Raw genomic sequence first — 55,425 nt, 5'->3', positions numbered from 1 at the left:
GACGCCCGGCGAAACAAGACAGTTTGCCTTGGAGAATCTGATGTCTGAAGAGTATGAAGTGCACGGTCCGCACGACCATGCGGTGCATCACGCCGGTCACCACGACGCGGACTCTTTCGGGAGCCGCATGGCCGTCATCACGGCGGTGCTCGCGACAATCGGCGCGCTATGCGCGTACCAAAGCGGCAATAGCGAAAACCTCGCGCTGTACTACAAGAACGAAGCCGCCATCAAGAAGACGGAAGCCTCGAACCAATGGAACTACTACCAGGCGAAGGGCGAGAAGCAGAACCTGGCCGAGCTGGGCGCCGCGCTGTCGGGCGAAAACTCCGAGGCGCACGCAAAATTTGTCGCGGACGTCGACAAATACAAGCAGCAAAAAGAGCCGATTCGCGCGAAAGCCGAAGCAATTGAAAAAGAAGTGCTCGATAACGACGCGAAAAGCGAAGCGCTGCTGCATGGCCACCATCGCTGGGCACAGGCCACGACGCTCATTCAGGTCGCCATTGCGTTGTGCGCGATCACGTTGCTCACGCGCAAGAAGTGGCTGCGCAACCTTTCTTTTGTGGTCGCGCTGGCGGGCGTTGCAACCGGCGCGCTGGCATTTTTCGCGTCCTGAAGGGAGATCGGCGTGGTCGATAGCGCAGCTGTTCTCGGCGTGTTGTCCGTCTATGTGGCCGGCGTGGTAATTCCCGGCCCGAACTTCGTTGCCGTCGCCCATAAGGCCGCGTCGGCTACGCGCGTTGAAGCGCTCGCGGTAGTGGCGGGCATTGTGCTCGTCAACCTCTTTTAGGCGAGTTGCGCGATCCTGGGCGTCGGGATGGTGTTTGCGGCGTTTCCGTGGCTTGCGTTCGCCGTGAAGTTGGCGGGCGCCGCCTATCTGCTGTGGTTCGGCGGACGACTCATCTTCAAGGCTTCGCGAGGCAAGCACGAGCAGGCGGTGCAAGCAGCGAACGGCAGCATCCGGCTAGCGTTCGTGCAAGGATTCGCGACGAATATCGCGAACCCCAAATCGGTCGCGTTCTTCGCTGCGGTGTTTTCGTCGGCGGCACCGCCGAACGAGACCATTGGCACCTTTCTGGCGATGCTTGGCATGGTGTTCGTCGTGGCAAGCAGCTGGTATGGCTTTGTCGCGTTGACTCTGTCGCAGGCGCACATCGCGTCGGCATATCGGCGTAGCAAGGCGTGGGTCGACCGCGTGTGCGGCGGCGTGATTATCGCGCTGGGTGTGCGTCAGCTGCTTCGGTGACGGCTTGCGCGGCACCTGCCGTCATCGAGGCGGGTTGCTGCGTGCCACGGCGGATGCGCGGCTGGGCAGACCGCCAGACCGCCAGACCGCCAGACCGCCAGACCGCCAGACCGCCAGACCGCCAGCGAGTTTATGCGCACAAACTCGCCGCAGCCTACTGCATGCTAGAACGCGCCCGTTCGAGCAGCAGCTCGCGTTCGCGTGCATTGCCCGTCATGGCGGCAGCGCGCTGGAACTCCGCGCGCGCTTCATCCATGCGGCCTAGTTTGGCAAGCAGATCGCCGCGCACACTCGGCAGCCAGTGGTAGTTCGCAAGCCTTGCATCGGCGGCGAGCGCATCCACGATCTCAAGCCCCGCAGCCGGACCGAATGCCATGCCCACCGCCACCGCGCGGTTCAACTCGACAACCGGCGAAGGCGCCACCTGCGCCAGTGCGTCGTACAAAGCGACGATCTGCGCCCAATCCGTGTCTTCCGCCCTATGCGCGCGCGCATGACATGCGGCCAGCGCCGCCTGCAACGCATATGGCCCGCTCGCGCCGCCCAGCGCGTGTGCCGTGCTGAGCGCAGCCAGTCCGCGGCGAATCAGCAGCGGGTCCCAACGGCTGCGATCCTGATCGAGCAACAGCACCGGGCGGCCTTGCGCGTCGGTGCGCGCATGCATGCGCGAAGCCTGAATCTCCATCAACGCGACAAGGCCGTGCACCTCGCTTTCGTCGGGCACGAGGCCGCTGAGCACGCGCCCAAGCCGCAGCGCTTCCTCGCAGAGTGCCGGGCGCATCCAGTCGTCGCCGGCGGTGGCGGAATAGCCTTCGTTGAAAATCAGATAGATCACTTGCAGCACCGACGCGAGCCTCGGCGCGCGTGCTTCGGCCTGCGGCACCTCGAACGGCACTTTGGCCGCCGAAAGGGTGCGCTTCGCCCGCACGATTCGTTGCGCGATGGTCGGCTCCGGCACAAGAAACGCGCGCGCTATTTCGTCGGTCGTCAGCCCGCCGAGCAGGCGCAGCGTGAGCGCGACGCGGGCGTCCGTCGACAACACCGGATGACACGCGGTGAATACGAGCCGCAGCAGGTCGTCGCCGATGTCGTCGGCACGCGCGGCGTCCAGTGCATCGACGAAATCGGGCACAAGATGCGCCTCGAGCGCGTCCATGTCGTGGCCCAGCTCCTGGCGCTTGCGGGCGTGCAGTGCTTCCTGCCGCAAGCGGTCGAGCGCGCGATTTTTTGCCGTTGCCATCAGCCACGCCCCAGGATTGTCGGGAACGCCAGCGTCGGGCCAATGCTCGAGCGCGGACACCAGCGCGTCTTGCGCCAGTTCTTCGGCGAGCCCGACGTCGCGCACCATCCGCGCGACGTGGGCGATAACCTTGGCGGACTCGATCCGCCAGACGGCCTCGATGGCACGATGAGTGGCCAGTTTCGTCACAGAGTCAGCCCGCCGCTCTGGCGTTCGGGTCCATGTAGATCAGTTCCCAGATATGGCCGTCTATGTCTTCGAAACCGTGGCCATACATGAAGCCGTAGTCCTGCGGCGCGCGCGGCACGCTGCCACCCGCGGCCACTGCTTTGGCGACCAGCGCGTCCACTTCGCCACGGCTTTCGCATGACAAACCAACGAGTGCTTCCGTACTTTCCTTCGGATCACAAAGCGATTTGCGCGTGAACGATTTGAACAGCTCTTTCACCAGCAGCATTGCGTAAAGATTCTCACCGAGGACCAGACACGCCGCCTGTTCGTTGGTGAATTGCGGGTCAAAGCTGAAACCGAGCGCGCTGAAAAACGCCTTCGACCGTTCGAGATTGTCGACGGCGAGATTCACAAAGATTTGTTTGTGCATGATGAGATCCAATAATCGGTTGACGGCAAATCAGCGACGGCCCGCCTCAAGCTCGCGGAAACGCTCGAGTTCCGGACTCGGCTCAAAGTCCTCCAGTTCGTAGAGCTGCCTCACTTCGATTTCGCCGTCGACGTGTTCGCCGGACGGCGCCGGAAAACGCCGCGCCCATTCCATTGCTTCTTCGCGCGAACGCACCTGGATAAGCGTGTAACCGGCAATCAGTTCTTTGGTTTCGGCAAACGGGCCGTCAATCACCGTGCGCTGGCCGCCGCTGTAGCGAATGCGCCAGCCTTTCGAGGTTGGCTGCAAACCGGTGGCGTCGAGCAGCACACCGGCCTTGGCAAGTTCTTCGTGGTAGGCGCCCATTGCCGCCATTAGGGACGCTTCGGGCATTTCGCCGGCTTCGCTTGCGGCAGTCGCTTTGACCAGGATCATGAATCGCATCGCCGTTACTCCGTTTGTCGTGAGAAGTGAGGTTGAGCGCGGCAGGTTGGCCGCTCTTACTCACACGACGGGCAATGCAGCAGCGATTCGACAAATACGTCGCACCGCCTGGGGAAAACCCCGAGCAAAAAGATTCGCTCGCCTACATGAAGCACGGGCCGAGCTTGCGTACCTCGACTGTGCACCATGTCGCCGCCGGACAGGCTTGTGCTATCGCCACGGCCTCTTCGCGTGACTCGGTGTTCAGCAGGTAGAAGCCGCCGATCATTTCCTTTGCTTCTGCGAAGGGTCCGTCGAGCAGCTTTGGCTGGCCGCCGCGGACCTGGACGCGCACGGCGTCGCTCGAGGAAGTGAGTGCTTCGGCCGCGAGCAGTTTGCCGCGCTCCTTGAGGTCGGCGGCGAAGCGAAGCATCTGGTCGTACACTTCGCGGCCCTTGGCCTCGCCGCGTTCGGCGCGTTGTTCCGGGGGCTCGACGATCAGCAGCATATAAGACATGGTGTCTCCAGTTATTACGCTGCGGACCGGCAGCCCGGCAGTCGTGCAACAAGATTAATGGCGCCCAGCATGAACGCGAGAAGCCAGTCTAACAAGCGCGGATCGTTCCGGTAAACCTGCGTCGGCGATTACTGCGCGCCTCGCCGCGCGGTCTTACGAAGACTCGTAAGCGCTTCGCAGCGCGCGAATTTGCACCTGACGCGCGGCACGATGGCGCAGATTGAAGTATTCTCCCCACGCGCTGACAGCCGCGATAATGCCGGCCATTAATCTGCGAGAAAAGAGACCAGCGTTTTACGATTTAACGCGACGGCGGCGAATCGAAAACTGATGCCGACATAAGCAGCCGGTTTCAAAGCAAAACAAATCACACCATCGGGGAAATACATGCATCGACTGTCAGCACGCAACGCCATTGCGGCCGCCGTGACTATTGCTTTGCTCCAATTGGGCGGTTGCGGCGGCGGCGGCTCAGGCTCGGGGTCCGGCTCGTCCAGCACGCAGACCGCGACGCCAGGCTCCGTGACCGGCACGGTGGCGAGCGGCAGCCCGTGGATCGGCGCGAGCGTCACCTTGATGGACGCCACCGGCGCGCAGGCCACCGCAACCACCGACGCCCAGGGCGCCTACACGCTCGCCATCAAAGGCATGACCGCGCCGTTCCTGCTCACCGCAACGGACGCGAGCGGCCTCTCCCGCCCGCTCGTGTCCGTGCTCGCGAAGTTGCCCAGCGGAACGGCGCCCGCCGTCGCCAACATCACCACGCTGACCACCGCAATTGCCGCCATGTTGACGGCCTCGGGTAATCCATCCGATCTCGCGTCGAGCATGGCGCTCGCAAAAGTCACGCTGTCGTCGGTTCAGATTGCGATCATCACGCTCGACGCAATACTCGCCGACGTGCTCACGCAAAACGGCCTTCAGGCGGCCGGTTTCAATCCTGTCGGCACGGCGTTCGCACCGAATCACACAGGAGCGGATGCGGTCATCGACACGCTGTTGCTGGTTCCTGGCGCGAACGGTGGCCTGTTGCTCGCGTCGAATGCCGCGCCCGGCGCCACAATCGCGTTGAACAGGCAGACGGGACAGTCGACGAAACTCGCCGCGCCCTCCGTCGCGGCAAATTATCTCGAGCCGCTCGCGTCGCTGCTAACCGCGTGCGCCGCGACGGGCGCGCTGAATACGTCGTGCTCGCCGGCCATCGACGCGACTTATCTGGACAACGGTTCAAGCGACTTCGCAGTCGGCCACGGCTTGTCCGACGCATTGCTGACCGGCGCGCGCTTTGCCTCGCCGAAAACCCTTGCCTTCTTCACGCGCAACGGCAAGCAACAGGCGCTCGTGCAGATTCCCCTTACGCTCGCCGACGGCACCGCAACCGCTGTGTACAGCATCGCGCAACAAATGACAGCGCCGGTGACGCTCGCCAACGGCACGCAGCTTGGCTGGAACCTGATCGGCAATCAGTCGCAATTTGCGGTGTCGATCAATTCGCGAATGCAGCGCACGACGTTTCTCGATACGCGGCTTAACGACGTGAACCGCTACGAGTCCGGGCTCGACATCACGATTCCCACTTCGACGAACCCGGGTGTTTACTCCGCGTCCGTCAGCGGTCCGGGCCTCGCCGCGCCAGTCTGGCTGCTGCCGCGTGCCGCCGCGGGCAATAGCACGCTGGCTCTTGCCGATGCCGCATTGAGCGCCGCCCCGGTCGCGCCCGCAATGAGCGCAAGCGACACATCCATGTATCGCTGGTCGTGGCAATCGTTGTCTTCGACGGCGAGCTTCGCGCCGCCCGCTTCGAGCGGCGTGTACGCCGCGCAGGCTGTCGATGTCAGCAAGGTTCCGCTCTTTGCAACCTACACGGTCACGTTGTACGACAGCAACGGCGCGAAGCTCGGCCAGTCGCAGGTGATCAATCCGGGCAGCCCGCTCGGCGCGGCGGCGGGCGCAACCGTAGCATGGCCGACCTTGCTGCCGGACTTCGCGACGCAATTTCTCACGCCTCGCGGATCGCTCGCCGGCATTCAGTACGCGATGAGCGTGAGCTGGTCGAGCCTCGTCAATGGACAGGACGTGGCTTATCCGGTGAACTCGGTGCGAATTCAGGCGTCGGGGCTGACGCTGGCGGGTGTGAATGGGGAGATAGACGGCTTTGCAGTCGGCAAACCGAACAACACGACGCTTGGTCAATATCAGACAACGGTGAGCGCGGGCATTGATTCATTCGGTGCGCAGACATGCACCAATTGCCCGTTCCCCGCGTTGACCTCAGGTGCGTCGCGCGTGGTGGAACTCGGCAGCAGTCAACAGGGCATCGGATACTACGCCGTCACGCAGTACAACGATTAACCGCCGCGTTAAACACGCCCCATGCGGGGCGTGTGATCATCTCAAGCCGATGCGGGCGTCACAGCACCGCGTCGGCCAGCGCGTTGGTGCGCGCAGAGCGCATCAAGCCTTCGATCATGCGCGCCTGCGCGCTTGCAATCTCGCTCAACGACGCAACCGCGAATTGTCCGTCGAGAATCGCCACAGCCGTGCATAGGCTGGCGTATTCGTCGTCGCTCAGCGTCCACGCGCCGGTCCGCTGCTCGCGTTGATCCAGATGAACCATCGCAGCATGCCCGCGCTGAATATCGTCGAGTGCGTCTTCGCCCAGGCCCAGACGCGCGAGTTCCTGCGACACCAGCAAATGTCTGCTCAGCGTCATGTGCAGATCCCGTGAGCCGTGGCCGCGCCGGAATGCGTCGAGCGCCGCATAGCACTGCAGGATCAACGTGGCGGTGACCGGCTCGTGTGCGGTACGGCTATGGGTCAGCGCACGCAGCAGCGGCGACATGGCCGGCCGATTGTGTTTGCGGACTCGCGATTTACTGGACATACGTTCAACCTCCTTCGCTAACTCTCGGCTTCATCGCCAGATCGGTACGATTTTCCGGCGACGAATGCCGCCGATGCGCCGGCGGCTCGACAGCCTCTAATGTGAGTCTGTGTAAGCATGATGGCAAGCCTTTATTAAGACCGGCTTAAACGCGGAAATTCCCGGGCGTCCACGACATAGACGAAAAAAAAGCCCTGTTCCCGCGAGAGAACAGGGCCGGACAGGATGGAAGAGTCGTGCTCGCGCGTGGATGCTCGCCGACCTGTGACCATCGAAACTGTTAGAGCTGTTGCTGCTTCTGGTATTGCTGCTGCTGCGAAAAAAGTGTGTTGCAAGCTTTACTGCCACTGCGAAGACTTTGGTTGCGATGTCAACTGATACTGCGATTGCGGTTACTACTGCCATGACTGCTGGTACTGGTACTGCGATTACAACTACAACCACCACTACTGCTACTGCTACTGCTACTGCCACTGCTACCGCCACCGCTACTACCTCTACCGCAAACACCCATTCTGCTGGGTTCAACCACTACTAGTACGGCAAAACTGCGAAAAACGATTTGCTGCCTGACTTGCTACTGCGCCAATTGCGTTGCTTCTACTTCGTATTGCTCACTGCACTGCCGCGTTGACCACCGCGGCGAACTGCCATCAACGGTACGGTTCAAAACGACGCGGGGGGAAGACCGCATCGATGGGCTCGGTGTTTTGTCGCTCCATGGAAAACAGTTTATGCGAGCGACCGCTCAGGCAATTGGGCAAAAGGAAGGGATTTGCGACGCCTGTTTGACGAATGGGCGTAACAATCGGGGACGCATGTGGGAGAGCACTGCAGGTGAGGAACCGCGAGAGGAATAATGCTAACGCGACTTCGTGTAGGCGCGACGACTACCGCAACGGCGCGCCGCTGCGCGAACTCAACGCAACCGGAGACGACACAACGAAAACGCACGCAACGTCATGCCGACGGTGCGTGCGCGTGCAGTGACGAACATTAGCGCGCCGCAAAGTCGCTGATGGTCAGCAGGACTTTTTCGCCCGGCCGGGCGAGCATCTTTCTTTCGGCCACGGCGGTAATGCGTTTGCGGCCATCGGCGAATGTCTTCAGCATGCGGTCTTCCGCTGCGCCGCGTTGCAGCCAGAAGTGCTGCTCCAGCGCTTCACGCGTGACGGCGCATTCGAGGTCCCGTCCTCGCGCCGAAAGCTGGAAAATCACCGCGCGCCCGTCTGCCGAGACGCTGGGTTCAAGCTCGATAATCTCCATGGCCCACCTCGCAAAGTTGGTTATGCCGTCCGCCCTCATCAACGAACGACACCGAACAAAACTGAATAGACAAACAAGCCAGCATGGCGCTTTCCGCTGATGAATCGGCTACTGCGCGGCCATTACATCCATCGTAAGCGAACGTGGGAACGCGTGCATGTCTGCGTGACTGGATGAACCCGTCGACGAATTCATCGGCGGCGACGCCGGCGAATTCACGACGCCCACCGGCGACGAAAACGCACGCGCGTGCGCGAGCGTCGGCACGCGCGGCGCGTCACTAGACGCGCGCGAACGTTTCACACAGAAGTCATGCAACAGCGTACTCAAGCTAGCGGACATTGCGTGTGTCCCGCCGCGCACTCCGCGCGACGCGGACGCAATTGCAAACCAGGAATGCGGCGGTCGCAATTCGTGGCTGACCACACCGCGCGAATCGGTGAAACGCAGACAGCCTGTGTCGGGATAGAACACAAGCGTTGTCACGTCGCCGTCTATTGCGCGCGTCAGAATGTGTGGTTTCGTATTCAGCATTGTTCGTCGTGGGCCAGTTGGCGCCGTTGGTATCGTTCTGTAGCACTGGCTACCGTTCGGCGGCGTTTCGGCGTGTCGCGCTGCGAGGTCTTGGACCTGCGCGCGTATCGATTCGCGGGTACGACAAAAGCAAGGCACATGCCAATAGACCCAAAATGCACTGCGCTCGGCCTCGGCCGCGCGCAATAAAAGGCACTGGCAATGCCGTACGCATGCGGCAAGCACCGGCGGCGCCTGATGCACCGCGGAAAAACCGCGGCCGACGGCGCGACCTCGGGCAGCGATATGAGCCACGAGGCGGGTCCAGTCACTGTGCAGGCCCAACCGCTCAAATGCCGATGCATGGTAAAAAAGCGCTGCCGGCGTGACAATTCACGCCCATTCTTACTAACGGGCCGCGCGCCCGAGAGCGCCTGGACATGTCCGATGCCGACCCTGCTATAACGTTGCGCCCCGCCACCGCCGAAGACGAAGCGTTCCTCTTCGAACTGCGCAAGGCGACGATGACCGAGCACCTCGCGCGCGTCGGCGAACCCACGGACGACGCCGCGCATCGCGCACGCGTGCTGCACCGTTACGACGCGGCGCGCGTGATATGTGTCGACGGAACGCGTGCCGGTTTGCTCAAAGCGCATCGCACTGATACTGAATGGCTGGTCGTTCAATTGCAGATCGCGCCCGCACTGCAAGGGCACGGCATCGGCGAGCACGCGCTGCGCACGGTGCTGCACGCGGCCGACGCTGCTGGATTGCCTGTCACGCTCAAGGTGCTCAAAGGCAATCCGGCGCGGCGCCTTTATGAGCGACTCGGCTTCGCAATGACGCGCGAAGATGAAAGAGAGTTTCACATGACGCGCGCGCCGCGGCGCGTGTCGGCGGAAACCGGAGCAGAATAATTGGCGGATTACGACTGACTCATCACGAACCCAGCATGACTCCTCGTCACACTTCAGCCATTCACAGCTGGCACGCGCATGTCTATTTCGATGCGACGACGCGCGAGCCCGCGTGGGCTTTGCGCGAACAAATAGAAGCCCACTGGCAAGGCAAGCTGCAAATGGGTCGCTTCCACGAGCGTCCGGTGGGGCCGCATCCTATGTGGTCGTATCAGTTAGCGTTCGCGCATGAGCAGTTCGGCGATCTGCTTGCATGGCTCACGCTCAACCACGGTGCGCTCGACATCTTCGTGCATCCCAACACCGGCGACGCGTTGCGCGATCATCGCGACGCCGCGATATGGATTGGCCGCTCGCACGAGCTTGTGCTCGACGCGTTGATCTGACCAATGCGCGGCCGCGCCGCTCACATGTTCGTGTACGAACTGCACCATCCGCGCGCCGCAACCTGTTTGTCGCCAAACAGCGTGCAGCCGCCGTACGCATCGGTCGCGCTACCCTGGAACAGCGAACAGGTACTGCACTTCTGGTCCGCCTTGTACTGCGGATATTTGGCCTTGTCGACCTTCGCCGCGTCTTCCGTATAGCCGAGCGCCCGAGCTTGCGGATCCGTTTCGCTGAGCTTGTTCGCGCCGGCGGCGAATGCCGTGCGTGAAAGCACGAGCGACGAGCCGGCGCTCACGCTCATCAATAGAAAATGGCGGCGCGACGTTTTCATTGTTTTTCTCCGATGCAAATTGGGGGACATGCGCTCCACCACGAGCGCCGACTGGCGACCGCTCAATCGAGAAATCGCGTGAATCGTTCAACCGGCTCGCGCTCGGTGCGAAGCGCGTTGACCGGCGCGCTTTCGTCCGCGAAACCGAGCGACATGCCGCACACCAGTTGCTCTTCGGGCGGCAGCCCGAGCTGCGCCGCGATCATCTGATGAAACGGCGTGAACGCGGCCTGCGGACAGGTATCGAGGCCGCGCCCGCGCGCCGCGGTCATGATGGCTTGCAAAAACATGCCGTAGTCAAGCCAGCTGCCGCGTTCCATCACCCGGTCGATGGTGAAGAGCAGACCCACCGGCGCGCCGAAGAAGCGATAGTTCTGCGCGTGCTGCTCATGCATGCGCGCCTTGTCGCCTTTGCCGATACCCAGCAGGCCATACAGGTCCCAGCCAATCTTGCGTCGACGGTCGATATACGGCGACACCCAGTCGCGTGGATAGTACGCATACTCCTCGCGATAAAGCTCGTCGCGCTGCGGATCGTCATACGCCGCGAGCAACGCTTCGGACAAACGCGCGAGTGCCCTGCCTGTCAGCACATACACCTTCCACGGCTGTGTGTTGGTGCCCGACGGCGCGCGGCTTGCCACTTCGAGAATCGCCTCGATGTCGGCGCGCGGCACCGGCGTGCGTAGAAACGCGCGCACCGAGCGGCGCGTGAGCAGTGCGGCGTCGACCGGATTGGCCGCGTGAGGTGGGGCTTCGTGCATCGGCTCTGTCATCGTGGGAATTGCGCATGAGCGGCAGACGAATGGACTGCAACGATTCTAGCGCGAGCGGCGCTGTGCACGCGCGCAAGCATGCAGCTTACGATTTGAATGCGCATTGCCCCGCCCGCGAACGCGACTCCCGTTTTGCGTTTATCCTCTTTGCACGCTTTTCGCACGGCGTTCCATTGCAATCGTTTTGTCCAATTCCGGAGTTGAGCATGCAATACCGCAAATTCGGCCGCACGGGCCTGACCGTTTCGCGCTTGTGTCTTGGCACCATGACCTTTGGTCTGCAAACCGAAGAAGACGCTTCGCGCCGCATTCTCGACACCGCCGCAGATGCCGGCGTGAATTTCATTGATACGGCTAACGTCTATCCGCTCGGCGGCGGCGAAGAAAACGCGGGACGCACCGAGGAAATCGTCGGGCGCTGGCTGAAGGGCAAGCGCGACCGCTTCATTCTGGCGACCAAGGCAGTGGGCAAAATGGGCCCGAACGCATGGGACCAGGGCGCGTCGCGCAAGCATCTGCTGGATGCGATCGACGCCTCGCTGCAGCGTCTTGGCACCGACTACGTGGACCTCTATCAACTTCACTCCGACGATGCGAACACCCCGCTCGACGAAATGCTCGAAGCGCTGGACGTGATCGTGCGCTCGGGCAAGGCGCGCTATATCGGCGTGTCGAATTTTCTGGCATATCGGCTCGCGCGTGCGCTTGGCCGCGCGGACGTGTTGCGCGTGGCGCGCTTCGTGTCGGTGCAGCCGCGCTATAACCTGCTGTTCCGCCAGATCGAACGCGAACTGCTGCCTCTCGCCGCCGAAGAGCAACTCGCCGTGATGCCGTATAACCCGTTGGCCGGCGGCCTGCTGACCGGCAAGCACAAGCTCGATGCAACGCCCACGTCGGGCCGCTTCACTGAGAGCGTCGGCACGGCGGGCTCGATGTACCAGGAGCGTTACTGGCATCAACGCGAGTTCGAGACCATCGAGCGTCTGAAAGCGGTTGTCGCGCCGACCGGCGAGTCGCTCACGCGAGTGTCGCTCGCGTGGGTGCTCGCCAATCCGGTTGTCACGTCGGCGATTATTGGCGCGAGCCGCGCCGAGCAATTGAGCGACACGCTCGCGGCATGCGAACTCGAACTGGACGCCGACCTGAAAAAGCAGCTCGACGAAGCCAGTGTCGAATACCGCTGGGGCGACGCGGCGCGCTGATCGCGGCGCCGCCGTGCGAGGCGAGCGGGCGCGACGCAACCTGCCGCGCTCATCGCCCGTATCTGAGCACCGTGCTGGCGGCCGCAACCACATGGTCCTTCATGGCGGCAAGCAACGCGTCCCGGGTGAGGCCGGCCGGTAAGGCGTTCGGCGCGAGATCGAGCGCATACACCTGCGCGAGGTAGTGATGCGGCACGTCGCCGACCGGCGGACACGGACCGTAATAGCCGGGGCCGCCCGTCCGGTTGGTCCCTGCGACACTGCCGGCAGGCGGCGCAGCACCCGCCTCCATTGCGGTAACCGAAGGGCCAATGCCATACAGCACCCAATGCACGATGCCCAGCCCTTTGGCGCCGTCGGGATCGAACATCGTCACGGCGAAGCTCCTCGTACCCGCGGGCACGTTGCGCCATTGCAGCGCGGGCGACACGTTGCCGCCGCCGCAGTTGTTGGCACTGGCCGCGTGCGTCGATTCAAGCGTGCCGCCGTCGGACAGACCAGGCGAAGTCAGGGCAAATGCCTCAGCAGCATGCGCCTGCGCCACGCCGAGCGCGAGCAACGCCGCCACACAGGCAACGCGCCGTGCAGCTCCAAGGTAAGCCGTTCCACTCATGTAATTTGCTCCAGCTATCGCTGCCACGCGAGGTCTACCTGAACTTGCCCGTGCGTGCATTGGCTTCGGGCAACTGCCGCGTTTCGCGCACCGACCGCGGATGCCACAGCCGCGCCCCGCCTTGAATGCCCGCGTCGTTCGAAACGGTTGTCACGTTCGCGGGCAACTCGAATTTGAGGCGCGCCGCGTTGCCGCCGCCAATCCACAGCCGGTCGTAATTCACGAGCGATTCGAGAATGCCGATTACCTTGTGAACACGCCGGTTCCAGCGCTTATTCCCGGCTTTCTCGCGCGCCGCTTCGCCGATGTACTCGTCGTAAGCCACGCCTTTCTTGCTGACCGGATGATGCGCGAGTTCAAGGTGAGGCATCAGCTCGCCGTCGCGAAAGAGCGCCGTTCCCGCGCCCGTGCCGAGCGTGAGCACAAATTCAATGCCCTTGCCTTCTATCGCGGCGAAGCCCTGCATTTCCGCGTCGTTGATCATGCGTACCGGCACGCCGCCGAGTTTTTGCGCGAGCAGGTCGGCAAGCGCAAAGTTGCGCCAGCCTTCCACGCCGAAGTGCGGCGCCGTCAGAATGCGGTTGTCGCGCACCACGCCGGGAAAGCCGATCGACATCAACTGCGCGGGCGCCTTCGCTATGAGCGGCTCGACCAGCGTGGCCAACGCGTCGACCAGTTGCTCCGGCGTGCAAGGGTGCGGCGTGGCCACCCGCACGCGCTCGGTTTGCATCTCGCCGTTTGCATTGATGATGGCGGCCTTCAGGCCAGTGCCGCCCACGTCGATTGCAAGAATCCTTTCGTTGCTGGTTGCTGCCTTATCTTTGGATGTCGCCACGGTTACCCCCGTTGGTGTGGTTATGCTCAGGGCTGTCACTTGTTCTCGACTGCGGCTGTGGTCAGCGGCCGCCATGCGCGCCCGTCGCGTGCGAGCAGCGCATCTGCTTCGGCGGGCCCTGCGCTGCCCGCTGCATAGCCGTGCACCGCAAGCGCGCCGCCGGTTTTGGGGTGCAGCACTCCGTCAACCGCGCACCAGCCCGCTTCTATGCTGTCGGCGCGCTGGAACAGTGTCTCGTCCCCGAGCATGCAGTCGTACAGCAGCGTTTCATAGCCGACGTTCGCCCGCTCGGCGAAGAAATCGCCATAGTCGAATGAAGACTGCACCGGGCCGACCTGCATCACCGGGCCCGGCGTTTTGACGTTGAAATCGAAGCTCGTGCCATGCGCGGGATCGATGCGCAAAGTCAGCACATTGGGCGTGAGTGCGCCGACCGGCGTATCGCGAAACAGCCGGAACGGCACAGGCTTGAGCTGCACCGAAATTTCCGTGCGCCGCGCGGCGAGCCGCTTGCCCGTGCGCAAGTAGAAAGGCACCCCCGCCCAGCGCCAGTTTTCGATGAATACGCGTGCAGCGGCATACGTTTCCGTGCTGCTGTCGGGCGCGACATCGGGCTCATCGCGATAAGCCACGCCTGCAGGGCCCTGTTCGTATTGGCCGAATACGACGTCATCAGCTGTAAGCGGCAAGATGGCGTCGAAAATCTCCGCTTTCTTATCGCGCACGGCCTCCGCGTCGAACGAGTTGGGCGGCTCCATCGCGACCATGCCGAGCAACTGGAACAGGTGGTTCGGCACCATGTCGCGGAACGCGCCGGTCTGCTCGTAGAACTTGCCGCGCCCTTCAACGCCAATGGTTTCGGCCGCCGTGATCTGCACGCTGTCGATATATTCGCGCCGCCACACAGGCTCGAATAGTGCGTTTGCGAAGCGCACGGCGAGAATGCTCTGCACCGTGTCCTTGCCGAGAAAATGATCGATGCGATAGACCTGCGATTCCTGCGCGTACGAAAGAATGTGCGCGTTCAGATCGCGCGCCGATGCGAGGTCGTTGCCGAACGGCTTTTCGATCACGATGCGGCGAAAGCCACCGCCCTCCTTCAGCAAGCCCGACTCGCCGAGATGCCCGACGATCGGTTTGAAGAAGCGTGAGCCGACCGCCAGATAGAAAATCACGTTGCCGCCGGGCGCCTGAGCGAGCTTGTCCGTAAGACGCGCAAACGTGTCCGGCGTCTCAAAGTCGCCGGCCATGTACTCGAGACGTTGCGCGACCCACTCCCACGCGTTGTCGTCGAGCTTACCGGCGTGGAAGGTGCTGGCTTTGTCGGCAGCGAATTTTTGCAGCGACTGGTGCAGGTCTTCGACCCACGCGTTGGTTTCGCGCTCGCCGTGATTCACGCCGACAATCTGCATGCCGTCGTCCAGCAGGCCGTCCACCGCGAGGTTGTAGAGCGCGGGCATGAGAAGGCGTTTTGTCAGGTCGCCGCCCGCGCCGAAAATAACCAGCGTACATGGCGGCGCAGGCCGTTTGCCCGCGGGCGACGCCGGCGCGCCGTGAGCACTCGCGCTCACTTTGCAACTGCGCGCTGCGTCAAGATTGCTGTTAGCGTCTGTGTTCGAAGCATGAGCGGCTTGAGAGTTCGGTGTAGTCGACATGGGATTCACTTGGAAGCGCCAATGAAACGGACGTGGCAATACTGGAAAGACCACGCCCGCACCCACACAGTTCAACCACCACACAGCGCTATTTCACCGGACTACTTGCCAACGCCGAGGCCGCTTCGTGCTCAGCCGCTGGCTCGGGGGTGGCCTCGGGGGTGGCCTCGGGCGCGGCCTCAGTGCGCGGCGCCGGACTGGACGGGGCCATTGGGATCGGCGCGCGCCCCGGCTCGCCCGCAAGCGGCACGCTGCCTGACGCGGCCATCTCGCGTGGTTGCAGCAGTAATGCGACAAGCCCCGTCCAGCCCGTTTGATGCGAGGCGCCCACGCCGCGTCCGTTGTCGCCGTGAAAGTATTCGTGGAACAGGATCAGATCGCTTGAACGCGGGTCGGCTTGCAGCAAGGGATAGGCGCCCATTACAGGGCGCTCGCCATTCTTGTCCTTCAGAAACAGCGTCGTGGCGCGGCGCGCGAGTTCATCGGCAATTTCGCACAGCGAGAATTTCTGTCCCGAGCCTGTCGGATATTCGACGCGGAATGCGTCGCCGTAATAGCGGTGGAATTCATACAGCGACTCGATCAACAGATAGTTGACGGGCATCCACACCGGGCCGCGCCAGTTCGAATTGCCGCCGAACACGCGGGTGTCCGACTCCGCCGGCAGATAGGCGACGGTGAAGCTGTTGCCGTTGTGATTGAACACAAACGGATGATCGCGGTGACTGCGCGACAGGGCGCGCACGCCGTGGTCGGAGAGAAACTCGCTTTCGTCGAGCGCACGCCGCAACAGCGCCTTCATCCGATGTCCGCGCAACACGGACAGCAGCAGTGCGTTGCCCTTGCCGGGTTCGTTCCAGCGCGAGACCAGCTTCGCAAGGTCTGGCCGATGCTTGAGGAACCACATGAGCCGATCGCGCAATCCGGGCAATTCGCCATGCAGGCGCTCTTCCAGCACATGCACGGCGAACAGCGGAATGAGCCCGACAATCGAGCGCACGCGCATGGGCACACTGGTGCCGTCGGGCAGGCGCAGCTTGTCGTAGAAGAATTCGTCTTCGCTGTCCCATAGTCCGGTGTCGCAGCCGTCGTCGCAACTCACAGCTTGCGCGATATACAGGAAGTGCTCGAAAAACTTCACGCCGATATCGACGAACACGTGGTTCGCATACGCCAGTTCAAGCGCGATACGCATGAGGTCGAGCGCGTAGGCGGCCATCCAAGCTGTACCGTCCGCCTGATCGATATGCCCGCCGGTAGGCAGCGGCGACGAACGATCGAAAATGCCTACGTTGTCGAGGCCGAGAAAGCCGCCCTGAAAAATATTGCGGCCGTCCGCGTCCTTGCGGTTCACCCACCAGGAGAAGTTGAGCAGCAGCTTGTGAAAAATAAGCTCGAGAAAGTCGCGATCAGGCTTGCCGGTGAGTGCGCGGTCGATCTCGTACACGCGCCACGCGGCCCAGGCGTGCACCGGCGGGTTGGCGTCGCCGAGCGCCCATTCGTACGCCGGCAACTGCCCATTCGGATGCTGATAGCGGTCCTTCACCAGCAGCAGCAATTGACGTTTCGCAAACGCAGGGTCGATCAATGCGAACGCCGCCGCATGAAACGCGAGATCCCACGACGCGTACCACGGGTATTCCCACTTGTCCGGCATCGACACGATGTCCGCGTTGCACAGGTGCATCCAGTCCGCGTTGCGGCCACGTTTGCGCGCGGCGGGCGGCTCGGGCTGCAACGGGTCGCCTTCTATCCAGCGGTGCACGTCGTACCGGTAGTACTGCTTGGACCACAGCATGCCCGCGAGCGCCTGGCGCTGCACGAGGCGCGCGTCCGGGTCGTCCATGTCGCGTTGCAGCGCGCCGTAGAATTCGTCGGCTTCAGCGATTCGCTTGGCAAAGAGCGCGTCGGCGCCGAGCGGTACTTCGTCGGGACTCGCCTCGGGACGCCAGCGCATGTACACCACCGCGCGTCCATGCGGGCCAAGTTCAATCGCCGCATGCGCGCCCGCCTTCGTGCCGCGGTCGCGACGCACCGCTTGTTCATCGCCATGCACGAGGTAATCGTTAAAGCCGTCCTTGAAGGGCCCTTGCGCTTCCATGCCGTACAGGCGCTTTACGTTCGTGTCGTTCTCGCAGAAAAGCCACGCAACCTGCGGCGCGTCGTTCGACCAGGCCGTCACGACAATCGGCGCATGTCCATGCTGATGTCCGGTCAATTGCGCGTTGCCGTCATGGTCGGTACTCGCGACCAGCGACGGCTTGTCGAGGTTCTCTTTCCACGACCACGAATTGCGCGCCCAGATTTGCGGCAGCACATCGAGCGACGCGGACTCGTCCGCGCGATTCTCGATTGTCACGCGCATCACGATGTCGTCGGGCGCGTGCTTCGCATATTCGACCTGTACGTCGAAGTAGCGCAGATCGTCGAACACGCCGGTATCGAGAATTTCGTACTCCGGCATGTCGCCGCCGCGCCGCGCGTTTTCCTCGATCAGGTCCTGATACGGATAAGCGGCCTGCGGATACTTGTAGAGCATGCGCATGTACGAATGCGTGGGCGTGCCGTCGAGATAGAAGTACAACTCCTTCACGTCCTCGCCGTGATTGCCCTGCGCATTCGTGAGACCAAAGAGCCGCTCTTTGAGGATGGGGTCCTTGCGGTTCCATAGCGCAAGCGACACGCACCAGCTCAGCGTGTCGTCGCCGAAACCGGCAATGCCGTCTTCGCCCCAGCGGTATGCGCGGCTGCGCGCGTGGTCGTGCGGAAAGTACTCCCAGGCGGTACCGTTCGCGCTGTAGTCCTCGCGCACCGTGCCCCACTGACGTTCGCTGAGGTACGGTCCCCAGCGCTGCCAGTGAGCACAATCCGCCGAATGCAGACGTGAACCCTCAGTGGTGGCGAACAGATTCGCAGCGCGCAGCGGTGGCATGACAGCTTCCTTGCGTCGGGCTTGGCGGTGGGACACACATCGTAGCGCGGTTTACGCGATGTTGCGATCCAACCGTGCAAGCAATTGCTCGACGCGCAGCAGTTCGCCTAGCGACCACGCCTGGAACGGCGTGCCGGCGGGCGCGTGCGGTGCGTCGCCGTCCGCGATTTCGGAAATGTGGTCGAGCCCGGCGTGATCGAGATGCGTGTAAAGCGGATCTAGAAAACGGATTCTGGCTTGCTGGCGGGCCTCTTCTGCATTGCCGCGCACCCGCAGCCAGGCTTCGACAAACGGGCCGAGCAGCCACGGCCACACCGTTCCCTGATGATAGGCGCCGTCGCGTTCGTAGGGCGCGCCGCTATAGCGGCCGCGATAAGCGGGGTCCGTGGGCGCGAGGGTGCGCAAACCGAGCGGCGTCAGCAAATGCGTTTCGACCTGGTCCACCACTGCGCGCGCCGCCGCGCCTTCGAGCAAGGAGAACGGCAGGCCGCCGATCGCGAATATCTGGTTCGGACGAATCGAGCGGTCCACCGCGCCGCTCACGTGATCCACGTCGATGTTGTCGAAAAGCGCTTGCGTCGAAGGATCGACGAAACGCGCCTGAAACGCCTGCAACGCGCGCTCGGCCGGTTGCTGCCATTGGGCGTTCCACGTTGCTGCAATGCGCAATGCGTTGATCCACAATGCCTGCACTTCCACCGGCTTGCCGATGCGCGGCGTCACGACCCACTCGCCGACCTTTGCGTCCATCCACGTGAGCTGCATGCCGGGGACGCCCGCGCAAAGCAAGCCGTCGTCCGCGGATGCCTTGATGTTATAGCGCGTGCCTTGCGTGTAGCCTGCGAGAATGGCGTAGCCGGCTGCCTGAAGGCGCGCCTTCGTTGCAGCGCCCGCATGGCCCGTTGCGAGGTAGTCGTGCACGGCAACGATGAACCACAGCGCTGCATCCACGGAGTTGTATTCGGGCGTGTCGCCGTAATCGGGAAAACGGTTCGGCAGCATGCCCTCGGACAAGGTGCCGGACCATTCGAGCAAGATCGCTTCGGCGGCGTCCAGCCGGCCAGTGGCGATCAGCAAGCCGCGCATTGCAATGAACGTGTCGCGGCCCCAATCCGTGAACCATGGAAAACCCGCGAGTATCGTGCGGCCCTCGTTGCGCTGCACGACATAGGCATCGGCGGAACGTTGCAGGCGCGAGCCGAATGCAGTTCTGCGCTGCTGTTCGGTTTGCGCGAGCGTTGCAGCGCGGCTTGCGGCAGCAGTGTTGGCGGACGTGGTATCGGATGCGCTCAGAATCATCACGGCTTCGGCTCCCGCATTTGCCAGATCGAAGCTGAACACGCCGGGCGTCGCGAGGTCCTCGCTGAAGTCAAGGCCGCGTTCACGCTCCCGAACGTAGCTGAAGTTGCGATACCAGTCGGGCGCGTGCATATAGCTGCCGTTGGTCGCGGCATAAATGCGCGGCACGTTGCCGTACGGTTGCCAACTCGCGCAACAGGCGTCGCTGCTGATCTGCGCGGTGAAGTTGAATGTGGCGTTCTCGTGATGCAGCGCGTGATAGTCGCGGCCTGACAGCAAGGGCCTGACTTTCAACGTAAGCGCGCCAGATGGCGATGAACCTGGCGACACCTCGGGCACAGGTTCCCGCCGCCAGCGCAATACCGTTTCGCATGTCGCCTTGCTCACGAATACTTCCGCCGTGACGAGCGTTTGCGCATTGAACTGAAAGCGCCACGTGGGCCACGGCTCGGTGGTGAACTCGAGCAGGTTCGCCGTGACATCCGGGTACGGCACGTCGGGCTCATAGCGTTGCATGCTCAGTCGATAACGCTCGCTATCCGCTTCGAGCCACGCCTCCACACCATTGACAAGCACCATGCGGCCCGCCGGCGGACGCGTGGCCGCGAGCAGCAGGGCGTGATAGCGGCGCGTGCGCAACGTGCCCACGGTGCCCGACGCAAAGCCACCCAGGCCGTCTGCTTCCAGCCATTCGTCTTCGAGGCGCGTCATGTCGAAAGGTCGTTCGATATGTGTCATGGCGTGAGCAATGGTGCGAAAGAAGGCGCTGTTGTGTCCATTCTCCTACTTATCACTTTCCAGATCCTTTCGAACAACTCACAAACGCAAGTCGTTTTTTCCACTCGCAAACGTTTCACAATTATTTCTTGAAAGGGTTGGAGACTGCATCCGCTTTCACGAAACAGGATGCAGACATGAGCAGAGAAAAACGTCTCCTCGTCGTCATGTTCGTTGCGCTCGCAACCTTCACGCTAGGCGGCTGCGGTGCGGACGACTCTACGTCCTCCACTGCGTCTTCGTCCGCAGCGTCGGCCTCTTCGAATGACGGCGAAAGTCGCACAGCCTTCGACACGGCACGCTCACCCGCTTTGTCTGCCGCCGCGATGCCCGACTCAAGCGCGGCGCTCGCCGCCAACCCCGCTCTCGCCTCTGACGCTATCGCGCAAAACATGCAAGCCAGCCTGGCTGCGGACAGCCAGCAAGTGGCGCCCGTCATGCGTTACGCACCCGGCGACAGCGCGAGCAGCAACTGACCGATTCCACCGGCGCGCGAGGCGCGCTATTCTTCCCCCCGCAGAAGGTGATATTCCATGACATCAAATAGCCGTCGCCGTTTCCTGCAGACCGTGGCTTCATCCGCGGGTGCTGCCGCCGCGCTTACCGCGCTGCCCGAGTCCATTCGCAATGCGTTGGCCGTTCCCGCATTCTCGCGCACCGGTACCATTCGCGACGTCGAGCACATTGTCGTGTTCATGCAGGAAAACCGCTCGTTCGATCACTACTTCGGCCATATGCGCGGCGTGCGCGGCTACAACGACCGCTTCCCGATTCCGCTGCCTGGCGGCAAGCCGGTGTGGTATCAGCCGTCGAAGGCGGACCCGACCAAGCCGGTGCTGCCGTTTCACCTGGATACCTCGACCACCAGCGCGCAATGCGTGGGCGACCTCGATCACAGCTGGTACAAGACGCACGCCGCGATAGACGGCGGTCGCTACGACCAGTGGCCGGCCAACAAGACCGACATGACGATGGGCTATCACCTGCGCAGCGACATTCCGTTCCACTATGCGCTCGCCGACGCATTCACCGTTTGCGACGCGTATTTCTGCTCGCTGCCGGGCCCGACGCACCCGAACCGCTCGTACCTCATGACCGGCACCGTGGACCCGACCGGCAAGTTCGGCGGCCCGCTGCTCGACAACAACGATTGGGTGGACGGCGACGGCCCGCCGAACTACCAGTTGCTTTCGTGGACGACGTATCCCGAGCGCCTGCAAGCAGCCGGCATTTCATGGCAGATCTACCAGCAAGGGCTGACGGGCGCCGATCCGCTGAACGGCAACTACGGCACTAACATCCTGCAGAACTTCACGAACTTCATCAACGCGCAGCCGGGCTCGCCGTTGTATGAACGCGCGCAAACGGTGCGCACTATCGACGACCTCAAGGCCGACGTACTCGCGAACCGCTTGCCGCAAGTGTCGTGGCTGTGCCCGCCCGCCGCATACTCGGAGCATCCGCAATACACGCCCGCTTACGGTGCCGAATACACGTCGCAGATTCTCGACGCGTTGACCTCCAACCCGGAGGTGTGGAGCAAGACCGTGCTCTTCATCATGTACGACGAGAACGACGGCTTCTTCGACCACATCGTGCCGCCGCAGCCCGCCACCACGGCCGCGCAAGGCAAGTCCACGGTCAGCACGGAAGGCGAAATACACAACGTGGTGAACCCGGGGCGCGGCGGCAAATATACGGCCGACGGTCTGCCATACGGCCTCGGCCCACGCGTGCCGATGACCATCGTCTCGCCGTGGAGCAAGGGCGGCTTCGTATGCTCGCAGGTGTTCGATCATACGTCGGTGATCCGCTTCATCGAAGCGCGCTTTGGCGTGGTGGAGCCGAACATCACCGCATGGCGCCGCGCCGTGTGCGGCGATCTGACCACGGCGTTCGACTTCCGCACGCCCGATTCGCGAATCCCGCCCCTGCCGGACACGAGCAACTACAAGAGCATTGCCGACAACCAGTGCGCCACGCAGCCCAAGCCCACCGTTCCCGCGACGCCGGGCACGATCGATCCGCAGGAAAGCGGTATCCGTTTCGCACGCGCCTTGCCGTACGAACTGCATGTGAACGGCCACGCAAACCCGAAGCAGAACACCTTCGAGATCTCGTTCGGCAATACCGGCACACAGGGCGCGCACTTCTATGTGTACTCGGCAAACCGCACGGATGGCCCGTGGCGTTACACCGTGGAAGCCGGCAAGTCGCTTGAAGAGTCATTCGATCTGACGCTGACCAACGGTGTCTACGCATTCGAAGTATTCGGCCCGAATGGCTTCGTGCGCAAATTCGCGGGTAACACGCAAGCCGCGGCGCAAGCTGCAACGCAGCTCGCGCAAACCGTGGGCGGGCACCGCCAGGATAAGCCAGCGCAGCCTGAAGTGAAGGTCCAATACGACGTCGCCAATGGCAACGTGTTCCTCAAGTTCAGCAACAAGGGCGGAAGTCTCGCGCGCCTGACGGTGACCGACAACGCGTATGGTGCCCGCGCGCGTCCGGTGATCGTGCCGGCCGGCGCGCATATCGAGGAAGCATGGGTGCTCGCGTCGAGCCACCACTGGTACGACTTGACCGTGACGAGCAACGACGACGACAGCTTCTCGCGCCGCATGGCGGGCCATGTGGAGAATGGCAGACCGAGCATCAGCGATCCGGCTGCTATTGCGCCGGTGCTGGTGGCGAACTGAGGCAGGAAATGTGAGGCTTCGGTCAGACGCGCGGTATCGGCGCGTCTGGCTGGAACTTCGGTCGTGCGCAACATTTTCATGCTGTGCGACTTGATGAGCGCGACGTTACGCGCCCAGCAACACTCCTGTCCTGAAAGGCCGTGCGCCAGTCACACGGCCGAGCGGCGCACCTGCCGTGACGAAGCGGATAGCGCGGCGCATGTAGAACACGCCTTCTGTGTTGCTGGTCAGCGTGGTGGTTTCGTCCGTCAACGGATCGACGATATCGAACAGCGGCTGCCCGACGCTGATCTTGTCGCCAATCGTCGCGCGATGCACGAGAATGCCGCTCACGGGCGCGTAAAACTGTTCGCTGCCGGCAAGCGGCGTGGCGGCCGTCGGTAACGGCGGCAACGGCTTCGCTTCCAGTGCCACGGCCTTGCGCCACGCAAGGTAATCGAGGATCGCGTCGGCGTCCTGCTGCGCTGCTTCGTATGAAACGTCGCGCTGGCCGCGGCATTCCACCGTCACCGCAATGGCGCCGTTCGGCACCGGCTTGTCGGCCGGTATATCCTGCTGCAACCGCCACCAGAGCAGGCTGTGTGTTTCGTCGAACGCCTCGCCGCCGGAATTCGTTGCGAGCAGCGACGCCTGTGCGCCGAGATAACGCGCCAACGGTTCGAACTGCGGCCACGCCGCCTCGCTCGTATAGAGATGCATCGCGGCTTCGAGCGAACAATGCAGGTCGATCACCACGTCGGCGTCGAACGAAAGCTTGAGCAGCGACAACTGCAACGACTCGAATTCGCTCAACGGCTTGTGCGCGGCAAGTTCCTCCGCAATCAGCCGGCGAATGATCCGCACGTTTTCCGCCGGGTTCGGACCTAACGCTTCGCGAGCCTGCGCGACCAGTTTCGGAAACTGGAAGAAATGGCGGTTGAAGTTCTTGCCGCTTGCCAGATCGAAGCGCCCGACAAACTGTCCGAGCACGTATTGCGCGAGTCCGACAGGGTTGGCGACGGGAACGAGCACCACCTCTGCATTCAGCGCGCCTTGCCTTTCGAGTTCGAGCAAACGGCGCTTGAGCAGGAGCGTGGTCAGCATGGCAGGCGTTTCGTCGGCGTGCAGCGAGGCCTGGATATAGATCTTTTCTCTGCTGCGGGCCGGGCCGAAGTGAAATGACACGAGTTCGCGATGTGTGCCGATAGCCGGCGAAAGAAGCGGATGCGATTGCCTGTTCATGACAGAAGAGCGTGTGGTTGGTGAGCCCCAAGCGCGGGCATCAATTGCCGTATGGGTCGAAGTCGAAGTACTTCTTTGCGATCTGCGCGTATGTGCCGTCTTTCAGCATCGCGGCAATCGCGGCGTTCATCGACGCCTGCACCGCCGTCTCGTCCTTGCGCAAGCCTATGCCCGTGCCGCGGTCGCCCATCGAAAGCGGCTCGCCGACAAACGCAAAACCCTTACCGGCCGGCGTGCGCAGAAAGCCGAAATCCGCTTCCACGGAGCCGAGCAGCGCGCCGTCAAGGCGTCCATTCTGCAAGTCGGCGAACACCTCATCCTGGCTCTTGTACGCGACGACGTGCGCGCCGAGCGGCGCCCAGTTCTTCAGCGCATAGCCTTCGAACTGGGTGCCCGATTGCACGCCGATCTGTTTGCCCGACAGCGCCTGGAGCCCTGCAGCGAGCGGCGAGCCTTGTCGCGCGATCAGCCGCGATTTGAACTGGAAGAGTTTCGACGTGAAAAGAATCTGCTGCTCGCGCTTTTGCGTAATTGCCATCGAGGAAAGAATCGCGTCGATCTTGCGTGCCTGAAGCGCGGGGATCATCCCCGAAAATTCGAGCTCGACCCATTGGCAACGCGCGCGAATGCGGCGGCAGATTTCATTGCCGAGGTCGACGTCGAAGCCTTTAAGGCTGCCGTCGGGCGCCTTCGAGTCCATGGGCGGATAGCTCGGGTCGATGCCGAGGCGCAACGTGTCGGACTCAGCGGCAAACGCGCCGCTGCTGAATGTCAGCGCAGCGCTCAGGATCATCAGCGGGAGTTTCATGAGAGCGGAATCTTTTCGATGTGGACGGAATGCAGCGAGCCCATCGTATGCTCGCGGCGTGCTCCGCAATAGTCATGTTCGGACTATCATGATCGCTTTTGCCGATCGCCGGCCCTGACGCGGCAGCCAAGCCCCATTCCGCCGACCACGACACGGACGCTCCCATGGCGTTGACAATCTCCCAACTGCGAGCCTTCAAGGCGGTGGCCGAACATGGCAGTCTGCGCGCCGCGTCACGCGCTCTCGGCATCGCGCAAAGCGGCATCACGCAGCAGTTGCAGAACCTCGAGTCAATGTTGGGGGCGACATTGTTCATTCGCACCAATCGCGGCATTGCGCTGACCGCGCTGGGCCAGCGGCTGTTGCAGCGGGCCGGCGCGATTATTGGCGAATGCGAACGCGCCGAGCAGGAGGTGCAGCAATTGCGCGGCGAATATGCAGGCGAGGTCACGTTCGGCATGACCACCGAGCCGCTAGTCAATGCGCTCGCACCCGTGCTGATGGAGTTTCGCGCGCGCTTCGAGCGAGTCGCGCTGCATCTGCGCGCCGGCACATCGCGCATGATGATTTCGTGGATTCGTGAAGGCACGCTGGACTTTGCCATTGCGCTCGTTGCGAAGCACACGGACACCGCCGATCTTTCCGTCGTGCCGCTTTATCCGTCGGACCCGGTAATTGTCTGCCGCAAGGGTCATCCGAAAGCGCGAGCGCGCTCGCTCGCCGAGCTTGCCGATTGCACCTGGATCGCAACGCGCTCGCCGAACGTCACTGGCGATCCGCCTGCGCATCGGCTGATTCATCTGTTCGCAAGCCACGGCCTGCCGCCGCCGAGGATTGTCGCGACGGTGGAAGGTCTGTACGAAACACTGCACCTGGTGGGCGCGACGGATTGCCTGTCGCTGGAATCGTCGGTTGTCGCGAAGCAGGGGCCGTTTGCCGACGCGCTCGCCACCATCGAAGTTCGCGAACGCGCGATCGAGCAGACCGTCTGCCTGCTGCAACGTGCAGCCATTCCACTCACACCCGCCGCGCAGGAACTTGCAACGATGCTCGCGTCGTACACGCGTACGGTGCAAGGGCGGTAAGACGACTGACGCGCTGGCACCGTCGCCGTTGCGCGTGCGCACGATGCAGCGGGACCCTCGGCTTGGCATCGCCTGGCTCGCGCGTTCGTCGAGGCGCTGCAAGCGAGGCCGCTGCACTGCGACTACAATTGGAGCCCCCTGCCTGGCGCACACAACATTCAATGCGTTAATCAAAACGAAAGCACGAGGCAATGTCGCAGACCATCAACAGGAGCTATCCCACATGATGAATCGAGACAATCCCGTCTGGCTGATTACCGGCTGTTCAACCGGCTTTGGCCGCGAACTCGCAAAACTGGTGCTCGAGCGCGGCTGGCGCGCTGTAGTCACCGCGCGTGACGTATCCAAAGTGAAAGACATTGCCGAGCCGCATGGCGAACGCGCGCTCGTTTTGCCACTCGACGTGACGAATCGCGCGCAGACCGCCAACGTCGTCGCAGAGGCGAAGCAGCGCTTTGGGCGCATCGACGCGCTCGTCAATAACGCCGGCTACGGTTATCTCGCCGCAATTGAAGAAGGCGAAGATCGCGAAGTGCGAGCCATGTTCGAGACCAACGTGTTCGGTCTGGTCGACATCACGAAGGCCGTATTACCGATCATGCGCGAGCAACGTAGCGGCCTCATCGTGAATGTGTCGTCTATCGGCGGGCTCACTAGCTTTGCGGCAACCGGTTATTACCACGCGACGAAATACGCGGTGGAAGGCTTGTCCGAATCGCTTGCCACCGAAGTCGCGCCGCTCGGCATCGGCGTGCTCATCGTGGAGCCCGGCCCGTTCCGCACCAACTGGGCCGGCCCGTCGATCAAGCAATCTGCCACCGTCATCGACGACTATGCGGCCACGGCCGGCGAGCGGCGCAAGCAGACGGAGGCGCGCAGCGGCAAGCAGGCGGGTGATCCGGTACGCGCGGCGCAGGCGATCGTCGACGCCGCGCTCTCGGACAAGCCGCCTCTGCGCTTGCTGCTCGGCAAGACAGCACTGGAACTCGCGCGCAAGAAGCTGGACTTCATGCGCGGCGACTTCGATGCGTGGGAAGCCACTACCGTAGGCGCCGATTACCCGGACGCCTAGAACTCCACCAGCGCGAAGTCTTCCTTGCCCACGTCGCACAGCGGGCAACGCCAGTCGGCGGGAACGTCGGCCCAGCGCGTGCCCGGCGCGATGCCCTCCTCCGGCAAGCCGGCGGCCTCGTCGTAGATCCAGCCGCAGATCACGCACACCCACTGCTTCAGGTCGTCGGCGGCTGATGCATTGGCGGCATTGGCGGCATTGGCGGCATTGGCGGCATCGGCGACATTCACATTCGCGGCCGGGGGGTTCGGCGTGCCGCGCGGTTGCGAGTCCGCCGTCTCGTCAAGGCTAACGACGAGCGGCGCGTCAGTGCTCGCGCCGTGGCCGGCGAGGCGCGCTTGCAACCGTTCCAGCAGGCGTTGTGCTTCGTCTTGCGTCAGGTCGATCCAGTATGGGTCGCCCGCGCCGTCGTTGAGTCGTTCCGGGGAAAACTGCAGTTCCAGTGCTACGCCCTTTTTATACATGACGGCGTTAGATGAACAGGTTCAGCACGATGTCGGCGATCAGGCCGGCGGCGGCGACCACACCCAGAAGTTGCAGCAGAGTCAGGGATTTGCGAGCGGAGGCGGGGAGTTGTTGCGTTGTCACGAGGCAGTCTTCAGAGATCGGGAAAAGCGAAATGGTACACGGGTCGCGCCGCGGCCCATGCCGATTGGCGCAAACCCGCTCGCATCAGTTGGCAACGCGTTGCCGACTGAGCGCTATTATCGCCGCCTGCCCGTGCAGGATTATGCACAACGCGGAGATGCATTCATTCGCGGCAAGCCGCAAAGCGGCCCGCCGCTCAGGGCTCAGGTTTTCGCCACCGGATTGCCCTGACGCGAGTCCCAGAAACGGATCACTTCTGTGTGCGCGGAGCCCGCGCCAACCACCTGGTCCGGCGCCCCGCTTTCGCGCAGCAGCGCGCGCAATTCGTTGATAACCGGAAACACCTCGTGATTCCAGTCTGCGCCCTGTGAATCGTGCGCGCGTTGCTCAGCCTCGACGATCTCGCGGTCTTCCTTGAAGATGCGCTCCGTGAACCACACCAGCAGCGGCCAGGCCAGGTTCAGTGCACCCGGAATGCCCGGCTTGCGAATCGACAACAGCCCGAACGTGCGGTTGGTGCGCTGCTCGCGGTCGAGCGGCACATAGACAATCCACAAATCCATTACCAGTGTCTTTTCCGACGTGCGAATCTGCAGCGTCTGATACGGATACTCGGTGCGGATCGTCATCACGTCCTTGTCGTTATCACCGCCTGCCTTGCGGCTCTGGCCGAACACGATCGCCTCGCCAATCGGCTGCTGGCCGGCCATGCGCGCAAACGTGTAGTCGACTTCGACCCAGCCTTCGCCGCGCCGCCGCCCGAGCGAGCGCGCGCGCATCTGCCCCATCTGCCGGCGATGCAGGAACTGATGGTTCATGTCCATCAGATTTTCGTGCATGAACGAGTAGTGGCAATTCACCGGACGGCCGAAGCGCCGCGTCTTGTACTTCTTGTCGGCCACTGAGCCTAGCTTCGGCAGCGGCCGCACCTCCGCCATGGCCGGATCGCCGGGAAACACGAAGATCAGACCTTCCACTTCCCGGCACGGATAGGAACGCACGCCATTCGGCAGACGCTCGCGCCCGAGGTACGGCACGTCGATGCATTTGCCCGAGCAGTCGTAAGTCCAGCCGTGGTAGCCGCAACGAATCGATTCGCCGTCGACCACGCCCTGATGCAACGGCACCTGCCGATGCGCGCAGCGGTCCTCGAGCGCGAATACCTTGCCGGACTCCGTGCGCGCGAGCACGATCGGATCGCCCGCGAACGTCACCCCATGCGTCTTGCCGCGCTTGACCTCATGCGACCACGCGAGCGGATACCAGTAATCCGGATGGATGCCGACGCGGCGCAAGTCGCGCACTGGCGCGTCGTTGGCAGCCGGCCCCTGCGCGGGAGCGGCTTTCGGCGATGCCGCATGCGTTGGCGACGCCTCGACGGTGTTTTGTTCGAGCGGGGGAACAGCATGCATAGTGTGGAGCCTCCGTGCACGTGCGGATAGAGTAGGCGGCCGCCTGTCGCGGCCGTTATCGTCGTCAGTCTACTCGAAGCGGGCACGGCATGGGTCCGGCGGGGTCATAACGCCGCGCAGCGGGACCTGAAAAGCGAGCCTTGCTGCGGTCGCCTTTACGCGTCCTCGCGCGACACCAGGCCTGTGCGGCGCTGCACGCCCCACGCGCGGCCGCCGCGCAGAAAGTGCAGCCAGCCTAGCGCTGCGCCCGTATGCCGTAGCAACTGGAACGTGAACGGCTCAGCCACCGCCGCGAGCATTGCCATCCCTATGCCGGCGCCGCTGCGCGCGCCGGTCCAGCGTCGGTAGAGATGAATGCTCCAAAGATAGAAGGCCAAATCGATCGCCGTTTTGACGCCGATCACACTAAAGATGGAAATCACAAGCGCGCCGTGGCCGCCGAACAGGAATGCGAGCAGCAAGGCGAACGCGGTCAGGCCGTAGATCGGCTGCATCGTGTCGAGCGCCTTTACCGGCAGCATCAGCATGCCGAGCGTGCCGTAACGCGGGTTGCCGGTCATGTCGCGATTCCAGTACTGCGTCTGCAGGAAGCCTGCGAACCAGCGGCGGCGCTGGCGCAGAAAACCCGCGAGGCTGTCGGGCGCGTCGGTCTGCGCATGCGCGTCGCCGATCACGCGCACGTCCCAGCCCAGGCCGTGGTCGACCGAATAGCGGCGCAGCCGGTGAATCAGTTCATAGTCTTCAACCAGGCACTGCGGATCGAAACCGCCGACGTCGACGAGCGCGTCGCGCCTGAACGACGCGAAGGCGCCTGACACGAGTAGCAGACTGTCGGCGCGCATCCACGCGAAACGCGCGATGAAATTGCGCATGTACTCGTATGTCTGAAACCATTGCAGCACGCGGCCCGACGCCGACTTGCCGCACACCGGAACCAGAATGCCGGCGGCCGCGACGAGCTTCGGATCGCTCGCGAAAGCGGCGCGCATGGCGTAGGTGGCGTCGTCGTCGAGAAGCGTGTCCGCGTCGACCGTCATCACAGTTTCCGTGGTCATGAGCGTGATGGCCGCGTTCAGCGCGCGCGCCTTGCCCCCGTGCGGCATGCGCAGCCAGAACAGATTCGGGTAAAGCGCACTCGGCGCGCTGAGCTTGCCTTCGGCGGGCGCAACAAGGCCGAAGCGTTCGGTGAGCAGCGTGTGAGTCTGGTCCGTGGAGCCGTCGTCGGCAATCACGATTTGCGCGGGGCCGCGCACCTGCCGAAGCAACGCCGCGATGGTGACAGGCAGCACGGCCGCTTCGTTGTGCGAGGCCACGATCACACCCATGTCAGGCAAACTGCGCCGATCGTAGTCAGGCTCGAGCGGCGGCGCACGGCGCATCAAGGGCAAGGTTTTCCACGTGACGAACGCAAGCAGCAACGTGTCGTAAAGCACGTAGACGATGCCGGTGGACCACGCGACCACGCCGTGCAGAAAGAACGCACGGGCAAACAGCAATATCCACGCGGCGACCACGGCGGCATGAATCAGCGTGCTCGAAAACGTGGTGCCGCGCGGCACGAGACGAGGCGATGCAAGCGCGAACGCCTGTTCCAGGGTCTTTTTCAAGGTCGGGGAAGGATGGTGGTTGTTGCGGTTTCAGAACATGAGCAAGGCAGCGCTCAGGGCAGCATGCGTTTCAGCACAGATTTGCGGTCGATCCACTCGTGCTTCAGCGCACCGCCGATATGCATGGCAAGCAACGCGTACAGTGCATAGCCAAGCCACGTATGCAATGCGCCGAAGCGGTCATGCAGCGTTTCCTTCAATGCCGGCGCAGTGTTCATGATGTAGCCGATGCGCGGCCACTCGAACAGGTTGAACAGACGCATGGGATGTGTGGCCGCGTCTTTCCATGCGGAATCGTGCAGCCAACCGGAAAGCGGTAGGGCGATCATCAGCAGATAGAGCAGAAAATGCGCGGCATGGGCGGCAATTTTTTCCCACGACGGAAACTCGCGCGGTAGCGGCGGCGGCTTATGCGATACGCGCCACAAGATGCGCGTTACCGCGAGGCCGAGCACCGTGATGCCGATGGACTTGTGTGTATCGACCGCTAGCCGCACCCAGTCGTCGGGCAGCGACTCCGCGCAGAGGCCCAGCGCGACGTTGCCCACAATGAGCAGCGCAATGATCCAATGCAGCGTAATCGCCGTGCGCGTGTAGCGCGATGGCGCGGTTGCTTCGGTTTCTCCGGTCAGGCGTTGGGCGTGCGTGTTCATAGGTCGTTGCGATCGTGCGCCAGATCGTCAGCAAATTTTCAGTTAAACGTCGGGGAAATGTCGGTCAAACCGCGGCGACAGGTTCGAGCGGCGGCTTGCAGTGGCGCGCCGTTCATTGACAGAACTGCGCAGGGTGCCGTTTTATTCCATCTCGGGCCGAATGATCTGTTTCGGTTCGTTTCAGGTGTCGGCCTGCGACATCGCGGAAGGCCCGCGCGCGTTTCGCGACGCAAGAAAAAAATCTCTGTGGCGTGCAACGCGCGATAGACCGATTCAATTGGCATCGCAGCCTACTGCATCCTCTAATAAAAAGCCTTGTGTTTGTCCGCACTCGCCTGGCCCATGCCGCTTAACTGGAGAGATCCAATGTCGCAACCCGAGCCAAATATTGACGAAGTCGTGAGAAGCATTGCAGAGGAAACCGATACGCCGGCGGAAACCGTCTCGAAGATGTATGCGGACACGTTGGCCGATTATCGCCACCAGGCACGCGTGATGGACTATGTGCCGCTGTTCGCGGCCAAGAAGGTGCGCAACAGGCTTCGCGATGGGTCGCATCGCAAGCATTGATTCGGGCGCTGCCCGGGCGCAACGGCCGTTGCAGTGCGCAGAGCTATTGCTTTGGCGTATTGGCTTGGCGTATGGGTTTGGCAACCCGTCATTCGTCGGCTGAATGAACGAACACACGCGCGATTGCACGGCACGCACCGCTTATTTTTTCCCGCTGCTAGACTGAACCCCGTTCAACCGACCGGGAGATTGGCATGCGTGTGGCAATCGTTGGCGCGGGAATCGACGGGCTGAGCACGGCGTGGTCGCTCACCAAGCTGGGGCACGACGTTACGCTGATTGAGCAGGGGCCCATTCCGCACGCGCTCACCGCGTCGGCGGACCGGCATCGGATGATTCATCGCGCGTACGGCGATGCAGACGGTTACGCGCAAGCCATTGACGAAGCCTTCGATAGTTGGGACATGCTGTGGGATGACCTCGGGGTGTCGCACTATGCGAATTGCGGTGTACTCGGTATCTCACAGTTTGCCGGCGACGGCGCTGAGCAGTTCCGCATGGGCCTCGATCGCCTTGGCATCGACTACGAACGGCTCGATTCGCGAGAAGCAGCAAGGCGCTATCCGTTTCTCGATGCCTCCACGTTTCGTTATGCGTACCTCGATCACGAAGGGGGCGCGCTTTTTAGCCAGCGCATCGCGCACGATCTGAAAGCGTGGCTGCGCATGCGCGGCGTCGACATTCGCATGCACACAAAAGCCGTTGCAATCGATCCGCATGCGGCAAGCGTGCACATTGCAGATGGCAGCATGGTCCGCGCGGACAGGTTCGTCGTGACAGCCGGCGCGGGGACACCGCAGCTCTTTCCCGAGCTCGCTGGCAATTTCGCGATCTATCGCAACGCCGTCGCTTACCTCGCGCCGCCTGAGGACCTGGAAAGCGCGTGGTCGAAGGCGCCGGCGATCGTGGATATCGGCGGCTCGAGTAACGGTTATGTGCTGCCGCCCATCGACGGTATCGGCCTGAAGTTCGGTGCGGGCACGCTCAAGCGAGCAGTGCCGGATGCGCAAACCGATCGGCACGTGATGCCCGGCGAAGGCGAGCGTTTGCGTCAGCTCTTTGCGCCGCCGCTTAGCCGCATCGACGAATACATCGTGAGCGAAGTGACAACCTGCGTGTCCACCTTCACGGCCGATCAGCGGATTTTTTCAAAACGCATTGGCAAGACGCTGGTCGTGTCGGCGTGTTCGGGGCACGGCTACAAATTCGGCGCCGCGGTCGGCCAGCGGGTTGCGCACGCGCTCGAAAGCGGGGACGACACCGCGCTCAAGCTATGGCTGCGCGCGGAAACAGTGTAAGCCTGCGTTGCGCGACGGGAACGACGGGCAACACGAGCAGCTTGCGTGCAGTTAGCAGCAAGGTGCCCGTGTTGGCGCGTCACTGCTGCGCATGCTTCGCAGCGTCTTCGATTACAGCGGCGACTTCCTTCGGACGCGATTCGTATACCGCGTGGCTTGCCCCCGCCAATACCGTGGTGTGGCTGTGCGCGCGCTGATAATAGAAACGTTCGAGGTCCGGGTTGATGATCTTGTCGCTAGCGGCCACGATGCCCCAGCTCGGTTTGCTAGTCCACGCGGCAACTTTGATCGGCGTGGAAAAGACCTTGGCCGCCGTGAGAACCTGCGAATGCGATTCGAATTGCGCCTGTTTCAAGGGCAGATCCGCAGCGAAGTCCTTCGGGAAGTCTGCCGGATTGAGATACGTGTAGCCGTCATCCAACTTCTTGATGGCGCCCGTCTGCTTCGACGTATAGCTCGGCATCTGCTTGCCAAGATCGCTTTCATCTTCACCGACGGCAGGTGCATGTGCCGCGACATACACGAGGCCCGCTACCTTAGGATCCGCGCCGGCCTCGGTAATCACCGAGCCGCCGTAACTATGCGCGACCAGAATGGTGGGGCCGTCCTGCATGTCGATCACACGCTTCGTGGCGGCCACGTCTTCCTCCAGTGAGGTGAGCGGCTCCTGCACGATCGACACGTGGTAGCCGTCCTTCCTGAGGATGTCATAGACCGGCCGCCAACCCGAGCCGTCCACCCACGCGCCGTGGACTAGAACAATATTCCTGACCGGTGCTTTGGATGGCTGCGCATCCTGCGCCAGCGCATTGACGGAAGCAAACATGCCTGCGGACAGCGAAAGCGCCGCCGCGGCGAGCGAAGGGATTCTCATGACGTACTCCGTTGATGATGATTGAGTAGCGAGGTCGGACAGTGCGGGCAAGGCCACGGCAACTGTCCGGCCTGCGTCGCTTAACTACCGGCGTAAGGGTTGCAGAAGCTGACGGGGCCGACACAGGCCGGCTGCATGGCGGTGCGAGATGCAGCACCGGATGCGGAGCTGCCGCCCTGCGCGACGCCGCCCATTGCCTGCGCGGCGAGCGACCCATTGGCCTCGGCAGCGATTTTTGCTTCGGCAGCCTGAATGTCTGCGGGATAGTTCACATCGTCACCGCTGGTGGGCCGATAGCCTGCGCGCTCGACGCGCACGAGGTCGGCGCGGACTTCGGCGCGCGTCAGGGGCGCGTTCGCTTGGGAGTTCGACTGAGCGTTCGACTGAGCGAAGCTGAGAGCCGGTGCGCCAAGGGCGCAAGCGACGAGGGTGACGCGCATCAGGATCTTTGACATGGTGCATACTCCTTCAATAAGTGTGTTGGCTGTTGTGTTGGATGTGCGGCACGTGCCGCGAATCTCGTTGCAAAAAGACGACCGCCTGATCGATGTTCGATGCCTGTCGATTCAGTTGGATTCCTAACTATTTATCGATTCATTACGGTGAGTCAGTGCGGCTTCCTCTGGAGCTTTGTTCCTTGAGCAGTCGCAGATCAACGCTTTTGAATCAGGCTACGTAGGGGCGAACACGAGGCTTCGGCGTTTATTCCAGTTTTTTTTTGCTGTCGGCAGAATGCGGTGTTTTTTCCTTTCGTCGCATACTGCCTTGGCCCTTAACAGAGGTGGCCCGATTGCGTGTTCGTCAACTGACTCCGTCCGATGCGTCGTCCTTTCAGGCATTGCGCCTCGCAGGGCTGAAGGAGACCCCTACATCGTTTGCATCCAGCTATGAGGAAGAAGTGCAGCGCTCGCCTGAGGACATAGCGAACCGCTTGACCGCAAAGGACGATCGCGGCGTTTTTGGTGCGTTCGAAGGCGCGCGGCTGGTCGGTATGGTGGGAGTTGGCCGCGAAAGCCTGGCAAAGCTGCGCCATAAGGCGTTTCTATGGGGCGTGTACGTCGCGGCAGAGAAAAGAAACGCTGGCGTAGGCAGAGTTCTGCTTGGCGAGGCGATCGGCTTTGCCCGGTCAGTGCCGGGCATTACGCAGGTGAATCTGAGCGTCAACGCATGCAATCATGCGGCCATCCGGCTCTACGCGTCGTTCGGCTTTCAACAGTTCGCGCTGGAGCCCGCCTCGATGATCGTCGACGGAAAGCCATACGATGAAGTGCATATGTCGCTGCGCTTCGTGCTGCGCTGAAAGCGCCAGGAGCGCGGGGGCACGCCGCAGCATCGCCTGACGACTCGGCGCCACGCGGGCCGGTCATGCGCCCCGGCAACTGGCAGCGCTGACGTTGCGGTAGGTCGTCAAAAGCAAACCGCGAGGGCGTGCATCAAAACATGCAAGCCCTCTCGGACGCGCGTGACCGGTTGTGTGGTCCCGCGCCATTTCTTCGCGCGCTTAGCGGTCCAGTTGCTGGATGCCGGCGAGTCGCCAAGTATTGCCGCTGTGCGCGCTGCGGACGATATTCCAGACCTCCTGGAACGGCTGGGCGGTCGGCGCATCGTCTTCGCGCATCTGACCGTAGAAGCGCACGCTGACAAACGTTTCGTCCGCTGTGCTTTCCACGCCGAGGACTTCCGCGTCGAGTTGCGGCACTTCCGTACGGTTCGGCTGGTTACCGCGGCCTTCCAGATCGCGCTTGAGCTGCGCGAACATCTCCGGCGTGGTCAGCTCGAACAGGTCGCCTTGCTCATTGCGATCCCACGCGCCTTGAAGACGCATGAACATGCTTTTTGCCGAAGCCACCAGTTCAGCTTGATCCAGCCCGAGCGGCTGCACCGGCGCGTTGAACACACCCGCTGCTGCGGCCTGATTCGCCGCCGAGCGCTGGCTGCCGAAGAAGCTCGAGTCGGGCCGGGCCTGACCGTTCTGATTCGCGAACGGCATGCCATTGCTCTGCGACCGGCTCGCGGCACCATGCCCATACGCCAGGTCCGGACGACGCCGATTGGCGATGAAGCGGAACAGCATCACGCCGGCGACCACCACGAGGCCGATGAGCAGCATGTTTGACAGCATTTGCGCAAGTCCCGCGCCGAGGCCGAGCGACGACAGCAGCGCGGCGATACCCAGCCCGGCGGCGAGACCGGCTAGCGGGCCCAGCCAACGGTTGCGCGCGGGCGTTGCCGCCGGCGCCTGAGCGGCCTGCTGGGCGGGTTGTGCCTGCTGGCTGCGTTGCGCGGGCGCGGACGGCGACGCCATTTGCGACTGTCGCCCGATACTTTGACTGCCGCCCACGCGCTTGGCTTCTGCGTCATTGGCCGCGAGCGCGCCGAGCGCGAGTACAGCCGCGAGACCGAGCGCCGCGGTGCCGCGCGTCACCTTGCTGGCGACACGCCGGAACTGATTGATGACTTGCGTATGCATATAAACCTCTCGTGATAAATCGGGGCGCCCGCATCGCACGCCATATTTCGCACGCGACGACCTTACGGACGGTAATTTTCTTCGGTCATCTGTCTTGCCGCTGGTCTCGCGGCAATCTGCGATACGTGACCTGTGAAGCCTCAATCTAGCGGAAGGCAAGCCGAAGGAAAATTCGTATTTTTGTTGCCCATCATTCGAATAAATCGTAACGTTGCCTGATTGACGGAGGACGAGTGAACTTCAAGCATCTCTATTACTTCTGGGTGGCGGCGCACGCGGGCGGAATCGTGCGGGCCGGCGAGCAATTGCACGTCACCCCGCAAACGCTGAGCGGTCAGATCAAACTGCTCGAGGAAGCGCTGGACAAGAAGCTGTTCAAGAAAAGCGGCCGCACGCTCGAACTCACCGATGCAGGCCGGCTCGCGCTCGACTATGCGGACGAAATCTTTTCCTTGGGCTCCGAGCTGGAAAGCGCGGTGCGCCGGGAGAAAGAGGTGGGCACGCAATCGCGGTTTCGCGTCGGCATTGCCGACTCGGTGCCGAAGGCAATTGCCTACCGGCTGCTCGAACCGGCGCTGAGCGCACCCGCGTCGCTTCGAGTGATCTGTCACGAGGGCAAGCTGCACGCACTGCTCGCACAACTTGCCGTGCACCGCCTCGATCTGATCATCGCGGACGCGCCCATCCCGGCGGACGTCAACATCAAGGCGTTCAACCACCGGCTCGGCCGTTCAACGCTGAGCTGCTTCGGCGCGCAGTCGCTGCTGCAGGGCGTTCAGAAACGCTTTCCCATGTCGCTGGGCCAATTGCCGCTGCTGCTGCCGGGCACCGAGTCGGCGGTGCGGCGCAAATTGGATCACTGGCTAGCATCCCGGGCGATTTCGCCGCGTATCGTCGGCGAGTTCGACGACGGGGCCATGGCGCTCGCGTTCGGGCGTGAGGGCCGGGGTCTATTGTTCGCGCCAACGGTGCTCGAGAACCAGCTACAGGCGGAACATAAACTGACGACCGTTGGACAGATCGGCACGATCGTCGAAGAATTCTTCGCGATTTCTATTGAACGCCGCATCAGTCATCCGGCTGTCGCGATGATTATTGATGCCGCGCGCAGTGAGCTGTTCAACGCGTAGGTGGAGGGGCGTGCTTATGATCGTGCGTGGAACTGTGGTTTCGCCAGGGGTTACGTAATCGTCGTGGTGGTGGTGGTTTGGCCGAGCGTGCGCGGCAGCAAGTTGGCAACCGGATAAGGCTGATCGGACGGATTCAGTCGGATTATTGGCTCATTGCCTGCCACCTTGGTGCGGAACTTGGGCCTCGCAGGCAACGTTGGGCTGGCTGGGGTATGCTCCAGTCCGGTCAAGGCAGTGGATATGAGTCGATTGTTTCCCTTTGACGCGGTCACGTAGCGAGCGCGCATGGCCGATGGATGCCGCTGTGCCGCTGCCATTTGTCCACAATGTGCGGATCCTGCTTACGCGTAGGCGGGGCGGCGGTTGCAGGAGGGGCCGAGTAACCGGCGCCGCCTACCCGACAACATCGGGTAGCGCTCGCCACTCGGATTCCTCGATGGGGCAGACGGCAACCTGGCCCTGCTCTCGCGCCGATTTGTAGCACCGGGCGTGCTGCGGTGTTGAAGGACAACCCGCCGCTCGTCGGTGATAACGCGCGACTCACCGCTTAACGGAGGTTAAATCGCATTTCGATCGAAACAGTGGATCGATCCATCGAAGCGGGTCCGCTTCGGGCGTTGCGCCTACCGGCGAACCCGCACTGGACGACCCAGTCTATCTGACGCAACTTCGTCGCGATCTCGTGCGTTTCGCCCGCTTGCAACTGCGCGATGCTGCGGCAGCGGAGGACGCCGTGCAGGAGGCGCTCGCCGCCGCCTGGACACAAGCGGACCGGTTTGCCGGACAGTCCGAGCATAAGACTTGGGTCTTCGGAATTCTTCGGCACAAGCTGGTGGATACGTTGCGTACGCGACAACGGACGGTCAACCTGTCGGCTTTGGAGTCCGAACTCGCAGACGAGGCGTTGCTCGATCGCGAGCTTTTCAAGGACAACGGCCACTGGTCCTCCCAGACTAAACCGCGGCCGTGGCCAACGCCTGAAACGGCGCTGCGTCAGCAGCAATTCTGGGCGCTGTTCGAGATGTGTCTGGAACATCTGCCGGAGCATATCGGCCGCGTTTTCATGATGCGCGAGTTTCTCGATCTCGACACGGACGCGATCTGCTCTGAACTGCAGATGACCGCCAATCATTGCAGCGTGCTGATGTACCGCGCCCGGCTGCGCTTGCGCACGTGTCTGAGCGAGAAGGGATTATCCAGCGAGGATGCCAATGGGGAAGTGTAAGCACATTACCCGGCTGCTTTCCGACGCGCTCGACCGCTCGCTCACGACCGGCGAATGGGTTGCGATCCGGCTGCACCTGCCCACATGCAGCGGCTGTCGCAACTATCGCAAACAGATCCGCCTGCTTCGTGACGCCGCCCATACCATGAGCGGTATTTCGACGCCCGACAAGGCAAGCAGCGACGATTAAACGCTGCGTTGCGGCGGCCTCTGCGGCTGGCCTGTGCGGCTGGCCTGTGCGGCTGGCCTGTGCGGCTGGCCTGTGCGGCTGGCCTCTGCGGCTGGCCTCTGCGGCTGGCCTCTGCGGCTGGCCTCTGCGGCTGGCCTCTGCGGCTGGCCTCTGCGGCTGGCCTCTGCGGCTGGCCGTGCGGCTGGCCGTGGTGCTGGCCGTGTCGCGTTAGCGTTCGGCAGGCGGCGTGTTCCGATAGCGCTCGAAAAAGCTGGCGTGGGAGGCTTCGTCTATTGCGATTGGGTGCCGCTCGCTTTGAGCAGGGTGTTTCACCAATTGCGCGCGAGTGCGTATCGGCCGATGCTGAAAGTTGCCGCCGCAGTTCGGGCAGACGTTGCGCAAAGTCGTCAGTGCGCAGACTTCGCAGAACGTGCACTCGTAGGTACAGATCATTGCGTCAGTCGCGTTTGGCGGCAGAGATTTGCCGCATCCTTCACAGGACGGTCTAAGTTCAAGCATTCACACTCCATGTTTTTTGGCCTGGGCCCCACTCGACAGTTCGCCCCGCGATATCGAGTGTAAGGCGCGTGCAAAGTCGGCAAGCGACACCGGTGTATCAATTACTGCCATTGGCTGTTGCTTGATATTTCGACGTTGCCCCGCCTGCGTCTCACCTTTTCTTCGCGCGCCTCTTACCTGTCCTCGTCTCTCGCGCGGCGTATCAAACGAACAACGTTGCGACGTTTTCCGGCGGGCGACCAATCACGGCGCGGTCGTTTCTAACGACAATCGGCCGCTGCAGGAGGATGGGGTGTGCGGCCAATGCTTCGTATAACTGAGCGTCAGAGAGCGTAGAGTCGGAAAGGCCCAGTTCTTTATAGATCGGCTCGGAATCGCGGATCATTTCGCGGACCGAACAGCCTAATTGCCGGTTCAGCTCCTTCAACTGCGCGGTCGAGAGCGGCTGTTTCAGGTATTCGATGATTTGGGTGGGTTCTTCTTCGCGTTTGTACTGGGAGGCGATTAGTTCGCAAGCCGAGCGCGACTTGGAGCAGCGCGGGTTGTGATAGATCGTGATCATCGTCGGTTTGTGATGAAGGGTTGGGAGCGGTTGATTCGGTTGAGATGACTCAAGACGGTGGATGGTCGGTCGTGGGATTTTAGCCGGTCGGCTGTGGCGCTCGATGTGGTGCCTGGGCGTGTGGTTCGCTGGGGGTTGACGGGGCGGTTGATGGATGCGTGCGTCATCGCTGCACTCACAGCTGTTTTCTCGATGGATGTTTGGCTGGCTTGATTAGAAAACTGGCTGATCGGCCGGGACGTCCTTTCCGTCCGATGCTACAGCCAATGTGTGTGCGCGTGGTGGGCGCATGCGGTCCGAGCGATCTGCTGCGCCGGCGGCAGCACGGTTGTGCAATAGGTTGTGAATCCGCGACGACTGGTAGACCAAGGGCACCAAGTACCGACGGGTGGTTTATGCGCATAAACCACCTTTGCGCGGCGGCGCAGAGCTTCGGGCTCATTCGCAATATCTGAGCGAATGACGTACCTGACCGTTGCGAATCGAATTTACGCTTCGGTGGTTAAGCAGGCAGCAGGGCAGACCTCTCCCCTTCAATTGAGGGCAGCCGAGATTCGAGTTGACGCCGCGAGGCCCCGTACGCGCATGCTCGCCTTGCCGTGGACCGCCTCAAACTTTATGCGCATAAACCGTCCTGGCTCTGGCCAACGATGGTCTCCCGCGGTGACCGCCAAAACTTCCCTCGCGGCCGGCGAGCCACAGACCCTCGGTCTTTCGGTAGCGATCAGAGTCGCCGCGCGCACAAGACGCAGCACATGTTTCGCGCGATCCTCGTAGCACAGCGTTCCGCTCCGCATCTCCCCGTAGTGGCCCTCGCCATTGGTTCTCGCCTTGCGTCGCGGAGAAAGCGCCCCAAGCGGTCCGGCGCTTCGCCGCGCACGAACCGCGCAGCGCGAGGAAAACGCCCTCGCGCCACCGTCTACATGCATCTCCGCCCGCCTTGCCGCCTTACCTCCGTATAACACCACTGCGTCACCGCCTGCTTCATCCGCCGCTACCAGCCACTTCTTTATGCGCATAAACCTGGCCGATCGGCTATGCCCGTCTCCTTTTTACAGAAACGATTGAAATAGGAAATCATCCAGGTAAAATCCATCTGCGTCTAAAAAGGAGGTGAACATTGGCAGCGGAAATCATCGCGGTAACTCAGCAGAAAGGCGGCGTCGGTAAGAGTACGATCGCGATGCATCTCGGGGCGGCTTTCCATGAGAAGGGCAAACGGGTCCTCGTCGTCGACGCAGACGGTCAGAACACACTGATCCACTGGGCCAGTGCATCCGCCGATGGTGATACCGGCATCCCATTCCCCGTTGTCAATCTCTCAGAGGCCGGCAGCCAGATTCACCGCGAGATCAAGAAGTTCGTGTCCGACTACGACATCATCGTGGTGGACTGCCCGCCATCCATCACCGAGAAGGTGTCCGGCGTGGTGCTGCTGGCGGCAAGCGTCGCCGTGATACCCACGTCGTCGTCGCCGGCCGATTACTGGTCCAGCATTGGCCTCGTCAAATTGGTCCAGCAAGCGCAGGTCATGAACGAAGACTTGCGCGCCGTGTTCCTCCTCAACAAGACGGAAGAGAAGCGCATGCTGACGCGCGAGCTGAAGCGGGCGCTGGAGGAACTTGGATTCCCTCTTCTCAAGACCCAGATTCCCACGCGCGAAGCCTACAAGCAGGCCATGGCGTTGGGCCAAACAGTGCTACAGATGAGCGATCGCGGCGCCAAGCTGGCCGCTATCGAAGTCAGGGCGTGTGCGAACGAGATCGCCGCCTTGCTCCCATGAGTTTATGCGCATAAAGGACCCTGAATGAAACCCTCCCAATTCGCCAAAGGCTTTCAAGCACGTCCTGATACGACCAGCAGCGAGAAGCGAACGGCGCTGGACCGTCTGAATGCCATCGACGGTCTCGTTAAGAACAACGCCGCTTCGTCGCAGGACGGAACGGTGCGGACGCTCTCGTCGGTCATGCCGCAGGCGTCCTCCGAGAGCGACACGGCGGATACGCAAAACGAGTCCACTGCTTACCGCGCCTGGAGAATCGAACACGGCTATCGCTCCGGACAGGTCATCGAGTTGCCTTTGAAGGCGATCAAGCCGAGCCCGTTTAATCCCCGGCATTTTTATCTGAAGTCGTCGATTGCCGAGCTGGCCGTCAATCTCGCGAAGCAAGGGCAGCAGCAAGCCATCCACGTCATTCCCGACTACGACAACCCCGGCACTTACTTCGTCAGCGACGGCGGCCGACGCGTGCGCGCGCTGAAGGAAGCGAACCAGGAAGCCGTGAAGGCGATCGTTATCGATCTGCCGATCGGTCTGGAAAGCTACAAGCTCGGGTATGACCTCAACGTCCAGCGCGATTCGCAGACCGTATTCGACAACGCCGTCGTGTGGAAACGCTTTCTTGAGGATCGGCACTTTCAGAGTCAGAAGGAACTAGCCGAGCATCTCGGACTGGACGAGTCCACGGTAGCGGTCGCCTTGTCGATCGCCAAGCTGCCGGAGGCCGTCATGCAGGAGATGGTTGCCCGGCCGGACCGCTTCGGGTCCAACATGGCCTATCAGGTGGGCCGATACCACGCCGCTCGCGGGGCCGACGCGACTTTGCGCCTCATCCACAAGATTGTCTCCGACGACCTCAGCACGCGGCAGGTCGCCGACATCGTGAAGGGAAGAGCCACTGCGCAGGAGAGCACTAAACCCGCAGGCCGCCAGCGCTACGCGCAACGGCTCGAAATCAAACTGGACGGCGTGTCGGTGGGGGACCTGAAGTCGTATGGTGATGACCGGCTCGAGCTGCGCCTGAAGGGCCTCACGCGCGAAAAGCGCGACGACATCCTTCGTCAGATCGAAAAGATGTTGAAGTAGCCGACACAAACCCGGGGGACGGCACACGGGCCGAGCCTGCTGCTGCCGCCACTAACCCGAAGCAACCGCCATCCCAGCAATTACGCTGCGCGCGACTGGCTCAAGGTAAAGGCGAGTAGATCGCCATCGGTCGGCTCGCCCCACGTTTTGCGAGCGAGCCAATCGAAGAACGCCGTCTCGACGATCTTCGAGTCCAGCCCCCGCCGGCGCCAGTCGTCGCGCATGTGAGCGCCAAGCCCCGGCAATTCCTCTTCCTCGAACGACTGCCGCGCAATTTCGCGTTCCGACTCACCTTGTTCGTCGTACAGCTCGCGGGCTTCCCGGCGGCGATACGCCGAGTATTCGCCCAACAGACGCGCCTTCAGGTCGTCGGCCGGCGCGGCCACCGCGGCTTTCGCGCCGCCCGCAGACGCGCCCGTTTCGACCGGCGGGGCGTAACCCTTCTTCAGCGCGTCCTTGAAGAGCGCAGGCGCACTGCGGACCGGCGGCAGCGACGTGCTGCGCATGCGTTGTTCTGTCATCTGCAACGCCGCACGAATCCGGTTTTCCTCGCTATCCGCATACAGCGTTTGTGCTTCTTTCAGCGGGATGCCGATCTTGACCATCCGGTCTACCAGCGTGCTGTCGAAGACATTCGGATGCTCGTCGAGAGCCAGCATCGGCTGCTTGCGTTCGGTCACGCGAAACTGGATTTCCGCGACACGCCTGCCTTCGCGATGTTCGATCAATTCGACGAAAATGTTCGTCACCGCATTGACCTCGGCGATGGCCGGCCGCAAGTAGTCGCGTTTGAAGTACTTGTACTCGCGCTTTGCTTCGTCGCCGGCCTCGGTGTCGGGCGTGCCCGACAGGATAGGGCGCCACCATTCCCACGATTCGCGCATCGTCAAATGGCTGGGATTGGTCAGATAGCGCACGCAGATTTCGTAGAGCGCAAGGCCCGCGCTACTGCGCAATTGACTCTGAAATTGCAGGCTCAAACGTGCATACTGAACCGGGTCCAGCAGCTTCTTCTTGATCTTCGGCGCAAACGAGAACTCGACCCAGACGCGGCGAGTAGTCGGATCTTCGAGAATTTCCGCGTCTGCGATCAGCGTTGAGATACCCCATTTGCGCCCAGGCTTCTGGCTGGACGTTCCGGTGCTCCATTCCACCTGAACCGACACCATGCGGCGCAGGTGTTCTTTCACGAGCGCCGTGTCGTTAGAGTCGAACGCGGAATTGGCGACGATGTCGGAGAGCAGCGCGCGGTAGGTGTCGCCCGACTCGTCCGCCTGCTGCGCAACAGCGAGCAGCACATTGAAGAGCTTGCGCGTCAGCAACGTGATCTTGCCGCTCTTGGGCTGAATGGCGATCGCCTCGACGGCCTTGCGCAACTCCGCCGAGCTGGGGCTGACTACATCGGTTTTCTTGGCGCGCTTCGTGGCCATGCGTCTGGTCAAGGAGGGATTTGCCGAGAGCATACCGACTGCGGTGATACGCGTCTATAGCGTGGCTCTCACCATTGCGGGTGATGGCAGTTTACGCGACGCGACTCACCTCGAGCGATTCCCGAAAACTCTCACCTCACCGTTTGACGCGACATTGCGGCTTTCCTTTGGCGTCGCGGGTTCGGAAAAATCGGGCGGCTTTGGTCGTTGCTTCAAAGGGGAAGGAGGTATCCTGAATCTTCTCACCTCAAAAAATTTTCGCGTCCTTCGAGCGGCGTGCCTGTAGCCGGCGTCTTCGTGGAGCGGGCGCACACATGGCAGTAGCATGGGGCAAAACCTGGCGGCATCGGCGGGAACGAAGCCGTACTGCGCCCATTTCCCCTCGCTTCAAGGCTGAGTCGCTGGACGCTTGTAGCCACGCGCGGCACCAACACGGCCAAGGCTTCCTGTAAAAGCTCACCATTGGCCAACTTCAATGCACCGGATGACGGGACTCTCCAAAGCCCAGGCCTCCAAAACGCCTTTTAAGCCCCCCTGAAAAAGCTCACCTTTGTCGCCCAGTCAGCGTCGACAGCGCCCGCTCCTGCACTTCCCGAAAACCCTCACCTTTCGCCTGACTGACCACTTTGTCCTTTATTTTCAATGGTCTAGCCCACTCGCTCTGGCGGGCCAACCTTCATTCCTCTGGCGCCACTCCTCCCGTAAAACCTCACCTTTGGGTTCCACCGGTCCCGATGCGGTTCGATCTTCCGGCACCGATGCTTCCCGCAAACGCTCACCTTTTGAATCCACCTGGCCTCGCGGCGGCAGACGCCCAGCCCCGTCCAGAGGGCTTTTGCAGGCCAACGACGGGTCGGTACTCCCGCATTTACTCACCATTGCGTCAAAAAGGCGACCCAGAATCTCCCGAAAAGGCTCACCTTTTCGAAGTGGAGACCCAAATCTCTGCCTGAACAGGCGGGAAACGGCGAGATCCCGAACTCTCTCACCTTTGCCTGGGCCGTTGTGCACTTATGCTCGCGGCCAAAGCGGCGAAAACACGACTTGTCACCAAACCGCTCCCGCAAAAGCTCACCTTGAACGCTCCGCTGCACAAAATTGAGGCAAAACAGACCGCGAAGCCCCGTAAAGGCTCACCTTGGATCAGCGTTTTCTCCTGTCTTCGCTCACCTCGCCGTTTTTTGGCCACCCAACATGGGTGTAAACCGGGCGCTGCGACGGTCCCGAATAGGCTCACCTTAGCGCCAAACGGACAAAAAGCGGTGCCCGCGGTCTGTCGGGCTCTCCCCGATGATCCGGTCCTGCAAAATCTCACCTTTTACTCAATCGCCATCAACGCACGTCTCCCGAACCCGCTCACGATCTGTCCCGGAGCTACTCACCGGTGTCCCCGAACCCCATCACTTCAGATTCCCGCAAGACCTCACCAAGCCTCCCGGAAAGCTTCACCTTCTCGCCCGCAAACGCCCGCCGGACAAGGCTTTGCCATGGCGTTAACGTTTTTAACATGGGTTCAAAGGTGTTTATATTTATTACTCTCAAGACCGGGACCCGCGAGTCCTTCGGACAAACCGCACCCCAACCGCAAGCCGCTGCTTGCGCATCGTGAAACAGTGCGCGATGAAAACAACAGCGACTATTTGCGTTTAATAACAGGCACTTATGCGCCGTTCTTCGTTTTGTTTCACGCAAAAACGCGCGTCGCCCGTTGGAACAGAGAAAAACGCCGCGAACTCCAGGCCCCAACGCAGGGCGCATGTATCAGCACCGAAAAATGTAGCATTCGATACGTAAATTGTTATTATTCGTCCAATTCCCGTGTATGAGGTCCCCATGAGTTTGGACGACGAACGACAAACCATCCGCGAAGAACTCGACAGGATGCGCAACGCTGGCGCGCGGCGGCAGGAATTGTCGCTGCACGCTTGCAAGCGATTGTTCTTCGATCTGGGGATCCGCCCGTCTATTGCCGCCGTGCGCGATCTCACGCAGACGGGCAGCGCCAGCGACATTCCCAAAGACATTGACCAGTTCTGGGAACGCATTCGCGACGTTTCGCGCATCAAGGTCGGAGCAGGCGCGATCCCCAAGGCTCTCGAGGAGCGCGCCGGAGAATTGCTGGGCGCACTTTTCGAGGAAGCCGTCGCGCAGGCGCGTGCGCTGCTGGACGCAGAGCGCGAGGAAATGCGCGGCCAGATCGCCGAGGCCGAGCAACGCGCGCGCGACGCGGAAATCCGCCGCGAAGCCTCCGACGCAGCCGTCGCACGCAGCGAACAACGGGCAGAAAGCGCATGGGAGCGCGTTCGTGCGCTCGAGGCAGAGTTGTTCAGCATGACGACGCACGGCTCAGCTCACCAGGAAGGCCTTCAGGCCGCGGTCCGGCGGCTGGAGCAGGAGAACGAGACCCTGCGGCAGCGCGCGGACCACGAACAGGCAACCAACGCTACGCTGCGAGACCGTATCGACGCCTTGCATCTGGAGTTGCGACAAAGCACCGAACACTATGCACAGCAGATCAAGGACGCGATCGCGGAGGCCGAGCGCCGGGTCAAACCGATGCTGGTCGAACTCGATTCATTGCGCAGCATGGCTGCGACCTATCAGTCCGGCGTGCGCGACGCGAGCCGTAAGGAGTTCGAGTTCATTCAGCAACTGGCGGCGGCCAAGGCGCGCGGCGACCGGCTCGACGCCCAGTTGCGCGAACAATCGGACGAACTTGAAGCGCTGACCAGAGAACTGGCGACGTTGCGCAGCCAGCAGGGCATTGATCCGACCATCGGCGGTTTGCTGTATGCACTCGTGCAAGACGGCCGGCTGACGAGCGACGAATTGCGCACCATTGGCACCGCGGCGGATGGCCATGTGAGCTTGCCGCTGCGGTGCCCGAAGTGCGCGGAAGGTGAGCCGGAACTCTCACAGGTGGATCACCGGTTCGAACTGCAATGTCCGGAATGCGACCACACGTCGGGGCCGGGCGATTCGCGGCTCGAAGCCGTCAGCCGGTTTTTGTCGCGAGGCTCTCTGTCCGCTACGGCCTGAGTAAAGGCCCCGATAGACGCGAAAGGTGAGGAAGTTCGGGACCCTGAGGTGAGAGCTTTCAGGACTCCGCGGGTCCCCTTCTGGCCGTAAAACGCCCGTCCCTGCGAGGTTCTGGGAGAAGCGGCGCGGCCGGATCGGGTTCGTCGACGGCACGCGAATTGTGCTTATCCATCCAGGTCTGCCAGGCGCGATACAGACGATTCGCGGACACGCCCTGGGCGAATCCGAGCCATTGGCCGACAAGTTCGGCCTCCACTCCGCTTTCGAACAGATCGGCAGCAAAGGTATTGCGCAAGGTTTGCGGGCTGGCGCGCGAGGCGCGCGAAGCCGCAATGCCGGCCGCGTCGACCAGCGCATCCACGGCGCGCAGCATCGTGGCTTTGTGCATGGGTCTGCCCGAAGGCGACGCCGCAAAAACGAGATCGCCGGCCAGTTCCACGAGCCGCCGCTCGGCGAGCCAGGCGTCGAGAATCGCCGAGGCAAAGGGCGCGAGCCGCGTGCGCCGCACCAGCATCGGGTTTGTCGAGTCGATCGTGACCCAAGGCGAGCCGGGCGTCGCGCAACTAACTGTGAGTGCGGCGGCTTCGCCGGTTTTTAGCCCGCCGCCGAGAAACACAGCGACCAGCGCGCGGTCGCGCCGCTCTTTCCAGCGCTGCGCCCGAGACAGGCCCTGCACCGGCGAAAACAGATGCGCGACCAGCGCAGCCCGCTCGGCGTGATCGAGAAAGCCCGTCGGCTCATTGTCGCGCGCGTTGCGCCATGCCGCTTCCCCGTCTTGCGCAATGAAGCGGGCCGGATTGGTGGACGATGCCTCCACCTCGCGCACATGATCGAGCACCCGCTCGATCAGCCGCAGATAACGCACGCGTTGCGGCTTGCGAACTTCGAGCCCGGCGACAAAATCGGCGATGGAACGCGTGTCCACCGTCACGAGACTTTTTCCTCGGGCGCGCAGCCATTCGAGGAAAAGCCCCCACTGCGCCTGGTAGACCTGAGCTGACGAGCGTCGGAAGTGTTGCCGCGCAAGCCACGCGTCGAAGGCCAGTTGCGGATCGCGGCGCCAGTCTTCACGTTGCTGGTCGAAAAGATCAGTAGACGGCTGCGGACGCGGCAGCGGGTCGGTCAAGTGAGGAGGCGACATGCGCATTCAATCGGTTAGTTGCGCACATTGTAGACGGGCGGGAACCGGCTCAGTCGCCCCAGGCTTGCACCCGCCGCGGCGCAGTCTCTTGCGAGGCCTGTTGCGCTGCGCCGCGAGCCGCGTCCTCGTAAGCCGAAACCGCAAACGCGAACACGGCGGGCAGCGCCGTGGACACGCCGAAGTCCACGGTTTCGTCAGTTTCCGGGTAAGGCAGGTCCGACGGACGTTGAAAGAGGCCGAGCATGAGCGCGTCATGCCGGCTGGCGAACCCTAGGTCTGCGAGCGCTTCGGCTTCGATTGCGTGAAGCAGGCGCCAGGTGAGCGGAACCTGCTGCACGATGTAGCGCGCGGCGATGCTGCGCACGATATGTTCGAGGTCGCGCGCCGCGGTTTGATAGCGCAGCGCGGCCAGAGCGCGGTCGGTCGGGGCGGTTTTCAGGTCGTTCATTATCGGCTCCAGTCGATATCCGATACTGTACAAACATACAGTATCGGGCGCAACCTCGCGCAAGCCACGATTCCACGAACGGCAGTCTCCCAGTCTCACCGACGCCTCAAGGTGAGGCCGCAACTCAGCCGTGAATCACCACGAGCAATGCCTTGGCCTCGCCCTTACCCGCGTTGCGGATAGCGTGCGGCTCGTCGGCGACATAACGGGCGGTGTCCGCAGCCTTCAGCCGCCTGGTCGCGCCCGCCGCCTCGATTTCGACCGTGCCTTGCAGCACCGTCAAATGTTCGCGCGTGCCGGGTTCATGCGCGTTCGACACTAGCGCTCCGCCTGGCTGCAAGGTCAACTCGTACCACTCGAATTTGCCGGCCAGCTCGATTGGCCCCCATACGCGCAATTGATATTTGGCATCGTGGCCGCTCAACGTGGGAATCTCGTGCGGGCCCGCGACGGCGATCGCCTCCGGCGTCTTCTGCGCAGCGAACAGCGAATCGAGGCTCACGCCGAGCGCATTGGTGAGCCGCCACGCCACCGCAATGGTCGGGTTGGCCTTATCGCGCTCGATTTCGGAGAGCATGGATTTCGACACACCGGCCGCACGCGACAGATCGTCGAGCGTCATGCGCCGCTCGGCGCGCAAACGCTGGATCTGCTCGCCGACGCGCGGCGGCGCCGCGACCGTCGCAGTCGCGACTACACTTGAAGTGGGTGCCGCGCCAGCGCCCGCGCGGCGAATACCCGAACTTGCCATTTCCAGATCCATCGGTTAGAGTTGTTCGATATACCGGATTTTAGTTCGAAAAAACGAAAATATCCGATAAAACTGACAGCCGACTATAACAGGCCGCACCCTGTTCGCCCACGGCAACGGCAGTCTCACCTATTCAGGAGCCTGGTTCATGCGTGACACCTTTCTCGCCCATCTGCGCGGCACGCTCGAGCAGATCCGCGCCGACGGCTTTTACAAGAGCGAGCGCGTGATAGCCAGCCCCCAATCGGCCGACATTCGCCTTGCCAACGGCAAGGAGGTGCTCAACTTCTGTGCGAACAACTATCTTGGTCTTGCCGACGATGCGCGCCTGATCGACGCCGCGAAACAGGGACTCGACACGGACGGCTTCGGCATGGCGTCGGTGCGTTTTATCTGCGGCACGCAAACGGTCCACAAGCAGCTCGAGCAGGCGCTCGCCGAATTTCTGCAGACCGACGACTGCATTCTCTATTCGAGCTGTTTCGACGCGAATGGCGGCCTCTTCGAAACGCTGCTCGACGAGAACGACGCGATCATCAGCGACGAGTTGAACCACGCGAGCATTATCGACGGCGTGCGGCTTTGCAAGGCGAAGCGCTTTCGCTACAGGAACAACGACCTCACGGACCTCGAAGCGCGTCTCAAAGAAGCGGATGCGGCCGGCGCCCGTTTCAAGCTGATCGCGACAGACGGCGTGTTTTCCATGGACGGCATCATCGCCGACCTCGCCGGCATCTGCGATCTGGCAGACCGCTATGGCGCGCTTGTCATGGTCGACGATTCGCACGCGGTGGGTTTCGTGGGCGAGCATGGGCGCGGCACGCCCGAGCATTGCGGGGTGCTGTCGCGTGTGGACATCATCACCGGCACGCTCGGCAAGGCGCTCGGCGGCGCCTCGGGCGGCTACGTGGCAGCACGCAAGGAGGTCGTGGAATTGCTGCGCCAGCGCTCGCGTCCCTATCTGTTCTCGAACACGCTCACGCCGAGCATCGCGGCGGCGTCGCTGAAAGTGCTCGAACTGCTCGCGAGCGACGAAGGCGCGCAACTGCGGGCACGTGTGCGTGAGAACGGCGCGCATTTTCGCCGCAGAATGAGCGCGCTCGGCTTTACGCTCGTGCCAGGCGAACATCCCATCATTCCGGTGATGCTCGGCGACGCACAGCTTGCGTCGAAAATGGCCGATGCATTGTTGAACGAAGGCGTCTACGTGATCGGCTTTTCGTTTCCGGTCGTGCCGCGAGGCCGCGCGCGCATTCGCACGCAGATGAGCGCGGCGCATACGACTGAACAGATAGACCGCGCGGTCGATGCGTTTGCGCGCGTCGGCCGTGAACTCGGCGTGATTCAGGCGGAGGGCGCATGAAAGCACTGGCCAAACTCGAACGCGCGCCGGGCCTTACGCTCACCGACGTCAAAGTGCCGGAAGTGGGCCATAACGATGTGATGATCCGCATCACGCGCACCGCGATTTGCGGCACGGACATTCACATCTGGAAGTGGGACGACTGGGCGCAGAAAACCATTCCGGTGCCGATGCATGTCGGCCATGAGTATGTCGGCGAGATCGTCGAAATGGGCCAGGAGGTGCGCGGTTTTTCGATTGGCGACCGCGTGTCGGGCGAAGGACATATCACCTGCGGGTTTTGCCGCAACTGCCGCGCGGGACGCCGGCATCTGTGCCGCAATACGGTGGGTGTGGGGGTGAATCGCGAGGGCGCGTTTGCCGAATATCTGGTGATTCCAGCGTTCAACGCGTTCAAGATTCCGCCTGAAATATCCGATGACCTCGCGGCGATCTTCGATCCGTTCGGCAACGCCACGCACACCGCACTATCGTTCAACCTCGTCGGCGAAGACGTGTTGATTACCGGTGCGGGCCCGATCGGCATCATGGCCGTGGCGATTGCAAAGCACGTCGGCGCGCGCAATGTCGTGATTACCGACATCAACGATTACCGGCTCGAACTCGCGCGCAAGATGGGCGCGACGCGCGCCGTGAATGTGTCGCGTGAATCGTTGCGCGACGTGATGGCGGACCTGCACATGGCCGAAGGTTTCGACGTTGGCCTCGAAATGTCCGGCGTGCCCAGCGCTTTTACCGGCATGCTCGAAGCAATGAACCACGGCGGCAAGATTGCGCTGCTCGGTATTCCACCGGCCCAAACCGCCATAGACTGGACGCAGGTCATTTTCAAAGGCCTCGAAATCAAGGGCATTTACGGCCGCGAGATGTTCGAAACCTGGTACAAGATGGTGGCGATGCTGCAAAGCGGACTCGACCTTTCGCCGATTCTCACGCATCACTTCAAGGTCGACGATTATCAGCAGGCGTTCGCGACCATGCTCTCCGGCGAAAGCGGCAAGGTTATTCTCGACTGGACCGCTGCGTAGACCCGCTTTGTCCGTCGAACTTGAACGCCCGCACTGCGCTTAGCCGCCTGCGGGCGTTCTGCCAAATTCGGCTTCGATACGCACATGAATCTCGTCGCCGACCGCCGGATACCAGGTCGCAAGACCAAACTTCGCGCGGCTGAAACGCCCTTCAGCGGAAAAGCCGAGCGTGTCTTTTTTCGTCAGCGGATCGGGTGCAAAGCCGTTGAAGGTGACCGCGAGCGTGACCGGTTGCGTGACGCCATGAATGGTCAGATCGCCCGTCAACGTGCCGCGAGAGTCGCCCGTGCGTTCGAACTTCGTACTCGTAAAACGGATCTCCGGATACTGCTCGACATCTAGCAGGCTCGCGCTTTTCACCATCTTGTCCAGCAGCGGCACGTTGGTGTCGATACTCGCGGCATCGATCGAAACGGACACGCTGCTGTTCTCGAGCCCGCCTTCGTTCCAGTTCAACTGCCCCTTCTTGCGATCAAAGCGCATCTGGAAACGCGAATAACTGAAGTGCTCGACGTCGAACGTAATGCTGCAATGATCGGCGTCCAGGTCGTAGCGGCCCACCGGCACGCGCGCTTCGTTCTGGCTGACGGAGTGCGTCAGCACTTGCAGCGGTGTGCAGGCCATGACGGTCAGCAGCGTTGCCGCGAGTAGAGCGCGCACGACGACGGCGCGAGCAGTGAACGCAATCATGTAGTGACTTCCGGTTATTTGCTTACCACGAAGATAACAGTTGCCGCGCGACTCGCGCAAAAGCCCTGGCAAACCTTGGACACGATCTGCCAGTACTTGACGAGGTGGAATGATCGTTCTACCCTTCGTCTATGACTGCAAATACTTCGACTGAAACGACATCAGCGCCGGGCGCTCGCGAGCGTCTGCTCGACGCTGCTGAGGCGTTGATCTACGCGGGCGGCATTCACGCCACCGGCGTGGACGCGATCGTGCGGCAGTCGGGCACCGCGCGCAAAAGCTTCTACACGCATTTCGAATCGAAAGACGCGCTCGTTGCGGCCGCGCTCGAACGGCGCGACGAACGGTGGATGAACTGGTTTATCGCGGGCACGCAGCAGTGCGGCACGAGCGCGCGCAAACGTCTGCTTGGCATGTTCGACGTATTGCGCGAATGGTTTGCGTCCGAGAACTTTCACGGTTGCGCATTCCTGAACGCGGCCGGCGAGATTGCTTCTGCCGAAGACCCCATCCGCATCGTCGCGCGCCAGCACAAGGAGCGCCTGCTCGCCTTCGTGCGGACGCAATTCGACGCGTTCATCCTCGAAACGCAGGGGGACGCGCGGCGCGCCGCGGCTTTGTCGCGGCAATGGCTGGTGCTGCTCGACGGGGCCATCGCGGTTGCGCTGGTGAGCGGCGAGCCAGATGCAGCGCTCGACGCCCAGGCCGTCGCCCGAACCTTGCTCGACGCGCAAATTACCGGATCGTCCGGCCAGCGCAATGCATCCGCAGGCAACAAGTCTTCCCGCCGCTCTTCAAGCAAGCCCCCGCCCACGAGGCGGACCACAACGTGATCACCACCTGACCAACAAGCGAGGTATCTCATGGCCGAACAGATCGAAACCCGCCCGCCGCTGCCGCCGTTCACGCGCGAGACCGCCATCCAGAAAGTGCGCGCCGCTGAAGACGGCTGGAACACGCGCGACCCCGAGCGCGTGTCGCTCGCGTACACGGTTGATAGCGTATGGCGCAACCGCGCGGAGTTCACGCACGGCCGCGCCGAGATTGTCGGGCTGCTGCGCCGCAAGTGGGCGAAGGAGCTCGACTATCGGTTGATCAAGGAGTTGTGGGCGTTCACGGATAACCGCATCGCCGTCCGCTTCGCCTATGAGTGGCACGACGATTCGAACAACTGGTTTCGCTCGTACGGCAACGAGAACTGGGAGTTCGACGAGCACGGCCTGATGGCGCGCCGTCACGCCAGCATCAACGATCTGCCGATTCGCGAAGCCGACCGCCTTTACCACTGGCCACTGGGCCGTCGTCCCGACGATCATCCGGGCTTGTCCGAACTCGGCCTGTAGGCTTTGCGTTTCTGAAGTGGAGGCGCGCGCAGCGCCTTCACCGCTTTGCCATCGGTCCTCCGTTATGGTTGTGTTGCGCTTGCCGGCACGTCTTGTGCCCGCAAGCCCGAGTGCGTCTTCAACATCGCATGGGTGGCTTGCGGTACAGTGCGCGACGGGCGGCACGCGTCAATACCAACACAGCGTCACGCCGGCGCTCGACCGGCGATGGAGAGGACATGCATCTTCGGCAGATGGGCAGGCTTATCAGCACGAACCTCGGCGGAACGTTTAGCGGATACATTCGCGGCAAGGCCAGGGCTAAGTTCAGCGACAAGGTTGGCGGTGACTTGAGCGGCAACCTCGGGCCCACGGTCAGCGGCAACCTCAAGAAACATCTCGCCCGCACATTGTTCGCGCTTGCCGCGGGCCTCGCGGGCGCGTCCGCCGCGCACGCGGGCAACTGGTGCGAGGGCGGTATCTGGGTCGACGCTATGTTGGGCTCATATCACATCCGCCCCGATCCTGATAAGCACTTCGAGCAGTTCAATCCGGGCTTGGGTGTCGAGTGCTGGTTGAACAATCAATGGGCATTGACGGCAGGCGGCTTTCGCAATTCGCTGCGCCGGCCGTCGTATTACGGCGGCGGTGTGTGGGCGCCCGAGTTCCTGCATTGGGGCATTGTGCGCATCGCGGCGATGGGCGGCATTATCTCCGGCTACAACTACGGCAACTGGGGGCTCGGTCGCGACCACACGATAGGGCCGGTGCTCGCACCGCTCGTCATGGTCGAATACAAACGTGTCGGCGCGAACATCATTGTGATTCCGCCGATTCCGTCGGACGACCTGCCGTTCACCCTCGGTTTTCAGTTGAAGGTCAAGTTCTAGTCGATAAGGCTATTCGCGTGGGGAACGGTGGACGCCTGGTCGGCGTTCTCTTGCGTCGAGCATGCGGGCTCCCGAAAACTC

Annotated in this window: 55 protein-coding genes and 1 pseudogene; 25 read left to right on the top strand and 31 right to left on the bottom strand. The window is 62.3% G+C overall.

Features of this window, described 5'->3' with window-relative positions; genetic code table 11:
- Positions 1-40 precede the first annotated feature (40 nt).
- Together JNB89_RS23250 and JNB89_RS23245 are read left to right on the top strand one after the other, a co-directional pair.
- Positions 41-619 (top strand): DUF4337 domain-containing protein, encoded by a 579-nt coding sequence (locus JNB89_RS23250; protein ID WP_013342262.1) that lies wholly within the window; start codon positions 41-43, stop codon positions 617-619.
- 12 nt (positions 620-631) lie between these two features.
- Positions 632-1,249, top strand: a pseudogene (locus tag JNB89_RS23245) (LysE family translocator).
- A 154-nt stretch (positions 1,250-1,403) separates the two neighbouring features.
- Here the strand turns inward: JNB89_RS23245 and JNB89_RS23240 are convergent.
- From JNB89_RS23240 to JNB89_RS31150, 5 genes are all read right to left on the bottom strand, one after another.
- Positions 1,404-2,678, bottom strand: coding sequence for an RNA polymerase sigma factor (locus tag JNB89_RS23240; RefSeq protein ID WP_220363739.1), 1,275 nt, complete (start codon positions 2,676-2,678; stop codon positions 1,404-1,406).
- Between the two features lie 4 nt (positions 2,679-2,682).
- Entirely contained in the window at positions 2,683-3,090 is a 408-nt protein-coding gene (locus JNB89_RS23235; protein WP_013342259.1) for a VOC family protein, read from the bottom strand.
- Positions 3,091-3,120: 30 nt separating this feature from the next.
- Positions 3,121-3,534 carry a YciI family protein gene (locus JNB89_RS23230; RefSeq protein ID WP_220363738.1) on the bottom strand — a complete coding sequence of 138 codons (414 nt, stop codon included), beginning with the start codon at positions 3,532-3,534 and terminating at the stop codon, positions 3,121-3,123.
- Between the two features lie 142 nt (positions 3,535-3,676).
- Positions 3,677-4,030, bottom strand: a complete 354-nt coding sequence (locus JNB89_RS23225; protein ID WP_013342257.1) for a YciI family protein — start codon at positions 4,028-4,030, stop codon at positions 3,677-3,679.
- Between the two features lie 266 nt (positions 4,031-4,296).
- Positions 4,297-4,617, bottom strand: a complete 321-nt coding sequence (locus JNB89_RS31150) for a hypothetical protein (protein ID WP_223216835.1) — start codon at positions 4,615-4,617, stop codon at positions 4,297-4,299.
- On the opposite strand from JNB89_RS31150, the gene JNB89_RS23220 reads away from it, so the two are divergent.
- Entirely contained in the window at positions 4,607-6,382 is a 1,776-nt protein-coding gene (locus JNB89_RS23220) for a hypothetical protein (RefSeq protein WP_223216839.1), read from the top strand. The genes JNB89_RS31150 and JNB89_RS23220 overlap by 11 nt on opposite strands.
- A gap of 58 nt (positions 6,383-6,440) precedes the next feature.
- Here the strand turns inward: JNB89_RS23220 and JNB89_RS23215 are convergent, their stop codons facing one another.
- From JNB89_RS23215 to JNB89_RS31145, 3 genes are all read right to left on the bottom strand, one after another.
- A complete protein-coding gene (locus JNB89_RS23215; protein WP_013342255.1) occupies positions 6,441-6,914 on the bottom strand; it encodes a hypothetical protein in 474 nt (157 codons plus the stop codon).
- Between the two features lie 996 nt (positions 6,915-7,910).
- Positions 7,911-8,180 (bottom strand): DUF1488 domain-containing protein, encoded by a 270-nt coding sequence (locus JNB89_RS23210; RefSeq protein WP_013342254.1) that lies wholly within the window; start codon positions 8,178-8,180, stop codon positions 7,911-7,913.
- 108 nt (positions 8,181-8,288) lie between these two features.
- Entirely contained in the window at positions 8,289-8,522 is a 234-nt protein-coding gene (locus JNB89_RS31145; RefSeq protein ID WP_223216834.1) for a hypothetical protein, read from the bottom strand.
- Positions 8,523-9,133: 611 nt separating this feature from the next.
- Between JNB89_RS31145 and JNB89_RS23200 the strand changes: the two genes are divergently transcribed.
- Positions 9,134-9,610: a GNAT family N-acetyltransferase gene (locus tag JNB89_RS23200; protein ID WP_220363735.1), complete on the top strand. Its 477-nt coding sequence runs from the start codon at positions 9,134-9,136 to the stop codon at positions 9,608-9,610.
- Between the two features lie 35 nt (positions 9,611-9,645).
- A complete protein-coding gene (locus JNB89_RS23195) occupies positions 9,646-9,996 on the top strand; it encodes a DOPA 4,5-dioxygenase family protein (RefSeq protein ID WP_135890937.1) in 351 nt (116 codons plus the stop codon).
- A 20-nt stretch (positions 9,997-10,016) separates the two neighbouring features.
- Here the strand turns inward: JNB89_RS23195 and JNB89_RS23190 are convergent, their stop codons facing one another.
- Both JNB89_RS23190 and JNB89_RS23185 read right to left on the bottom strand, forming a co-directional pair.
- Positions 10,017-10,328, bottom strand: a complete 312-nt coding sequence (locus JNB89_RS23190) for a high-potential iron-sulfur protein (RefSeq protein WP_135890936.1) — start codon at positions 10,326-10,328, stop codon at positions 10,017-10,019.
- 62 nt (positions 10,329-10,390) lie between these two features.
- A complete protein-coding gene (locus tag JNB89_RS23185; protein ID WP_220363734.1) occupies positions 10,391-11,104 on the bottom strand; it encodes a nitroreductase in 714 nt (237 codons plus the stop codon).
- A 206-nt stretch (positions 11,105-11,310) separates the two neighbouring features.
- Between JNB89_RS23185 and JNB89_RS23180 the strand changes: the two genes are divergently transcribed.
- Positions 11,311-12,306 carry an aldo/keto reductase gene (locus tag JNB89_RS23180; RefSeq protein WP_220363733.1) on the top strand — a complete coding sequence of 332 codons (996 nt, stop codon included), beginning with the start codon at positions 11,311-11,313 and terminating at the stop codon, positions 12,304-12,306.
- A gap of 49 nt (positions 12,307-12,355) precedes the next feature.
- Here the strand turns inward: JNB89_RS23180 and JNB89_RS23175 are convergent, their stop codons facing one another.
- The 5 genes from JNB89_RS23175 to JNB89_RS23155 all read right to left on the bottom strand — a co-directional run bounded on the left by JNB89_RS23175 (position 12,356) and on the right by JNB89_RS23155 (position 20,378).
- A complete protein-coding gene (locus JNB89_RS23175) occupies positions 12,356-12,919 on the bottom strand; it encodes a YbhB/YbcL family Raf kinase inhibitor-like protein (protein ID WP_220363732.1) in 564 nt (187 codons plus the stop codon).
- A 34-nt stretch (positions 12,920-12,953) separates the two neighbouring features.
- Positions 12,954-13,754: an ROK family protein gene (locus JNB89_RS23170; protein ID WP_220363731.1), complete on the bottom strand. Its 801-nt coding sequence runs from the start codon at positions 13,752-13,754 to the stop codon at positions 12,954-12,956.
- 35 nt (positions 13,755-13,789) lie between these two features.
- Positions 13,790-15,409: a glucose-6-phosphate dehydrogenase gene (gene zwf / locus JNB89_RS23165; protein ID WP_220363730.1), complete on the bottom strand. Its 1,620-nt coding sequence runs from the start codon at positions 15,407-15,409 to the stop codon at positions 13,790-13,792.
- A gap of 88 nt (positions 15,410-15,497) precedes the next feature.
- Positions 15,498-18,341: an MGH1-like glycoside hydrolase domain-containing protein gene (locus JNB89_RS23160; protein ID WP_220363729.1), complete on the bottom strand. Its 2,844-nt coding sequence runs from the start codon at positions 18,339-18,341 to the stop codon at positions 15,498-15,500.
- Between the two features lie 51 nt (positions 18,342-18,392).
- A complete protein-coding gene (locus tag JNB89_RS23155) occupies positions 18,393-20,378 on the bottom strand; it encodes an amylo-alpha-1,6-glucosidase (RefSeq protein ID WP_220363728.1) in 1,986 nt (661 codons plus the stop codon).
- Positions 20,379-20,554: 176 nt separating this feature from the next.
- Here JNB89_RS23155 and JNB89_RS23150 point away from each other — a divergent pair, with 176 nt between their 5' ends.
- Together JNB89_RS23150 and JNB89_RS23145 are read left to right on the top strand one after the other, a co-directional pair.
- Entirely contained in the window at positions 20,555-20,893 is a 339-nt protein-coding gene (locus JNB89_RS23150) for a hypothetical protein (protein ID WP_220363727.1), read from the top strand.
- Between the two features lie 57 nt (positions 20,894-20,950).
- Positions 20,951-23,113 carry a phosphocholine-specific phospholipase C gene (locus JNB89_RS23145; protein WP_220363726.1) on the top strand — a complete coding sequence of 721 codons (2,163 nt, stop codon included), beginning with the start codon at positions 20,951-20,953 and terminating at the stop codon, positions 23,111-23,113.
- A 105-nt stretch (positions 23,114-23,218) separates the two neighbouring features.
- Here JNB89_RS23145 and JNB89_RS23140 read toward each other — a convergent pair whose 3' ends face one another.
- Entirely contained in the window at positions 23,219-24,334 is a 1,116-nt protein-coding gene (locus tag JNB89_RS23140) for a succinylglutamate desuccinylase/aspartoacylase family protein (protein ID WP_220363725.1), read from the bottom strand.
- Between the two features lie 40 nt (positions 24,335-24,374).
- A complete protein-coding gene (locus JNB89_RS23135; protein ID WP_220363724.1) occupies positions 24,375-25,142 on the bottom strand; it encodes a transporter substrate-binding domain-containing protein in 768 nt (255 codons plus the stop codon).
- A 164-nt stretch (positions 25,143-25,306) separates the two neighbouring features.
- On the opposite strand from JNB89_RS23135, the gene JNB89_RS23130 reads away from it, so the two are divergent.
- Both JNB89_RS23130 and JNB89_RS23125 read left to right on the top strand, forming a co-directional pair.
- Positions 25,307-26,227 (top strand): LysR substrate-binding domain-containing protein, encoded by a 921-nt coding sequence (locus JNB89_RS23130; RefSeq protein ID WP_220363723.1) that lies wholly within the window; start codon positions 25,307-25,309, stop codon positions 26,225-26,227.
- Positions 26,228-26,450: 223 nt separating this feature from the next.
- Entirely contained in the window at positions 26,451-27,299 is an 849-nt protein-coding gene (locus JNB89_RS23125; RefSeq protein WP_220363722.1) for an oxidoreductase, read from the top strand.
- On the opposite strand, the gene JNB89_RS31320 is transcribed toward JNB89_RS23125, so the two are convergent.
- The 4 genes from JNB89_RS31320 to JNB89_RS23100 form a co-directional block, all read right to left on the bottom strand.
- The gene (locus JNB89_RS31320) at positions 27,296-27,763 is read right to left on the bottom strand and encodes a rubredoxin (RefSeq protein WP_223216831.1); all 468 of its coding nucleotides are present in this window, start codon (positions 27,761-27,763) and stop codon (positions 27,296-27,298) included. The two genes, JNB89_RS23125 and JNB89_RS31320, sit on opposite strands and share 4 nt — an antisense overlap.
- Before the next feature lie 327 nt (positions 27,764-28,090).
- Complete coding sequence (locus JNB89_RS23110) at positions 28,091-29,299, bottom strand: aromatic ring-hydroxylating oxygenase subunit alpha (protein ID WP_013342236.1); 1,209 nt, start codon at positions 29,297-29,299, stop codon at positions 28,091-28,093.
- 155 nt (positions 29,300-29,454) lie between these two features.
- Positions 29,455-30,906, bottom strand: coding sequence for a glycosyltransferase family 2 protein (locus JNB89_RS23105; protein ID WP_220363721.1), 1,452 nt, complete (start codon positions 30,904-30,906; stop codon positions 29,455-29,457).
- Between the two features lie 53 nt (positions 30,907-30,959).
- Positions 30,960-31,559, bottom strand: a complete 600-nt coding sequence (locus JNB89_RS23100) for a cytochrome b (protein WP_220363720.1) — start codon at positions 31,557-31,559, stop codon at positions 30,960-30,962.
- Positions 31,560-31,925: 366 nt separating this feature from the next.
- Between JNB89_RS23100 and JNB89_RS23095 the strand changes: the two genes are divergently transcribed.
- Positions 31,926-32,129, top strand: coding sequence for a DUF3562 domain-containing protein (locus JNB89_RS23095; RefSeq protein WP_220363719.1), 204 nt, complete (start codon positions 31,926-31,928; stop codon positions 32,127-32,129).
- A gap of 194 nt (positions 32,130-32,323) precedes the next feature.
- Positions 32,324-33,427, top strand: coding sequence for an NAD(P)/FAD-dependent oxidoreductase (locus JNB89_RS23090; protein WP_220363718.1), 1,104 nt, complete (start codon positions 32,324-32,326; stop codon positions 33,425-33,427).
- A gap of 79 nt (positions 33,428-33,506) precedes the next feature.
- Here the strand turns inward: JNB89_RS23090 and JNB89_RS23085 are convergent, their stop codons facing one another.
- Positions 33,507-34,301: an alpha/beta hydrolase gene (locus JNB89_RS23085; RefSeq protein WP_220363717.1), complete on the bottom strand. Its 795-nt coding sequence runs from the start codon at positions 34,299-34,301 to the stop codon at positions 33,507-33,509.
- An 80-nt stretch (positions 34,302-34,381) separates the two neighbouring features.
- Positions 34,382-34,756, bottom strand: a complete 375-nt coding sequence (locus JNB89_RS23080; RefSeq protein ID WP_220363716.1) for a DUF4148 domain-containing protein — start codon at positions 34,754-34,756, stop codon at positions 34,382-34,384.
- Positions 34,757-35,019: 263 nt separating this feature from the next.
- Between JNB89_RS23080 and JNB89_RS23075 the strand changes: the two genes are divergently transcribed.
- Positions 35,020-35,601, top strand: a complete 582-nt coding sequence (locus JNB89_RS23075; protein WP_346656222.1) for a GNAT family N-acetyltransferase — start codon at positions 35,020-35,022, stop codon at positions 35,599-35,601.
- A 201-nt stretch (positions 35,602-35,802) separates the two neighbouring features.
- Here JNB89_RS23075 and JNB89_RS23070 read toward each other — a convergent pair whose 3' ends face one another.
- Positions 35,803-36,771: a Tim44 domain-containing protein gene (locus JNB89_RS23070; protein WP_220363715.1), complete on the bottom strand. Its 969-nt coding sequence runs from the start codon at positions 36,769-36,771 to the stop codon at positions 35,803-35,805.
- Between the two features lie 233 nt (positions 36,772-37,004).
- Between JNB89_RS23070 and nhaR the strand changes: the two genes are divergently transcribed.
- The 3 genes from nhaR (at position 37,005) to JNB89_RS23055 (ending at position 39,316) form a co-directional block, all read left to right on the top strand.
- The gene (gene nhaR, locus JNB89_RS23065; protein WP_013342227.1) at positions 37,005-37,901 is read left to right on the top strand and encodes a transcriptional activator NhaR; all 897 of its coding nucleotides are present in this window, start codon (positions 37,005-37,007) and stop codon (positions 37,899-37,901) included.
- A gap of 589 nt (positions 37,902-38,490) precedes the next feature.
- Positions 38,491-39,126 (top strand): RNA polymerase factor sigma-70, encoded by a 636-nt coding sequence (locus tag JNB89_RS23060; RefSeq protein WP_049789965.1) that lies wholly within the window; start codon positions 38,491-38,493, stop codon positions 39,124-39,126.
- On the top strand, positions 39,107-39,316 hold the full coding sequence (locus JNB89_RS23055) for a zf-HC2 domain-containing protein (protein WP_198140005.1): 210 nt from the start codon (positions 39,107-39,109) through the stop codon (positions 39,314-39,316). The genes JNB89_RS23060 and JNB89_RS23055 overlap by 20 nt, the downstream gene beginning before the upstream one ends.
- A 207-nt stretch (positions 39,317-39,523) precedes the next feature.
- Here the strand turns inward: JNB89_RS23055 and JNB89_RS23050 are convergent, their stop codons facing one another.
- Positions 39,524-39,814, bottom strand: coding sequence for a DUF1272 domain-containing protein (locus JNB89_RS23050; protein ID WP_220363714.1), 291 nt, complete (start codon positions 39,812-39,814; stop codon positions 39,524-39,526).
- Positions 39,815-40,016: 202 nt separating this feature from the next.
- Entirely contained in the window at positions 40,017-40,376 is a 360-nt protein-coding gene (arsC, locus tag JNB89_RS23045) for an arsenate reductase (glutaredoxin) (RefSeq protein WP_220363713.1), read from the bottom strand.
- Between the two features lie 1,120 nt (positions 40,377-41,496).
- Between arsC and parA the strand changes: the two genes are divergently transcribed.
- Together parA and JNB89_RS23035 are read left to right on the top strand one after the other, a co-directional pair.
- Positions 41,497-42,159, top strand: a complete 663-nt coding sequence (gene parA, locus JNB89_RS23040; RefSeq protein WP_013342221.1) for a ParA family partition ATPase — start codon at positions 41,497-41,499, stop codon at positions 42,157-42,159.
- A gap of 24 nt (positions 42,160-42,183) precedes the next feature.
- Positions 42,184-43,242, top strand: a complete 1,059-nt coding sequence (locus tag JNB89_RS23035) for a ParB/RepB/Spo0J family partition protein (protein ID WP_220363712.1) — start codon at positions 42,184-42,186, stop codon at positions 43,240-43,242.
- An 80-nt stretch (positions 43,243-43,322) separates the two neighbouring features.
- Here the strand turns inward: JNB89_RS23035 and JNB89_RS23030 are convergent, their stop codons facing one another.
- Complete coding sequence (locus JNB89_RS23030; protein ID WP_013342219.1) at positions 43,323-44,672, bottom strand: replication initiation protein; 1,350 nt, start codon at positions 44,670-44,672, stop codon at positions 43,323-43,325.
- Here JNB89_RS23030 and JNB89_RS23025 point away from each other — a divergent pair.
- Together JNB89_RS23025 and JNB89_RS23020 are read left to right on the top strand one after the other, a co-directional pair.
- Positions 44,665-44,958, top strand: coding sequence for a hypothetical protein (locus JNB89_RS23025; RefSeq protein ID WP_220363711.1), 294 nt, complete (start codon positions 44,665-44,667; stop codon positions 44,956-44,958). The genes JNB89_RS23030 and JNB89_RS23025 overlap by 8 nt on opposite strands.
- A gap of 1,547 nt (positions 44,959-46,505) precedes the next feature.
- On the top strand, positions 46,506-47,711 hold the full coding sequence (locus JNB89_RS23020; RefSeq protein ID WP_220363710.1) for a DNA-binding protein: 1,206 nt from the start codon (positions 46,506-46,508) through the stop codon (positions 47,709-47,711).
- A 58-nt stretch (positions 47,712-47,769) separates the two neighbouring features.
- On the opposite strand, the gene JNB89_RS23015 is transcribed toward JNB89_RS23020, so the two are convergent.
- The 3 genes from JNB89_RS23015 to JNB89_RS23005 all read right to left on the bottom strand — a co-directional run bounded on the left by JNB89_RS23015 (position 47,770) and on the right by JNB89_RS23005 (position 50,063).
- Positions 47,770-48,852 (bottom strand): tyrosine-type recombinase/integrase, encoded by a 1,083-nt coding sequence (locus JNB89_RS23015; RefSeq protein ID WP_220363709.1) that lies wholly within the window; start codon positions 48,850-48,852, stop codon positions 47,770-47,772.
- A gap of 49 nt (positions 48,853-48,901) precedes the next feature.
- On the bottom strand, positions 48,902-49,300 hold the full coding sequence (locus JNB89_RS23010; protein ID WP_220363708.1) for a DUF2471 family protein: 399 nt from the start codon (positions 49,298-49,300) through the stop codon (positions 48,902-48,904).
- A 124-nt stretch (positions 49,301-49,424) separates the two neighbouring features.
- Positions 49,425-50,063, bottom strand: coding sequence for a helix-turn-helix domain-containing protein (locus tag JNB89_RS23005; protein WP_220363707.1), 639 nt, complete (start codon positions 50,061-50,063; stop codon positions 49,425-49,427).
- A gap of 136 nt (positions 50,064-50,199) precedes the next feature.
- Here JNB89_RS23005 and JNB89_RS23000 point away from each other — a divergent pair, with 136 nt between their 5' ends.
- Both JNB89_RS23000 and tdh read left to right on the top strand, forming a co-directional pair.
- Positions 50,200-51,414, top strand: a complete 1,215-nt coding sequence (locus JNB89_RS23000; RefSeq protein ID WP_220363706.1) for a glycine C-acetyltransferase — start codon at positions 50,200-50,202, stop codon at positions 51,412-51,414.
- Complete coding sequence (tdh, locus tag JNB89_RS22995; RefSeq protein WP_220363705.1) at positions 51,411-52,442, top strand: L-threonine 3-dehydrogenase; 1,032 nt, start codon at positions 51,411-51,413, stop codon at positions 52,440-52,442. The genes JNB89_RS23000 and tdh overlap by 4 nt, the downstream gene beginning before the upstream one ends.
- Before the next feature lie 39 nt (positions 52,443-52,481).
- On the opposite strand, the gene JNB89_RS22990 is transcribed toward tdh, so the two are convergent.
- Positions 52,482-53,132 (bottom strand): YceI family protein, encoded by a 651-nt coding sequence (locus JNB89_RS22990; protein WP_013342211.1) that lies wholly within the window; start codon positions 53,130-53,132, stop codon positions 52,482-52,484.
- Between the two features lie 131 nt (positions 53,133-53,263).
- Between JNB89_RS22990 and JNB89_RS22985 the strand changes: the two genes are divergently transcribed.
- The 3 genes from JNB89_RS22985 to JNB89_RS22975 all read left to right on the top strand — a co-directional run bounded on the left by JNB89_RS22985 (position 53,264) and on the right by JNB89_RS22975 (position 55,344).
- Complete coding sequence (locus JNB89_RS22985; protein ID WP_220363704.1) at positions 53,264-53,965, top strand: TetR/AcrR family transcriptional regulator; 702 nt, start codon at positions 53,264-53,266, stop codon at positions 53,963-53,965.
- Positions 53,966-53,995: 30 nt separating this feature from the next.
- Positions 53,996-54,475, top strand: coding sequence for a DUF1348 family protein (locus JNB89_RS22980; RefSeq protein ID WP_013342209.1), 480 nt, complete (start codon positions 53,996-53,998; stop codon positions 54,473-54,475).
- A 218-nt stretch (positions 54,476-54,693) separates the two neighbouring features.
- On the top strand, positions 54,694-55,344 hold the full coding sequence (locus JNB89_RS22975; protein ID WP_223216830.1) for a hypothetical protein: 651 nt from the start codon (positions 54,694-54,696) through the stop codon (positions 55,342-55,344).
- Positions 55,345-55,425: the final 81 nt, after the last annotated feature.

It is taken from the genome of Paraburkholderia phenoliruptrix, from assembly GCF_019511605.1.
GTDB classification, from domain to species: Bacteria; Pseudomonadota; Gammaproteobacteria; order Burkholderiales; family Burkholderiaceae; genus Paraburkholderia; species Paraburkholderia phenoliruptrix_A.
The sequence above is the reverse complement of the archived record's forward strand: the minus strand, read 5'-3'. Positions and strand labels throughout refer to the sequence as shown.

Excerpts from the sequence above, each read along its gene's own strand:
- JNB89_RS23035 (WP_220363712.1), top strand. The coding sequence starts at position 42,184 with ATGAAACCCTCCCAATTCGCCAAAGGCTTTCAAGCACGTCCTGATACG.
- JNB89_RS23190 (WP_135890936.1), bottom strand. The coding sequence starts at position 10,328 with ATGAAAACGTCGCGCCGCCATTTTCTATTGATGAGCGTGAGCGCCGGC.
- JNB89_RS23020 (WP_220363710.1), top strand. The coding sequence starts at position 46,506 with ATGAGTTTGGACGACGAACGACAAACCATCCGCGAAGAACTCGACAGG.
- JNB89_RS23080 (WP_220363716.1), bottom strand. The coding sequence starts at position 34,756 with ATGTCAAAGATCCTGATGCGCGTCACCCTCGTCGCTTGCGCCCTTGGC.
- JNB89_RS23155 (WP_220363728.1), bottom strand. The coding sequence starts at position 20,378 with ATGACACATATCGAACGACCTTTCGACATGACGCGCCTCGAAGACGAA.
- JNB89_RS23070 (WP_220363715.1), bottom strand. The coding sequence starts at position 36,771 with ATGCATACGCAAGTCATCAATCAGTTCCGGCGTGTCGCCAGCAAGGTG.
- JNB89_RS23200 (WP_220363735.1), top strand. The coding sequence starts at position 9,134 with ATGTCCGATGCCGACCCTGCTATAACGTTGCGCCCCGCCACCGCCGAA.
- JNB89_RS23090 (WP_220363718.1), top strand. The coding sequence starts at position 32,324 with ATGCGTGTGGCAATCGTTGGCGCGGGAATCGACGGGCTGAGCACGGCG.
- JNB89_RS22985 (WP_220363704.1), top strand. The coding sequence starts at position 53,264 with ATGACTGCAAATACTTCGACTGAAACGACATCAGCGCCGGGCGCTCGC.
- JNB89_RS23220 (WP_223216839.1), top strand. The coding sequence starts at position 4,607 with ATGGACGCCACCGGCGCGCAGGCCACCGCAACCACCGACGCCCAGGGC.
- JNB89_RS23000 (WP_220363706.1), top strand. The coding sequence starts at position 50,200 with ATGCGTGACACCTTTCTCGCCCATCTGCGCGGCACGCTCGAGCAGATC.
- JNB89_RS23180 (WP_220363733.1), top strand. The coding sequence starts at position 11,311 with ATGCAATACCGCAAATTCGGCCGCACGGGCCTGACCGTTTCGCGCTTG.
- JNB89_RS23160 (WP_220363729.1), bottom strand. The coding sequence starts at position 18,341 with ATGCCACCGCTGCGCGCTGCGAATCTGTTCGCCACCACTGAGGGTTCA.
- JNB89_RS23085 (WP_220363717.1), bottom strand. The coding sequence starts at position 34,301 with ATGAGAATCCCTTCGCTCGCCGCGGCGGCGCTTTCGCTGTCCGCAGGC.
- JNB89_RS23210 (WP_013342254.1), bottom strand. The coding sequence starts at position 8,180 with ATGGAGATTATCGAGCTTGAACCCAGCGTCTCGGCAGACGGGCGCGCG.
- JNB89_RS22980 (WP_013342209.1), top strand. The coding sequence starts at position 53,996 with ATGGCCGAACAGATCGAAACCCGCCCGCCGCTGCCGCCGTTCACGCGC.
- JNB89_RS23055 (WP_198140005.1), top strand. The coding sequence starts at position 39,107 with ATGCCAATGGGGAAGTGTAAGCACATTACCCGGCTGCTTTCCGACGCG.
- JNB89_RS23010 (WP_220363708.1), bottom strand. The coding sequence starts at position 49,300 with ATGAACGACCTGAAAACCGCCCCGACCGACCGCGCTCTGGCCGCGCTG.
- zwf (WP_220363730.1), bottom strand. The coding sequence starts at position 15,409 with ATGTCGACTACACCGAACTCTCAAGCCGCTCATGCTTCGAACACAGAC.
- arsC (WP_220363713.1), bottom strand. The coding sequence starts at position 40,376 with ATGATCACGATCTATCACAACCCGCGCTGCTCCAAGTCGCGCTCGGCT.
- JNB89_RS23150 (WP_220363727.1), top strand. The coding sequence starts at position 20,555 with ATGAGCAGAGAAAAACGTCTCCTCGTCGTCATGTTCGTTGCGCTCGCA.
- JNB89_RS23250 (WP_013342262.1), top strand. The coding sequence starts at position 41 with ATGTCTGAAGAGTATGAAGTGCACGGTCCGCACGACCATGCGGTGCAT.
- JNB89_RS23175 (WP_220363732.1), bottom strand. The coding sequence starts at position 12,919 with ATGAGTGGAACGGCTTACCTTGGAGCTGCACGGCGCGTTGCCTGTGTG.
- JNB89_RS31145 (WP_223216834.1), bottom strand. The coding sequence starts at position 8,522 with ATGTCCGCTAGCTTGAGTACGCTGTTGCATGACTTCTGTGTGAAACGT.
- JNB89_RS23225 (WP_013342257.1), bottom strand. The coding sequence starts at position 4,030 with ATGTCTTATATGCTGCTGATCGTCGAGCCCCCGGAACAACGCGCCGAA.
- JNB89_RS23050 (WP_220363714.1), bottom strand. The coding sequence starts at position 39,814 with ATGCTTGAACTTAGACCGTCCTGTGAAGGATGCGGCAAATCTCTGCCG.
- JNB89_RS23195 (WP_135890937.1), top strand. The coding sequence starts at position 9,646 with ATGACTCCTCGTCACACTTCAGCCATTCACAGCTGGCACGCGCATGTC.
- tdh (WP_220363705.1), top strand. The coding sequence starts at position 51,411 with ATGAAAGCACTGGCCAAACTCGAACGCGCGCCGGGCCTTACGCTCACC.
- JNB89_RS23215 (WP_013342255.1), bottom strand. The coding sequence starts at position 6,914 with ATGTCCAGTAAATCGCGAGTCCGCAAACACAATCGGCCGGCCATGTCG.
- JNB89_RS23125 (WP_220363722.1), top strand. The coding sequence starts at position 26,451 with ATGATGAATCGAGACAATCCCGTCTGGCTGATTACCGGCTGTTCAACC.
- JNB89_RS23005 (WP_220363707.1), bottom strand. The coding sequence starts at position 50,063 with ATGGATCTGGAAATGGCAAGTTCGGGTATTCGCCGCGCGGGCGCTGGC.
- JNB89_RS31320 (WP_223216831.1), bottom strand. The coding sequence starts at position 27,763 with ATGTATAAAAAGGGCGTAGCACTGGAACTGCAGTTTTCCCCGGAACGA.
- JNB89_RS23230 (WP_220363738.1), bottom strand. The coding sequence starts at position 3,534 with ATGCGATTCATGATCCTGGTCAAAGCGACTGCCGCAAGCGAAGCCGGC.
- JNB89_RS23145 (WP_220363726.1), top strand. The coding sequence starts at position 20,951 with ATGACATCAAATAGCCGTCGCCGTTTCCTGCAGACCGTGGCTTCATCC.
- JNB89_RS22990 (WP_013342211.1), bottom strand. The coding sequence starts at position 53,132 with ATGATTGCGTTCACTGCTCGCGCCGTCGTCGTGCGCGCTCTACTCGCG.
- JNB89_RS23110 (WP_013342236.1), bottom strand. The coding sequence starts at position 29,299 with ATGCATGCTGTTCCCCCGCTCGAACAAAACACCGTCGAGGCGTCGCCA.
- JNB89_RS23140 (WP_220363725.1), bottom strand. The coding sequence starts at position 24,334 with ATGAACAGGCAATCGCATCCGCTTCTTTCGCCGGCTATCGGCACACAT.
- JNB89_RS23185 (WP_220363734.1), bottom strand. The coding sequence starts at position 11,104 with ATGACAGAGCCGATGCACGAAGCCCCACCTCACGCGGCCAATCCGGTC.
- JNB89_RS23130 (WP_220363723.1), top strand. The coding sequence starts at position 25,307 with ATGGCGTTGACAATCTCCCAACTGCGAGCCTTCAAGGCGGTGGCCGAA.
- JNB89_RS23030 (WP_013342219.1), bottom strand. The coding sequence starts at position 44,672 with ATGGCCACGAAGCGCGCCAAGAAAACCGATGTAGTCAGCCCCAGCTCG.
- JNB89_RS23095 (WP_220363719.1), top strand. The coding sequence starts at position 31,926 with ATGTCGCAACCCGAGCCAAATATTGACGAAGTCGTGAGAAGCATTGCA.
- JNB89_RS23100 (WP_220363720.1), bottom strand. The coding sequence starts at position 31,559 with ATGAACACGCACGCCCAACGCCTGACCGGAGAAACCGAAGCAACCGCG.
- JNB89_RS23135 (WP_220363724.1), bottom strand. The coding sequence starts at position 25,142 with ATGAAACTCCCGCTGATGATCCTGAGCGCTGCGCTGACATTCAGCAGC.
- JNB89_RS23015 (WP_220363709.1), bottom strand. The coding sequence starts at position 48,852 with ATGTCGCCTCCTCACTTGACCGACCCGCTGCCGCGTCCGCAGCCGTCT.
- JNB89_RS22975 (WP_223216830.1), top strand. The coding sequence starts at position 54,694 with ATGCATCTTCGGCAGATGGGCAGGCTTATCAGCACGAACCTCGGCGGA.
- JNB89_RS23235 (WP_013342259.1), bottom strand. The coding sequence starts at position 3,090 with ATGCACAAACAAATCTTTGTGAATCTCGCCGTCGACAATCTCGAACGG.